Genomic DNA, 57,671 nt, shown 5'->3' with positions numbered 1-57,671 from the left:
CGAAGAAATCCGGGTCGCGCTCGAAGCCTACCAAGTCGGAACGCCTGCCCTACGTCGAAGTAATCAACGACCACATATATTATAGGCGCAATCGGACATGGCGTGTCCCGTTGCCGAGCCCAGAGGGCTCGTACGCGTTCCTTCGCGCCTACGACAAGGCTAAACGCGCCTTCGAAGCCGAACATGCACCGCCGCCGGTTACCGGGCACACGGTTGCGGATGCGATAACTTCGTACCTTGGGGATGCGAGTTTCTCCCAACTTCGGCCGAACACGCGGTCCGATTACAGGCGAACACTCGATAAGTTCCGCATCCAAATGGGCCACGTAGCTATCGCGGGACTGAACGAGTCCGCCATCGATGTGTTGCGTGACAAGTCGGCTGCCGACCCGGTTGGCTGGAACAGCTTGCGTAGCCGGATGATAGAGGTTGTCCGCAAATATCGCCGCGCTAACCCCGGCAAGATGCCCGCCAACCCCTGGGAGTCGAGCAAGCGGCTGAAGGTTGCCAAGTCCGACGCGAACCGTCCGTGGCCCGCAGACGTGCTTCTGAAGGTGCTGAAAGCGGCCACCCCGGAATTTCGCGCCCTCCTAATCGGCTATCTCCTCACGAGCCAGCGCGGGTCAGACGTGACCGTTTTCGCCCCGTCCGACTATGACGCGACGGCGAAGACCCTGCGGGTCCGACAGGTGAAGACCGGTGAAGATATCCTTCTTCATGTCCCGCCCAGTCTCGCGGCAACCATTGAAGCGATGGCGGGGCGGCACCCCGATCGGCTTTTCGTCACCCCCAGGGGCAAGCCTTGGACCACCGCCAATGCCCAGGAGACGTTGGCGACTCTCCTCAAAACCTTGACGCTTCCCCGCTATACCCTCCACGGATTGCGAGCCACCGGGCCGGTAGCGCTCAAGATGCTAGGCGTGGAGAACCGCGCTATCCGTGCCCTCACCGGACACACCAGCGATGCCAATCTCGAGACGTATCTCAAGGGCGTAGACCGTTATGTGCTGGCCAAGGCGAGCCAGGACAGCCTTGATGAGCAGTTCGCCAGCGTGCTCGTAAGCGCCTTGGAGGGTGCGAACACGGGTAAGGCAGCTGGCATAACAGGCCGAGCAGCGGCCAAATCAAAGGCTGGAATGGAAGAGAGGGTAGGTCCAAAGCCGAGCTCTACAGGAGACGTCCCCTGTTAGTGTTGGACCTTCAATAACAATCTTTCGGATTAGGACGGTCAGGTGGTTTGGCGTCTCACCCACGATGTGTCTGAAGACAGGACCGTTTGAATTAGCTCGCTCTCAGGTCCGCTCGTCGGGGAAACACGTATCGGTGCGCTCCAGGCATGAGTGCCCGGGAGATCGTCGGCCATCTGCGCGAAATCTATTCTATCTAAGTCTCGTCTCTCTAAGTCTCGCCCGACCTCGTCGGGGCGATGACGGACGCGGCGCTCGACGAGATCGAAGCGTGGCTGGGCCGCCTGCTCGAGCGGTCTATCGGCTGGTATTCTTCGACGCTGTGTCCATCAGAATCGCGACGAGGGACTGATTCGCACAACGCTGGACGCACCGCGCTCGGCCTTCGCGTGCCGGCAGGGTCAAGAATTCTCTGTCTCTTGCTCAAAAAAAACGAGGCGCGAAGTTCAGGCTGCGTCATAAACGATTCCCGCACCTGTGCTCCGCTAACGTGCAACTTGCACGGACATCCAGGTTGTGACTTCCTCTCGAGCCGAAAAAAGAAAGTGCCCCTTCCGAGTAATGACCTGCAGTCCGACGAAGTGAAGCTACAGCCGCAGTGGCTATGACTGCAAACGGCTGATCTGCAGCCCGCATCGTGATCGCCTAGACCCGTGGAGGACGCCGGGCCGATGCAACGTAAAGCAACGTTCTATTTAAAGGCGGGTGCCTGGAGATCTGTGAAAGCCGCTTCAAATTGGATAAAACCATAGAAAGTCTTCCAGTAAAGGAGGGTGACAGCCCATGATCGAGACGGCCTGGGATGAGTATCGCGGCTGGGCAAAGCGGGCGCGGATGCTGCAAGCCAGTTCCAAACATTGGAACACTGCGGCCTTTGCAGCTGCGGGTGCCGCCGCGATACTCGGCTGCGCGGCTGGCCAAGTCGGTGCGTACGGCTGGGAAAGTCGAGTGCTGGCTTTCATGGCCGCAGCCGCGGCCGGGGCAACGCCAGTGCTTGGGCGCGACATGTTGGATATCCATCGTGAGGCAGACTGGATCTGCGCCCGCGCGACGGCAGAATCTATAAAATCCGAATGTTTCCGCTTCGCAGCTCGGCTCGGACCCTACGCTCAGGCGGACGCGGTCGCAGCGTTTGTATCTCGGCGCGCGCAACTCGCGGACCAAGCGACACGGAGCGGCATCACGCCTCTAACTGATACCGCGTCAGGTAACGATGCAAGGTGCCCACCTGAGACAATGACTAGAGACTGGTATATGAAGAACAGACTTCGGGCACAGCGCGAAGATTTTTTTCGTGTGGCCCAGCAGCGACACGAGCGTTCTATTAGTCACTTGCGACTGGCAATCGTCGCCACTGCGCTGCTTGGCACAATCATAGGAGCCGCCGCGGCGACCTTCCGCGACGGCTGGCTAGCGCCGTGGGTTGCCGTGCTCGCCAGCCTTGGCGGGCTATTCGCCGCCTATGGTCTCTTGGATCGACGTCAATTTCTTGCGGCGAATTACGCAGCGATGGCAGCTGCTCTCTCCCGAATTGAGGAGACTGCGGTCAATGATATCAGTTCGTTGGTCGAAATGACTGAGACACTGCTAGAGGCAGAACATGCAGCCTGGGTGGCGCGATTAACCAAGTCAATTCCGTCCCCACCGTCGGTCCCCGCGCTCGCAAAGCCGACAGAGTTAACATAAACCCTGCCTCCAGAACGGTGCCGTCCACGATGAAACCTCTTTAGAAAGGAAGCTGATCACTAATCATTATTCGTGAAATGCTGACTTGTCGCAAGGCGAACGGCCACATTTCTAAAGCAAAGCTGTAGATCCACATGGCCGACATCGACGCAACAGCGTCACCAAATCGGTAGACCGAACTTAAACGCGCAGCTAACACACCTCGACTAAATTTCTTATCCCATTACCCGCACCGTGTATAGCTAATTGCTTTTCTGCAAGAAATAGACTAGACCTCCTCCGTTAAAGGGCTGCGACAGTCTGCTCAGGGGAGGTTTGCCATGCGTAAGCTAACAAAAACCGGAAAACTTTTTGGAATAGCAGCGGCGTTGGTGGCACTCGTCGGAATAGGGGTGATCTGCCTGAATCCCGCTTCGGCTGACGAGTTTAGACAATGCCAAGCCGGAGGTGGTGGTCTTCTAGTCCCGTCTTTAGGGCTCTGAAGCATTTCGCTAAGCGGCGGCGCCGTCTGACCATCCAGAGGCGCCGCAACGTCGCCAAAGCTCAACCCGACCGCATGCTAATCAGTACGTTCTTCGGTTGAACGCCGACGAGAAGCCTAAAACGCCGTAAAACAGCATCCAGTGGACAATAGCAAGCTGAGTAAACGTTGTTCCTATATGGTCTCGAAGCTTGCGATCGCCGTGCTGGCGGTTGTCTTGGCTTCCTTCCCCGTCGCCTCTGGGCGGTCGCAGGACATAGCCAAACAGCGCCCGCGGCACAGGGTCCTGATTTACTATGCCAACGAGACGCCGGAACAGGCACTTTCTTCTCCAAACTACAAGGATCTATTGGCTGCCCTTCGACAGAGTCCGACAGATGTCGCAAAAATCATCGCGAAGAGCCTTACAGATGATGGACACCATTTTCCCTTAGTAGTCCGTAGGGACATTCAGGACCTAGACAGGGTCGCTCTTCTCTCGAAGTCCGACCTGGTTGTATTCACAAATACGCTAACCCTGAAACACAAATACAATGTTCTTTACGGGTCACAAGGGCGCTTAGAAACTCGCAGCTTCCCGACTATTCCCTCTTCCGCTGACCGTGTGTTTGCGAACTCACCCCTCTCGAGACCTGAACAATTCCGCACCGCACTGGACTTAGTAGGAAACCTCTTTGGGAAGGACTCTATCGACGCCGTATTGATTGCGAATAGTCACGGAACACCGCAGATGGCCCTTATGCCGCGCGTGAATGTAGATTTGTCTCGCACGACACCAGAGCAACTTCTGGCCCAACTGATGCGGTCAGGATCCGGCGAGATACAGCCTGTCTGGGCCGTGCCACGGGGTACGGACAAGGTGCAGTTTTGGAAGATTATTTCCCGCGCGAGCGCCCTGTACAAGATGCGGTTCTCATTGGTGTTTCTCGAAGCTTGCGAGAGTGGGCCCTATACTTTCTCTGATGTCCTGTCTGTCCCTGCCAGTGTTGCTCTTGTCGCGCACAGTGGTAGGGCGAATATTGATCCAAGCGCAATTAATTACGCTCCGCTAGAGCGCGAACAACCTTCCTTGTGGCCAAATCAATTGCCCTTGCTTCTGAGAGCGTACCACATTCACGTCGACAGCCGTCTCAAGCTGTGGTTATGGCCAACCCTGATCAAGCTGAGAGCTATTCCGCCCTCCGTGTGTTTTCTCCCTTTAGCCCTCTGGCTGATCTGTTTTGCGTCCGTCACATTGGGGCGGATGAGAAAACTCTCAAAACTGCAGGCCTTAACCCCCGGAAGAGTAATGGCGCAGGAAGCTTCTAAGTAGGTGGCCTCAAACTTGACTCGACGCTATATACTGTCCGACCATGTAGCAAAGGACGGGAACGAAATGTGATGGTTGCCCTAGGCGGAGCCCCTTGCACTCGCTTACAAGTCGAACGGTCGAGGGTTAAGCTATTTACCCTCCCGGCGAAATAGCTAGTAAATATGATCGATGATCGGATTGCAGCAGCCGATAGCAAACCAGATTGGCTCGCGCCCGCCTTAACATACGCCTGCGAGTGGCTGGATTTTCAAAGATGGCAACGGGATCAGCCCGGTTGCGTTGCCGCGGTAGTGTACCGAGATGAAATTGTATGCGAGCGCGCCTTCGGTGTTTCTGACCAGTTAAGCGGAGCGCCGCTCACAACTCGGCACCGCTTTCGTGTTGCGTCTCATTCGAAGTCCTTCACGGCCGCCGGTCTACTGAAGCTGTGTGATCTAGGCGCTCTTCGACTAGACGACGCCGTAGGGCGTTTTGTTCGAGGTGTTAATGCCGAACTTGCTCGGATTAAAATTTCCCAGCTCCTGTCTCACAGCGCAGGCATAGTCCGCGATGGGGCTGACCCGGCGTATTGGAGCGACCGCGGACCTTTCCCCACTTTAGAGGTCCTCCGAACTGACGCTCTGCTAAGCCTGATAATTGATCCATCAACCAGGTTTAAATACTCGAATCTCGGATACGGACTTCTTGGATTGGTTATCGAAGCGGTGACCGGCGAGAGTTATCATGAATGGATTATGCGTGAAGTCATCAAGCCTGCCGGCTTAAGCGAAACCACGCCCGACGCACCGCTGCCGTTCGGTGTCCCCTTCGCACGTGGCCACACGCCTAGATTGCCAGAGGTTGGAAGGCTCGTCATGCGGGGTGACAGTTGCACGAACGCTTTCGCGCCTGCGACAGGATTCGTCAGCACTGCTGCCGACCTAGCAACGTTTTTCTCGAGACTGTTTCCATCCTCCAGCAATAGCTGGCTCACCATCGAGAGTCGCCGTGAAATGTCGCATCGGTACTGGCGGGATGCAGACACTTCTGTCGAGCGCTATTACGGACTCGGACTGATGGCCGGCTCGGTCGCCGGTTGGTCGTGGTTCGGCCACTCAGGGGGATTTCAGGGATACATAACGCAAACACTCGCACTGATTGAGCCTGGCATTACAATAAGCGTCCTGACAAATGCGACTGATGGTCCTGCTTTCGAATGGGCCGAAGGAATTGCCATGATACTAGCTAGGTTCGCGAAGGGCGGCATTCCTTCACCACGAGCGGCGGCGTGGTCGGGCAGATGGTGGGGTGCCTGGGGTGTAGTCGATTTTGTACCCATCGGAGGTAAGGTGGTCGTTGCATTTCCCACGCAGTCCAACCCCCTGTCGGATGCAAGCGAGCTCGAGCCCATCGGAGTGGATACCGCGAGATTGGTTACCGCTAACGGGTTTGGCAACTATGGAGAGCTAGTTTCCTGCAAGCGGTCCGCCGGAGGTGAAATCTCCGAGGTAGATTTCGCGGGAAGTAGACTATTGCCGAAGTGCGACTTCATCCAGGAGATCACAGAAAGATATACATCAACCAAAACGCAGTAGGATGGTCTGACGGAGGCCGATTGGAATAACGAATGCGCACACTGAGAATTTTTATCTCGTCACCTTCAGATGTGCGGCCGGAGCGGGAGATTGTAGAACGAGTTGTCGCGAGGCTGTCCACCGCTTGGAAAGGACATCTTCAATTCGTTGTTGTTCGCTGGGAGCGAAAACATTTCGAGGCGGTGACAAGCTTTCAACAGGCCATCGGGAGTATGGCAGCATTTGACGTTGTAGTAGGAATTCTGTGGAAACGGGTCGGCAGCCCTTTAGCGCTTGATCAGTTTAGACGTGACGATGGCTCCGCCTACGAAAGCGGCACAGTCTTTGAGATTGAGGACGCGATTCAGCTGGGAGAGCGAAATGGATCCCCTGCTGTTTTTATCTACCGGAAAAGTGCGCCAGTCACATTTAGCGCTGAAAACGTTCGAGACGATGAGGCGCAATACTCGACCCTTAACGACTGGTGGAACCGCACGATCCGAGATTCGGAAGGTCACTACCGCCGCGGCTACTTGAGATTTGCGTCGTCGGATGAGTTCGAGCAACGTATTCAACAGATGCTCGAGGACTTCGTGCGTGACAGGGCTTTGGTGCCAGTCGGCCCCGCGTGGAACATCGATAAGGACGGCTCTCCCTATCCCGGGCTCCTGCCGTATGACGGAACATACAACCCAGTGTTCTTCGGACGGTCTCTCGCGGTCGCTGCGTCGCTAGCTGAGTTGATAGCAGCTGCGGAGCGCGACGCTCCTGTTCTAATAGTCGTGGGGCCAAGTGGATCTGGGAAGTCATCTTTGGTGCGTGCGGGTCTCGTTCCTGCTCTTGTTAACAGTGGGACTGCTGGAATTGACTTTTTCAGACAGGCGCTGTTTGAACCTGCACAGGATCCGATATTAAGTTTGGCCCAGCGTTTGTATGAGCAAACGGCGCTCCCTGAGCTTGGCGACACCCCACAGCCAAATCCGCGGAACTTCGCGACTCTGATTCGTCGATCTGCGGAAAGCGCTGTCCAGTCAGTTCGGTGGGCTTTGGAGCGCGCTGCCGAAGCGCTTCCGCCGCTTAGCGGCGGCCGGCAACCTGTCGGACGCCTCCTGCTCAATTTGGATCAGCTTGAGGCCATTCTCTCTAGCCCTGATTGCTCCATTTTAGCTCGGTTCGTCTTAGGTCTGGTTGAAAGTGAGTGCATTTGGTTGATAGGTTCGATTCGGGCGGATCGATACCAGGAGTTGCAGGCGGAGCCCGCATTTTTGGCCTTGCGGCGGCGAAGCGCGCTATTTGACCTTCCCGCGCCCGGCCCAAGTGAGATAGCCGACATTGTCAAGGGACCGGCTTACGCCGCTGGGCTGACGTTTGAGGAACGAGACGGACAGTCGTTAGCTCAGGTTGTGACGACGGCGGTCAGCGGCCATGACGCGCTACCTCTCCTTCAAATGACGCTCGCAAGCCTTTTCCGCTTGCGTGTTGGCACTCAGCTCACCTACGACGCGTATAACTCTATGGGGGGCCTTGAAGGGGCCATCGCAGCTCACGCGGATGCCATCTTTGCCTCGGTGTCACCCGAAGGCCAAACGACACTTGACGCTCTTTTTCGGTTTCTTGTCGCCGACATCGACGACCGCGGACGGCTCACCATCCGCACGCCACCTCGGTCGTCAATCTGTACGACTCAAGCCGCGACCGAGCTTCTGAAAAGCTTCACCGAGAATCGACTTCTCATTACTACCGAAAATGACGTTCGCCTTTCTCACGAAGCCCTTCTCAGAAATTGGCAGCGCGCAATCGAGAGTCCCGCACTGCAGCCAGATGCCATCCGCTTGCGCAGACAAATTGAGCCGGATTTGCGCGACTGGCGGAATAGTCATTCCGATTCCGATCTTCTGCAGGCAGGGACGGCGCTTTCGATCGCCGAACAAATAGTTCGCAACCATCCAGGTGCGTTCCCCCCAGAGCTGGACGACTACGTACTAACGTCGGCCCGTCGCGCGACGGAGCGAGAGAACACCGAAAGCAGACGTCTACAGTTTCAAACCCGTCGCGACCGTAGGATCAGGCAGGTGTCGATAGTCGCGGCTATATCTTTCGCGATCCTTAGCCTCGTTGCTCTAGAATCTTATCGGCAGGCAAACCACAACTTAGTCTTGGCATTACTAGCTAGGGCGGAGGACTTCCTGGCCCATTATGAGCCGGCACATGCCAGCGTCGTAGCCGGAAAATTGGCGACTTTTAGTGAATGGAGATGGGTGACCAACCAGATTGGCTTGACAGATGCCAACAGTGACGAGGCCGTGCAAGTGAAGACGATAGCGGGCATTTCCAATGCAGCTGTTATTCTTCCGGTTGAGCATTGGGAGGCTCCGCGTGGCGTAACATCCGCTGCCGTGAGTCCAGAAGGTCGCTTCGTTGCCGCAGGCTACACAGATGGCGAGGTCGTGATTTTTCGAGCAAACCATAGAGGAGAGCCTATACATCTACATGGACATAGGCCTGGCAGGGTCGATAGAGTTCAGTTCAGCCCCGACCGTCGGCTGCTCATATCTTATACGTCTGAGGAGGCCCTGCTCTGGGACCTTCGAGCGCGGACAGCGGAGTCCTTTTGTATTGGAGAGGAGAACATCACCGACGCTGCGTTAGATCCCACGTCTCATTTCATAGTCCTTGCCACGAAGGATGGAAAAGTAGAGGTCATCGATCTCAGCCGCCCACGAGCTGTCCCCCTTACGTTTCAAGATCATAGCCGGTGGACCACCGCGCTCACATTTAATACTAGCGGTGCTTTGTTCGCTTCTGCAGGTGACGATGGCTCTATAGTGCTAAGGCGCACGTCGGACTGGTCCGTCATAAGCAGGTTTGATGCCGGCATTTCTGACATTGTGGGCCTGAGCTTAAGCCCAGACGGGATGCATTTGGCGGTAGCGAGCGTGATGGGACCCACCAAAGTATGGGATGTCGGACCGGGAGGCGTCGCGAAGGTCGGAACCGTTTTACTTGCGCCCCCGGAGAAGCGATACAGGATACTTTATTCGCCGGATGGCCACTGGCTAGCGTTAGCTTCATGGGATGGTACAGTTCATTTGTACGATGGACAAACTCTTGCGTACAAGGGCACCATTGACAAAAATGATCAGCGTGTAAATCAAGTTGCCTTTTCTAACGACTCACCAACAAAGTTTCTGCTGACGGCTAGTGAGTCCGGCGCTATCCGACTCTGGAAGTTGTCCGATGTTAGACCGATGTTTCGAACTTACTCCGACGACTCACGCGAAACACAAATCGGTGTTTATAGCCCCGACGGAAAGTATTTTGTGAGTGGCGGCAAGGATGGTTTCGCGAAACTTTATAAGGTTGCCGTAGGTGGAGATTTGAGCTTCGTTTGTAGCGTAGACCATAGGCCGCATTGGGTGCTGTATGCGGCCTTTTCACCGGACAGTAAAGAAGTCGCGAGCGTAGGGTTGGCTGAGACGGCTTCCGATCCCAGCAACCTGATAAAGATTTGGCGTGTTCCCACATGCCAGGTGGAGCCCCAGTATTCCGGGTTAACTAGCGGTTACGTTGGCGGCGTTGCGTTCAGTCCACGCGGTAATACCCTCGCTTGGGGAGATTATACCGGGCGAATCTATACAGCCGCGCTTTTTCCTCACTCGCTGAAACAAGAGCTCACGCCGCGAGCGCATTTTGGAACAGTCACAGATGTCTCCTTTAGCCACGACGGAGATTTACTCGTCTCTGGAGCCAGAGACGGATCGGTCGCCGTTTGGGACATGCACAGCAGATCGCTATCTGCGCAATTGCGAAAGGCTGGAGGACCGCCCGTCGAAACGGTCAGTTTCAGCTCGGCAGGACTAGTCGCGGTCGGGGGATCGGAGGATAGCGTCTACGTGTGGAACGTTCATGGGCAAGCGCGCCTTGTCGCGAGACTGCCTATACAAACTGGAACATACCGTCTCGCGTTTAACAGCAGTGGATCAAAACTCGCGGCGGGCAGTGTGGCGAGGTCCATTTCGGAATGGTCGACCTTGACTTGGCGCAAGACGTTGCAGCTCAACGTTCTTGTCGGGCTGCGAAGCGTTTTTGGTTATCGACGAAAGACGGATGATCTCGCTTTTGACGGGGAGAACGGACTAATAAGAATAATGCCGGGCTTGGCCAAAGAAGCTATCGACGATTCAGAGGGTGACTTAAACGGCATTGCAGTTAGCTTTGATCATGACCCAATCGATCTAGCGGAAGCTAGAAGCTCAGGAGATATAACGCTAAAGGAGCAGCCCTGTTCGCGTGTCCAGTTGGGACAGCTCATGCTTTCAAGCGGAGAGAAGTAAGTGCGGCGTAGGCTCTCGCTGAGCGCCTTAATCCATCTCGAAGGCAAAGCGACCGAACGGGCCACGAGGCGCATTGCTACCGTCCTTCCGAAGCGGCTGGGACCAGCGCAAGGCCCGTCGTCGGCCTCGTGCAGATTGCGATTCCCCTGAACGCCATCTCTTCAGCCTCGGAGTCCGGCCTCTGTTCGGCCGGAAGGCGACCCTCACCTCGAACGCCGCATGTTAGATCGAAACCGAAATCCCTCTTTCAATTCATCCGAAACCGCTTGGCTTTTGGTTTTGCTCCGCATAGGCTGAACCAGCCCTGAGATCCGGTGGAACCTCTAGCCTTTTAGCAAAGCTTCGCTTTGGGCGTCGGTCGCACTTTCCTGCCGGGTGATCAGCTCGGCTCAAGCCGAGGGCGCGTGACCAATAAGCTGGCCAATTGTCCACGTATTGTAAAAAGCTCGAATGTCTCTGATATAATCCGCCTGCATTGTGCGAGAAAGTCAGGGGAGCGCTGAGGGTATCCCCGCGGTCACCGTCTTCAATTTGGATTCAAGTTCCGACTAGCTCTGATGCCGCAGGAGCTATTGAACGGAGAGTGTCAAGGTCAGGCCTTAACTACGAGGGTCAAGGACGCTTCGTGGCCCCATCTACCACCTGGGAGTCCGAGCCTCAGTACCTCTCGAACGGCAGGAAAGATTGATTATAGCATTGGTTGTGTGCTCCGAAAGAGGTTCCAAGCTTACGCAGTGGATATAAGATACGTCCGAGTCTTTCACGACGGACAGGATATGGATAACGGGCAATGGATTGGTGTTGGGCTACGGCATACCGAGCTGTTAGGAAAAACTTTCCAACACAGCCTGCCCTTGCGCAAAAATGAGCACAAGCGTCGATTTTGACCGCGCCATCACCATCCAATGCGCACGCTCGGCTGCAGCGCCGATCGTCGTGGGGGGCCGTAAGCGAGCTTCGATAGTCAGACGAGCTTGCTCATGAGGGCAGGATAAGACCCATCGATAGCCGGCTTAAGTATGAATATCGGCGGATGCACGCTTTACTGCTCTCCGCCAATCCGCCTCGCCGCCGGCCCAAGTCTTTAAAGATTCACTTCGACGGACATTCTACCGCATGATTGACAGCGTATTTCAAGGAAGCTTATTCTCCAGTGACTTTTTAACGGAATCCATCTGCCGCCTAGCGGACTGGTCGTCCTTCGACACCACCGGGCTGCTAGCGCTGCAAAGCAACCTGCGCGATATCTACGCCCGCTTTCCGACCACGAAGACGCCAAACGAAAGCCAGACTGAGGACGATTTGATTTGGCCGATCCTTGTTCAAATGGGCTGGACTGTCAGTCTGCGGCAACAGAACCTAGCGGCCAAAGGACGTGACGACGTTCCAGACGGTCTCCTGTTCGCCGACGATGGGCAAAAGCGCCGCGCCAACAGCTTCGGCGAAGAGTGGAAGCGTTACGGCTTCGGGCTAGCGGTCGTTGAGTCGAAGCGGTGGGCGCGTCCTCTTGACCGGCGTTCCGGCCGGCGCGGCGAGGAGACCGCCCCGTCGACCCAGATGCTTCGATATCTGCGACGCGTCGAGGACCTGACGACCGGAAAGCTCCGTTGGGGCATGCTCACCAATGGGAGCCGCTGGCGCCTCTACTACCAAGGTGCGCGTTCTGTCTCTGAGCAGTTTTTCGAGATCGACCTTGCCGCCGTTCTCAACATTCCTGGCCATAATGAAGGGCTGTTCGCGCTCAGCGAAGTTGACCGCATGCATTGGCTTAGGGTGTTTGCCCTCATCTTTCGGCGAGAAGCCTTTCTCCCGGCGCCAAGCGATAGCCGAACCTTCCATCAGCGCGCCCTTGAAGAAGGCCGTTTTTATGAGGAACGTGTCGCCAACAACCTGTCGAACTTAGTCTTTCAGCAAGTCTTTCCCGAGCTGGCGCAGGCCGTTGCTACCGCGGTGCCCGCGGCACCGTTGCAGCAGGTTCGTGAGGCAGCTCTAATTCTTCTATATCGATTGCTGTTCATCCTCTACGCAGAGGATCGTGACCTCCTCCCTGTCCGGGACAGCCGCTATGACGATTATGGACTTCGCGAACGGGTGCGTGGCGATGTCGGAAAGCGAAAGGATCGTAATGACAGCTTCTCCACGACCGCCGCCCGCTACTGGACGGCGATCGATGATCTGTGCCGCGCCATCGATGACGGAGACGCTTCGATTGGTCTGCCACCCTACAACGGCGGCCTGTTCAACCGCATAAGGACGCCCTTGCTGGCGTCCATCCGGCTTGGCGATGCCGTCATGGCAAATGTTATTGACGCACTTTCGTTCGAACGAACGTCCGAAGGCCGGAAATACATCAACTACCGCGACCTGAGCGTTCAGCAGCTTGGGTCGATTTATGAGCGCCTGCTCGAACATGAGATTACGAGTGATGGGGACGCAATCGTTGTGCGGCCGAATTCCTTCGCTCGGAAAAGCTCCGGCAGCTACTATACGCCAGACGACCTAGTCATGCTTATTCTAAAAGAAACCGTCGGACCGCTTGCTGCCGCGCCGATGAAGGCCTTTCACGCCAAGATCGATGAGTTGAGCGGGGGCGACATCGCGGAAGACCTCCGTCTAGGCTCCCTGAGGCGGCTGGATCCCGCTGAGAAATTATTGGACCTCAAAATTTGCGATCCAGCAATGGGTTCAGGTCACTTCCTTGTCAGCCTTGTCGACTACCTTGCGGACCAAGTCATCGCTGCAATGGCGGAAGCCGAAGCAGCCGTTCCTCACTATCTCTCCCCTTTAAGCGACCGTATCGACGCCATTCGTAACACTATCCTCAGCAACGCCGAGGGACGCGGCTGGACGATCGACATCACCCAACTCGATGACCGCCACATCATCCGCCGAATGGTCCTAAAGCGCTGCATCTATGGTGTTGACAAGAATCTAATGGCCGTCGAACTGGCCAAAGTCTCTTTGTGGCTGCATACCTTTACGGTGGGCGCTCCGCTGAGCTTTCTCGATCACCACCTGCGCCGCGGTGACAGCCTTTTTGGTTCATGGGTTAAGGATGGGATCGACAAGGCTAGACTCCATGGAAGCCCACTCCTCCTGCACGCACCGATCACTCGCGCTTTACGAGCAGCGTCCAAGATGCAAATCATCGAGGGCCTGACGGACGCCGAAATTGTTGAGGCGCACCGCTCGGCAGACGTATTCGCTGAAGTGCAGGAAATGACCGCACCTCTTGATGCGCTCCTAGCGCTGATCCATGCTTTTGACTGGTTGAATATTCGTCGAAATTCCGGCGAGGCCAGACTGCGGAAAGCATTTTTCGATGGCCAGTTCGGCGATCCCATTCATATCGCGCTCGGGACAGCTAGAGTAGACATCCGCCGCGAGGACGGAAAACGTTTCGCTGTACTTTTAGACAAAGCCCGGAAGCTCAAGGACGAAGAGGGCTTTTTGAACTGGCAGGTCGCCTTCCCGGGCATCTGGTCGGATTGGGAAAGTGAGAGCCTGACGGGTGGCTTCGACGCCCTGGTCGGAAATCCTCCCTGGGACAGGCTCAAACTGCAGAAAATTGAATGGTGGGCGGCCCGCAAGCCGGAGATTGCGCGGGCGGAGACCGCTGCACTTCGCTTGGACCTCATCAGTGCCGCTGAAGCAGCATCTGATCCGCTGCACGCAGACTACGTGCTAGCAACTGAGAGAGCAGAGGCGGCAAGCCGACTTGCAAGAACGGGCGGAGACTATCCGTTCCTTTCAGCCGGGGATACAAATGTGAATTCGCTCTTCATCGAGCGCGCGCACATGCTCGTGAAGCCTAGCGGCATTGTTGGGCTACTGGTCCCTTCGGGAATTGCATCCGATCAAAGCTCCGCACCTTTCTTCCGGAAGATGACAGAGGAACGCAGGCTCGCGTTCCTTATTGACTTCTTCAACAAGCGTACGGACGGAACGCTGTTCTTTCCTGACGTCTATTATCGCTTCAAGTTTTGCGTCTATGTAGCGGGTGGCACGCGGCGCCAGTTCGACGCTATCAAATTTGGGTTCTTCATTCGCGATCTAGAAGAGCTGCGCAATCCTGACAGGTTGTTCGCAGTGATGCCCGAAGATATCGCGCGCATCAATCCAAACAGCCGTACTGCGCCGATTTTCCGAACCCAGCGTGATGTCACGTTGACGAAGGCACTCTACGGTGTTCGTCCTGTTCTTATCGATCGAGCGGTTCAGCCTCCTGTGAAAACGTGGCCGGTCCGCTATGTCCGGATGCTTGATATGGCGAATGACTCCGACCTCTTCCTTAACCCGATTGCCCTCGACAAAATTGGGGCATACCCGATCGGCTCGAACATTTGGAAAAGAGGAAAAGCGGAATATCTCCCGCTTTACGAAGGCAAGATGGTTCAAGCATTCGATCATCGCGCCTCGGATATTCTCTTAGCAGAAGGCAATCTGTTCCGCACTGGACAGGGCCGCGACTTGACAACCGATGATCATCGCGATCCATTTCGCGTGCCTGTGCCGCGATACTGGATCAACTCCGAAAAAGTCGAGTGGACCGCTCCGACGCAATGGTGTTTAGCGATTAAGGACGTGACTTCTGTTACGAACGCACGGACCACTATCGCTGCGATCATCCCCCGTGTCGGCGCTGGGCATACACTGCCTGTCATTTTTCCCGAGCGAACGAACACTGCGGAAGCAGGTGGTTCTGTCCCGCCTGCGTATGCCGAATTCGCCGTTCTAATGCTAGCCAATCTCAATAGCGTTGCCCTTGATTATCTCGCTCGCCAGAAGGTGCACGGCAATCACCTTGCGTGGTATTTAGTTGAGCAACTTCCGTTCCTGACTGCAGCAGATTATCAACGCCACTTTGGCTCCCAGACCGCAGCCGAAATTATCCGCGCAGCTGTCCTTGAGCTGACTTACACTTCGCATGACATGGCACCGTTCGCTCGCGACATGGGTTATGTCGACGACAAGGGCGATGCTAAGCTCCCTTTTCTGTGGGACGAACGAAAACGAGCGGGACTTCGGGCAAAAATCGACGCTCTGTATTTTCACCTTTATGGTGTGACCGACCGTGACGACGTGCGGTATATCTACTCGAGCTTTCCGATCACCGAACGGGAAGAGACTTCGAGATTTAAGCGCTACCAGTCGCGCGATCTTTGTCTAGCGTGGATGAATGCCCTCTCAGCCGGCGACCTAGATACTGAGATCAAGCTTTAGAAGTGGTAGATAAGGACTGCAACCTTCGCCGCTGCAGGCAACGAGATCAACATTGGGAGAAGAGATACCACTCCCTTGACTGAAATGGTGGCCGAGAGGACTGCAAAGCGAAATGAATATTGGAAGCGGGGCCGGGCGGCTAGTCTCCGAGGCTTCTCGCGAAAATGTGGTACGGAGAAAGGCCCCAAATGAAAGAGTTATACTAGCTCTAAAGGGCGGCGACGCGCGCACATCCTGCCTTCGTTAGTGTCCCATCAAGATCAACTTGAGTCCCGGGAGCCGGATGTGAGTCTCTAGCGCTGGCACCGAATCGCAGGAGGCTGCAGATGTGGACCGTCGAGAACCGCGCGCGATATGACCGTAGCAAGCTGCGCTATCCAGCGTTTGGCGGATGAGGAGTGGTCTCTAGCCCGGAAGGAGTTCCCGCGTGCCAAGCGAGGTGGCAACAAGCGAACGGTAGACGTGCGCGAGGTCATGAACCGTCTAATGTATGTGCTCAGCACTGGCTGTCAGTGGCGGTGCGCAAGCCCGAAAGATCTGCCGCCACGAATTACTATTTCTGCCGCGCGCAGTACGACGAGACGCTCGAACGGCCGCGTCATGCACTCTGATGTGCTTTGCTGCGAGCAGGCGGACCGCGAAGGAAGTCCACCATGCCATCAACGATAGCCAGAGCGTCAAGAGTGCTGAAAGAGTGCGCGCCGGATCTATCCGCTGGGCTTTGATAGCGGCAAGAAGATCAAGGCAAGAAGCGGCATGTCCTTGTCGACACGCAGGGCCTGCTGATGGATGGCATCGTCCACGCACCCGATATCCAAGATCGCGACGGCGGCGTGCTGCTGATGGCGAGGTTGTTTGGGCTCTATCCTTTCTTGCTGAGGCTCTATGCCGATGCGGGGTGTCAGGGTCCGAAGGTTCAGCGGGGCCTGGGCCGGGTCTGCGGCGAAGTGAACGTCGGGATCGTGCGACGGTGCGACACAGGCAAGTTCATCCTTCTGCCCAATGCTGGATCGTGGAGCGGACCATCGCCTGGTTGAACCGCTGCCGACCCCTGAGCAAGGGTTGGGGATGCCTCAACCACAATGCGCGGGCATTCCTCCTTTGGGCGTCAGTTCGCCTGATGCTGCGAAGGCTTCGCCAAGCCTCGAAATGATCTTGGACCGACTCTTAGAGCGCCCCGACGATTTCATCGTCATGGGTTTGATTGAAGTAGCGGCGGTAGATTGCCACGACAGCGTCGCTGACGTGACTTCGCGCCATCTGCTCGGGAGTGAGCGAGCCCACGTGGTCCGAGGCCGAGTCGATTTCTAAAGCTACCGCGTCCGGACCAATCGAGACGACCTTCATTCCTAAGCTCCTGGGAGCGACCGATTCGCGGCCGCTTTTCGACACCGGGAAATAACCCGAGATAAGACGAGCTTATATGTCGGGAGCACGCAGCACTTCAATCGTTTCGTACACTATGCCCTGGGCGATGGCACGGAGCAGGAGGAGCAGATGGGCATTTTGGACCGTTGGCCTGAAGAAGTCGGGGACCTTCGTGTCTAAGTCCGATGAGCCGAAGGAGAGGACGCCGATCGTCGCCAGTGGGGAGGGACGGTCCTTATCTTGCTCGTCCCGGTGAAACACCGGTATGGCCAGCATTGTCCGCGAGACGTTGCCGGCTAGCGGCACGGGCCTAACAAACACGCCGCGGTCGGCATGGCTCTCCCAAGGAATGGGCCGCCGCTGCAAGAAGCACGCGCCGGCAATCCCATCGCCAAGTGGGATGACAAAGTCTTTCCAACCCGGTGTCGAATGAAGGGAGTCTTCCCAGAACACTGGGCGGACGGCTAGGCGAACCGGGTCGTAGACGAACAAGGACACGTTTGTGCTCTCGCCGTTCATCCCCGACCCGAGCCGTTTGCGGAACTCCTCGGCTAGAAGCGCGAACATCGATCGCGCCTTGTCGTCGCGCGGTGTTGCTACCGCCCGGTCTACCATGCCGAGAAGTGCCTCGCGCAGTTGCTGAGTCTGTCCCGATATGCCTTCCGACAACTCTTCATTGGGCAAGGGCCAGTATATTCGATAGCGGTAGCCAACCATCGGGCGGCGGATAGTGGCGCTCCAGCGCTCGCTGACCCGGTCGTAAACGAGACGGCTTGTCTCGGCCTCGCCCGTGTCCTCGTCGTATCGGACCGGGGTGTCGGGCAGCTCCGCGTTGCCTCGCTGGCTTACCTCGAAGCCCGGAAAGCCCCGTCGGCGGTGGCAGCGAATGCGCGGGCGCACGTCGGCCAGGGTCTTCGGCAGGCGAACGCTGAGTGTGAACTCTTCAACCGGATAGCTCACATAGCCGCCGACCCATTCGGTATTATCGGGCTCGCCTCCCTCGAAGGTGGCACGCTGCGCCGCTTCCCACATTGTCATATTCATACTGTTGGCACAGGCATAGGTCACTGCGTAGCCAGTCGGACGATAGTTCAGCGGTTCAGGCAGCACGACGATCTTACGGTGGGGGTCCCCATTGCCGCATGGGTCTGCCTCGATCCGGAAGCCATTAGCAGCTGTGGTTGCGTCAAGCGCGAGATCGCGGGCGAGCCGGCCATGAGACGGCATGCTCACCACTTGTGGGCGATGCACAATCTCCTGCTGGCGCTCCTTTTTATAGTCCTGCGAGCGGCAAAGCCCGCTGACTTCGTCGCGAACTATTAGCGTGCCGTCGGGCTCGACATCCATCTGCAGCTCTCGCCTCGCGGCGATGACGGGATGCCGTCTTGACGAGCGGGTAAACGCTCGTTGCCTTACGAGTTGGAAGCTCTCTTCGTATAGCTTCACCTCCGAGCCGCGTACCCCCCGCGGGTTTGGTCCTTTACCACCTGATCCATAATGGTAACTCTCGACCGCAATGCGTCCGTCGTCCTCGATTGTGACTAGGTTGAAGCTGTTGCGGTGAGGTTCGTCATCCTTAAGCTTAATAGCAGCACTCCCAGCTGAGACGACGGCGATTTGGTGCCCCTCGGGAGTCTCCGGCTCGAAGTCCACGCGGCAGAACTGGGCCCGATGCTTATGACCGTGCAGTACGAGGTCGAAGCGGTGCCGGGCCAAGAGGCCCAGGACATCGCCCGCATTATGTAGCACCATCAGCGCCTCGGAGCCGATCAGCTTGCCGCCGGTTGCCATTACCGGCAGGAGGTGGTGATGGATCACCGCCACCCGTGCCAGGTGATCATACGGCGTGTCCTCCAACTTCTGGTCCAGAGCCGTGAGGTCATCTCTGCTCACTCGTCCCGTGGCCGCAGGTACATATCTATCGACCGCATTTGAATCGATCAGGGCGAACAGGACGCCGCCGTGTGCCTCAACCCGCGGCGGCCGGGTCGGTGGGCGCATTAACCTCGCCTTAACGTCCGGACGGTTGCGCTGGCGCGAAGCGTTACGCCCCCCACGCAGGAAGGAAATGGTGCGATCCGCAAGTACTGCGAGCGAGCCTCTATTCTGGGGTTGAAATCCAGGTGAGTCAGGGGTGCCATCGGACATTCCGACGGGATGAAATATGTCCTCATACATGGGCAAACGACCGAGCCGCGGCGCGAGTCCTAAGGTAAAACCGCGCCGCGTGGCGAGGCCAAAGGGAAATAAGTCATGATTGCCCGGCACTTCAAGCAAGGTGGCCCCAGTGTCATCCGCGAGCTTGTCTAGTTCATGCTTGGCTAATTTCAGGTTGTCATCGCGGGGGTCGTCTACGAGGTCACCAGAAACGACCAGGATCTGCGGGCGCAAACCGGCAATGGTTTTGGCCACGCTGCGCCAAGTGGCGTCGTGATAGGTTCCGCCGTAATGCAAGTCGGACAGATGTATGATGCGGATGGGCACGGAGCCAGCCTAAGCCTGGCCGAGCCCAAAATGGAAGCGTGACGTTCTCACCGCCTCGGGCAAGGAAGTGATTGTAAAAGGATCCTCGAGTCGCGCCATGCGCACGCGGTCCTTTGCCCATGGCGGCGAGCGCCGCTACAACCGTACCCGCGTCCAAAGGGCTAATGCAACGCCCAACCGGCTCATGGGTCACTCGCACGGGCACTGCAACCGCCGGTGAGGACCAAATTCTAGTCACTTATTAGCCCTCTAAGTAATTGTAATGACGACAATCCTACTGTCCACGTTGGTAACACGGGTTCGAATCCCGTACGGGACGCCACCTGTTTTCCCCAGCCATATCAACGATCAGCATGGCAACCGCCATTCTCCTCGGTCTGACCGCAAGTCGCGCTATGTGCCTGCTCCCGCGCTCAGTGCTAGTAGGGGCTCACAGACGCGTGAGGTCACCAGGGGAGCGGCTCCATGGCGGAAGCGATTGAAGATCAGGACGCGCACGAGATCGCGGTGGCGGCCTATCTATACTTCTATCCTCTCGTCACGATGGATCTCACGCGCAGGCAACTAACGAACATTGCTGAGCCGCAAGGCATCCATGGCCCCATGAATACCTTCGTCAGTGTCGCCGCGTTTCCGCCGGCGGAGATGAAGGCTGTGGTTCGTCCGAATTTCGACACGCTATATTCCAGCGCCTGGCTCGATTTGACCAAGGAACCGATGATCGTCTCGGTTCCGGATACGGCGGGGCGGTTCTACCTGCTGCCGATGCTCGATATGTGGAGCGATGTTTTCGCCTCTCCGGGGTGGCGCACGACGGGAACGCGAGCGGGCGATTTCGCGCTTGTGCCGCCGGGCTGGAATGGGCCGCTGCCGGCGGATGCGGTGAGGATCGATGCGCCCACACCCTATGTCTGGATCATCGGGCGCACGAAAACCGACGGTCCCGCCGATTACGACGCTGTGCATAAGATCCAAGCCGGTTACAGGATCACCCCGTTGTCCCGCTGGGGTAGGGTGTGGGAGCCCGCGACCGGAACCGTCGATCCGAGCCTTGACATGAAGACGCCGCCGAAAGTCGCGGTCGATAGGATGCCCGCCAGCAAGTTCTTCGCTTATGCGGCCGAGATCCTCAAGCTGCAGCCGCCTCATGTCACCGATCAGCCGATCCTCGCACAGATGAAGCGGATCGGCATCGAGCCGGGCAAGAGCTTTGATCTCGACAAACTCAGTTCCGCGATCAGGTCCGGGCTTCAATCCGCGCCTGAGGAAGCGTTGAAGTTGATGGCCTGGAAGGTTCCGACCCTCGCATCCGTGACCAATGGCTGGTCGATGAACACCGATACGATGGGCGTCTATGGCAATTACTATCTGAAGCGGGCAATCGTCGCCCAATTGGGCCTCGGCGCCAACCTGCCGGAAGATGCGATCTACCCCCTCAATCTCGCCGATGAGGCCGGCAAGCCGCTCGGGGGCTCGAGCGCCTATGTGCTCCATTTCGACAGCTCGGCCAAGCCGCCGGTCGACGCCTTCTGGTCGATCACGCTCTACGATGACGACGGCTTTCAGGTCGCGAATACGCTCAACCGCTTCGCGATCAGCAGTTGGATGCCAATGACATACAATGCGGATGACTCACTCGATCTCTATGTCCAGAACGCCAGCCCCGGGCCTGACAAAGAGGCGAACTGGCTGCCGGCACCCAAAGGCACGTTTAACCTCACGATGCGGCTCTATGCGCCGAGAAGCGAAGCGCTCACGGGCAAATGGAACCCGCCCGCCGTGGTGAACTGCTCCGCCTAGGGCAGCCGCAGGCCTCGCGCTGGGATTGGATCGTCACGGTCCAATGACGGAGGCTATTCGCCGAGGGTGAAGGCCATCATCGTGGCCGCTGGGATTGCTCGGTATCCGCATGCTGCTTTGCTTCGTCCTCGGTTTCCTGCAGGACCTTCTCCTGGGCTTTTCCCAATCGCGGGAAGTGATGGACGGCGCGCTGCCTGATCCGGACAGCTACATGCGTCTGGTCCGGCTGCACGACATGATGGCGGCTCACGCGCCGCTGCAGGCGGTGGCGCGGGATGCGTCGGGGGCCGGAACAGTTCTCGCCTGGTCGCATTTGCTGGATTCGCTTTTGTTGCTGCTTGCCTGGCCGCTCGGCTGGTTTCTTGACCCGACGAAGTCGCTGCTTTGGGCGGGGATTCTGCTCGGACCGCTGAGCGTCGGGCTGCTGTGCGCGAGCACCGCCTGGGCTTGCGCGCCGCTGACGGACCCCGCGTGGCGCTGGACGACGGCGGTCGTCGCCCTGACCTATGCGCCGATTGTCGACTACGCCCTGCCGGGGGTGATCCACCATCACATCCTCGTCGCCCTGAGCGCGACATCGACCGTCGGCTGGGCCTTTCGGGGTGCCGGCGGCCGCGCCTCCGCCGGATGGCAAGCCGGTCTCTGGGCCGCGATCGGCTTATGGTTCAGCCCGGAGACGATGCCCTTCACGCTCATGGCATTCGGTGCATTGGGGCTCGGATGGATGACCGCGAGGCCCGAACGCGCCGCTGGGCGGAGCGTCTGCGCGATGGGCACCGCGCTGTTGCTTGTGGTCATGCTCGTTGTTGCTGTCGATCCGCCGAGTGGTGGCTTCTGGGCACCTCAAATCGATCGTGTTTCAATCGTCTATGTTTGGATGGGCCTGGCCTGCCTGTGCATAGGCTGGGCGGCTTGGGCCCTCGACCGGGCCGGTTTCGCGGGCGTGCGACGGGTGGTCATCGGCGGCTTTCTGGCGGCTGTGCTCCTGGGGGCATGGATCCTTCGCTATCCCTCCGTCACTCTTGGACCGTCCGGGTTGCTCACGCGCGAGCAGAGCCGTGCGTTTTTTGGCCTCATCGCCGAGATGGCGCCGGCCGATACCGTTTCGACTTTCTTGAGCACTGTGTTGCCGGGCCTGCTTGGTGCCGCAGTCGTGATCGCGATGGCGCTCCGTCGTCGGACGGTTCTGTGGGGCTATGCGGTGCTGTGCAGCCTGTTCGTTGTGGCGCTCGGCATCACGCATATTCGGTTTGGCACCTATGGCGCGGTGCTCGGGGCGGGCGCCTTGCCGGTCGCGCTGTCCCCGCTTCGGCACCGCTTTGGTCCGGCGCATTTTCGGGCGAAGGCATTGCTGCGGATCGGGGTCGCGGCGGTCTTTCTGCTCGGGCCTTTCGCGGGCCTGCTGGCGGATGATGGGTCCGATGATGATCACGATACCGTCTGCTCGGTTCGGGCCGCCGTGCCTTTGCTGGCGCCCTTTGCCGGTCAGGTGGTGCTCGCGGATGTCGATGATACGCCGGAGCTTCTCTATCGGACCGGGGTGCTGACGGTCGGCTCCCTCTATCACTCAAATATCGCGGGTTTCATGCGGCTTCGCGCTGCCTGGCGGAGCGCCGCTTCGCGCGTGGAGCCTGAGGCCCTGCGCAACACTGGAGCAGCGGCGATCCTGGCCTGTCCGGGTGCGGCGCGCTCGCTGTTGGTGCAGGATTTGCCGCCACAGACCCTGCTGGACCAACTGGATCAAGACCGTCCGCCGCCATGGCTTGCGCTTGTCGCCCGTGGTGCCGATGGATCAACGCTTTACCGCGTCCGGTAAGGAGTCAAACGCGTCGGCGCCCAGGAAAGGCCGCTGGACGGCTTAAGCAATTTGGCTCGGCGCGCGATTCTGCGTGGCAATTGCCGACGGCCTTGGCCACGATACCTCCGAAGGGAGCCGGGGATGGTAGAAAGGATGGATGCAAAGGACGTCAAAATCGCCCGACTTGAGGCAGCCCTGAAATATACCTGCGAGCTCAGCGCGATCCTGGCCGCCGTGGAGACCAAGCCGCGTTCCGCGGAGACGCAGCGGAAGCTCGATCGCGCCTGGAGCCAACTTATCGTCACCCTTCCGCCCGAACCGCGATTGGACGATTGGTCTTCCAGGACGGGATGATCCAACCGTCGCGGGCGCCTCGGCTGTCTAGCCTCGGCTCTCCCTCGTGTATCTGATCGTCCGACTCTCCTAAGGATGGTCCGAACAACGCCTTGACCGCCATCAAGATACGCAGAGGCCGGAGATCTCAACCGCTTGCGTTGTTTGGAGGCATCATGAATTTACTCGGTACCCCTTCAGGTCGCTTTCCCGAGGTCTCGCGTGGTCAGCCAGCGCCTGCGACCCGCGTCATTGAGGAGGAGCCGAAATGGCGGCACAAGCCCGCCCTTTCAAATGCCGATGCTCAATCGAAAGTCATTCCAACAAGGTGGCGCGCATTCCAAAAGCATGCGCTGAAGGTGCGAGCTGAATCCGCTGAGGACAGCCACGTGATTGGCATCGCGCTTCGCAGGATAGACATTCAACTTTCGTTCTGCGGCCGCGTTGTGCAGGACGGTGTCCTGATGCCTGGGATGTCGGTTGTGAATGCGCCCGGCCTTGTCATTGACGGCCTACTTCGTGGACCGACGGACGTTCTTCACCTGCATATCCCGAACGAGATCATTGCCGAATGCGGGAGATACATGGAGTCGCGCGGCACCGCGGAGCTCCCTTCCGGGCCGAGTTCCGCGCGAGATCCGGCCATAGAACGCCTTGGGATGGCCTTGCTTGAAGCGGACGAGTTCGGCAGCGCATTCGGGTCCCTCTACGCGGATTCCATCAGCATCGCGATCGTTACCAGGCTTTTGGACACGGCACGCAAGAGGAATCACTCCGAGCGGCCAAAGGCCTCGGGACTTGCGAAATGGCGGCTCAAGCGGGCGCTTGATTATATCGACGGCAATCTCGGTGAAGCGGTCAGCCTTGCCGACCTTGCCTCCGCCACCGGGCTGACGCGGATGCATTTCGCCGCGCAATTCCGTGGCGCAACCGGTTTGCGGCCGCATGATTACCTGCTCCGCCGCCGCATCGAGAGAGCGCAAACGATGCTGCGTTACTCGAATAACTCGATTTTGGATGTCGCCTTACAGGTCGGCTTCCAGACCCAGGCCCATTTCACCTCCACATTCCGGCGCTTTGTCGGTGAGCCACCCAATGCTTGGCGCCGGGCGCAAAATATCGGGCCTTGAGCCGGACCGACGACGGCCCTTTCCCGGCGACGGCTACGCCTGGAGACGGTGCCGGAAGTGCCTCGAACGTGCGTTTGCGACAAATGGCGTGCGATCCGGCAAAGTGATCTCAGCGACGATGCCGTACCGTCGTGCAGTGAGACAATCCTCGGCCCGGGAGCCGTGCGTCAGCGGGCGTTGGTTTCGTCGCGCGCCGGATCTGCTGACGGCAACAAGGAATGAGAAAGAAAGATGACAGACAGGAAGCCTGGCGTGGCGCCTAATACCGCGCTCGTGACCCATTACCGCACGGCCATGATTGACGGCGTGAGCATCTTCTACCGCGAGGCTGGCCCATCCGATGGGCCCGTTGTTGTGCTGCTCCACGGCTTTCCGACCTCATCGCATATGTTTCGTAACCTGATCCCTGTACTCGCCGACCGCTACCATGTCATTGCGCCGGATTTTCCCGGCTTCGGACAGAGCGCGATGCCTAAGAATACCGAATTTTCCTATACCTTTGGCAAATACGCAGAGCTGATGGACGGTCTCCTCCAGCAACTTGGGATAACGCGCTACGCGATGTATGTGATGGATTATGGCGCGCCGGTCGGCTACCGCCTCGCGCTGCTGCACCCGGAGCGGGTCAGCGCCCTGATCGTGCAGAATGGCAATGCCTATGAGGAAGGTCTCAAGGAGTTCTGGGACCCGATCAAGCTCTACTGGGCGGATGGCTCGGCGGCCCATCGCAAGGCGCTGAGTGTCTTGGTGGCCTCTGCCACGACGAAGTTCCAGTACACGGATGGCATGAGCGATGTGTCGCGCATCGATCCGGACAACTGGCAGCATGACCAGGCTCTGCTGGATCGACCGGGCAACGAGGATATCCAGATGGACTTGTTCTACGACTACCGCACGAATGTCCCGCTCTATCCCAAATTCCAGGCCTTCTTCCGGGAGCGGCAGCCCCCGACGCTGATCGTCTGGGGCAAGAATGACAAGATATTCCCGGCCGATGGCGCTGGACCCTATCTTCGGGATCTTCCAAATGCCGAACTCCACCTTCTTGATACCGGGCATTTCGCGCTTGAGGATAGGCTGGATGTCATGGCCCCGCTGATCCACGATTTCCTCGACCGCACCAACGCGCGATAGGCCGAACCCGTATCCGTCGGTGGCTCAGCCGACAAAGCGTGGCCGGCTGAGCAGGCCTTCCTCGATTTCGAGAGTCTTGCGGTCCCATTGCTGGGTGCTCGCCGCGGCCTCGTAGGTGCTCTGCAGAAATGCGAGCAGAGTGGTGTCCGGATCCTTGGCGGCTCGAACGACATCGTATGGCAGTATGAATTCGCCAAGCTTCGGGTCGAACTTCGCTTCGCTCGGCAGGACCGGGGCGCGCGCGAAGTCGGGAGGGGCAGGGTAGCAGTAGGAGTAGAAGGCGGCGTGGAGAACAGTGCCGCCGCCGGGCCAGAAACCGGCGCTCGACACCTCATGCGAATAGGCTTCGCGTGTCACGGGATCCGGCAAGTGAGGAACGCCGCCCGGGTGCAGAGGCGCGGGGCGGCCGGAGAACCGGGTCACGGCAAGGTCGAAGCTGCCCCAGAACAAATGGACAGGACTGCACTTGCCGATGAATCGCGTGCGGAAGCGTTTGAAAACCCGGTCGCACTGGACGAGCGCGAGCCAGAAGCGATGCGCGGACTCCCTGTCGTACTCTCGCATCGTTACGTCTTCAGGGAACGGCGTCGGATCTGCCAGTTCGTTTGGATGGATATCGATTTCGACTGGGACACCAAGCCTCGTCAACGTTTCCAGAACCTTCGAATAAAAACTCGCGACGCTGCCGCAAGAGAGCGGAATCTGATCTTGGCCGCCGTTGCTCACTCGAATGAGCAACACATGTGAGATGAGATCAAATTCGAGTTCAAATGCGAGGGCGTCGTGCGGAATCAGGCTCGTCGTCAATCCGCGTGCGGAGGCATAGAATGTCGCGTGCCAGGCGTGATTTAACCAAGGCGTTCGGGCCAGGCGGATCTTGCCGACAATTTGCGTCCAAAGCTGCAGAGTTTCGATCGTGGGTCGAAGCGCATCATAGTCCAGATGGGGCCAAGCACTATCCGAAGCTGGTCGCGCCACACGCATTCTCCCTGGGCACTAGGCGGAGCACGAATATTCGCACAGAACAGCGGGTCACTCAATACAACCTACGGAAGCCAATCCGTATCTAGCCCTTTGGAGGCGACTGCAATACTGGCAGCGCCGCTGGTCCAAGACCAGGCGAAGGCCAGATCTTCCCGCCCGTCAATGTTGCACCGCGCCCGGCTGGTTGAATATATCGTCCGGGCCGAGGAGGCGGCAGGCGTCACAGCCGATGAAAACAAAATTCCGATCATTGTCGGGGTGCCCACCGCGGAGAAATTCGGGGTAAGCGGACAGTCGAGGGGACAGATCGAGGCGTTGCGCTTCGCCTTTGTTTCCGGCGGTAGGTTGCCCGATGGCACTGTGGTTCGAGGCAATCACTTCCTCAATAGCCGCAAGGTGTGGACGGAGCGCTTTGTCATCGGCATCCAATCATTTCAGTTTACCGGTGAAATCCACAACTTCGTTCAGGCCGTCTGGAAAAAATATCAAAGTGAAGTTCCGATCCTTTTGACCGAGCATGGGTTTGACGCGGTTCAAGCCGCGTTGCCGATATATCAAGGCAACGGCGGAACCCATGACGAAGCAAATCAAGCCCGAATCGTCGCGCAGCAGATCGCCAACACAAACAATACCCGCGCGTATTATGCGATTTTACGAAGAATGTGTTTCTTCCAGTGGCTCAACACCTATTACAAATGCGGCGACCCGAGTGGAGGAAAAGCGAAATATAGCAACACCTGCACGGAGGGGAATTTCGGCCAGGTTAAATGGAATGAGTTCGGTGCGCCTCCGCCAACTCCGACCAGAACGGGGAAGACCAGAAAAGGCCAGACCTATCCGATCGACCAGGCAAATCAGAAGCCTGCCGTCTACGAAGCGGTGCGGATCGGTTTCTTCGGGTCCTGATTAGCTTCGCGCCCGTGCCCGCTCGGTGCGAGCGCGCCATCGGATTGATTTTCCTCGGCATAGATGACGTCGCTTCCATTGCCCGAGAGATGCTCCGGTTGCCTCGCCTATAATGGTCGCGCTGGGAATGCTCCCACCGGCGCTCGCGAGAGCGTCACAAGGATTCGCAAATCCAGAAAAATCGAAATCCGACTATTATTGCCCGACCAGAACGCGGAGGCGCTCTCGCAGGATTGAGGTCTAATTTGGCGGAAGTCCAAGCGTCTGGACCCCGATGCCAGTGTCGTCGGCGTTTGCGCGCCGGGTGATGAACCGCGGCCGGAGAAACTCGCGAAATGTGGCCGCGCGTTAGACCCGGGAATTGCGTTGTTACTTGAGGAGTCGAAACCAGGATGCCGGCAGGCGTTCCTCTCATCCCGTTCTCCTGCGGACAAACAACTTTTGGCCGGCGGGGAGAAAAACGCAACCTGTAAGTGCAATTGCGAAGCGAAATGCAACTTGCACGCGTCCATCTAGCGTCCGGGGCGGAGCTGGGTGGTCCGGAGTCGCCGCGATTGGGCTGAAAAATTGCCCCGTTTTTTAGCCATTAGGCGTATAACGGGGGGCGGCCTTTCCCGTGCCAATTGCTATCCGTGAACCAAGACGGCGGCGCCGCTTGGGCGATGGATGATCGACGCCTGGCTCGAAATCGAGGTAGAGGATTACGGTTTCTGTCTGTTGCTTTATCGCAATGAAGACGACCATAATGGCGCTGAGCGATGCCCCGGGCCGGGCCGGTCGATGTCGCCTGGAATGTAAAGTGCCTCTCGGAAGTGTCGCTTGACGATCCGCAGCGCTACGCTTGGATAAAACAAAACGGCTCCGCAAAGGGGCTTGCAGGGGTGAGGGGAAATGAAAATCTACGAGGTCAAGGCGCATTGGGATGGCGAAGGACGGCTCTGGCGAGCCGAAAGCGAGGATGTGCCGGGTTTGGTGGCTGAGGCGGCGACCGTGGAGCTACTGCTACGTGATCTGCGCGATCTTGTGCCCGAGTTGCTGAGCACCAAGGTCGATCCCTATCACGCAAGTGGCCCAATCCCGTTCAGACTGATTGCCGATCGCGCCGAATGGGGTGCCCGCCACTTTACCTAACGCCTCATGCCCAGCTTGCATCGACCACAATAAAGCTCGCCGACACCGCGCCGTTCCAGGCCTCGGCGCGGAGGTGGCCTACTAGATGGAGCGGCCGGCCGGAGGGGTCGAGCAGCGCCTCCGCGACCGCGCCGGTCTTGCCGCGAAACAGCACCGCTTTCAAACGGCCGCCATCCTCGCCAGTGAGGAAAGCCCGGACCGTGGCGCCATCTTTCCCGATACGGTCAGCGCGGCTGACCCGGGCATGCGGCACTACAAGCAGCGGCTCGTCATTGCCCGAACCGAAGGGGGCGAGGCGTAGCAAATGTTCTGCGACTTCCACGGTGGCGCCGCGAATGGCGAGACTTCCCTCGATGGTGAGTGCCGCGGCGCGGGGCATGGCCGTCGCCGCGTTCAGCTGTGTGTTGAGGAAGTCGTGCAAGGCCGCAATCCCGGCCTCGGGCAATGCGAAGCCGGCCGCCATGGCGTGGCCGCCGCCTCGGTCCAGCAGGCCGCTTTGGCGCGCTGCCAGGATCGCGGCGCCAAGATCGAGGCCGGGCATGGAACGCCCAGAACCGACGGCATTGCCTTCCGTGATCGCGAGCACGCAGGCGGGGCGGTTGAAGCGTTCCTTGAGGCGGCCGGCCACGATGCCGACGACGCCGGCATGCCAGTCGCCCGCCACCAACAGCACGGCACAGCCGGACGCGACCTGGGCCGCCGCCATGGCGATGGCCTGTTCCAGAACACCCGCCTCGATCTGCTGACGCTGGCGGTTCACCCCATCCAGGATTTCGGCGATTTCCCGCGCCTCGGCGGCATCCTCGGTGAGCAGCAGCCGCAGGCCGAGACCGGAATCGGAGACCCGCCCACCGGCATTTATGCGCGGGCCAAGCGCGAAACCGCAGGTCATCGCGGTGGGCAGGCCGCGCACCTGCGCGACCTCCAGCAACGCCGCCACACCCGGCCGCAAGCCGCGCCCCATGACGCGCAAACCCTGGCCGACCAGCGCGCGATTGAGGCCCGTCAGCGGCATCACATCGCAGATCGTCGCCAGCGCCACAAGATCGATCAGCGCCATGAGGTCGGGCTCTGGATGGCTCGTGAAGAAGCCGTCCCGCCGCAGCACCCGCATCGCCGCGACCGCCGCGAGAAAGACCACCGCCGTGGCGCAGATATGGCCGTGGCCGGAGCTGCAGTCGAGCCGGTTGGGATTGACCGTCGCCAGCACCGGCGGCGGCGGTCCCTCGGCCTTGTGGTGGTCGAGCACGATGATCTCGGCCTCACCCGCCATCGCCGCGAAAACGTCCGTCGCTGCCGTGCCGCAATCGACGCAGAGGATGAGTGTGGCGCCTCGCGCGCAGAGTCCGCGCAGTGCTGGCAGATTGGGGCCGTAGCCCTCTTTCATGCGGTCGGGCACATGGGTATGGACGACGCAGCCGAGGCCGCGCAGCAACTGCGTCATCAGCGCCGTCGCGCAGGCGCCGTCCACGTCGTAGTCGCCGAAGATGCCGACCGTTTCACCCGCGCGCACGGCAGCCGCGAGGCGGGCAGCGGCAATGTCCATGTCCGAGAAGCAGGACGGGTCCGGCAGCAGCGCGCGCAGCGTCGGAGCGAGGAACTGCGCCGCCAATTCCTGCGTCACGCCGCGCATGGCGAGCAGTCGGCCCAGGATCTCCGGCAATTCGAGCCGCTGTGCGAGGCCAAGCGCCTGCGCTTCTGAGGCCGTCGCGGTGGAGGGGTGCCATACCCAGCGTCGCCCGCCGAGGCTGAGCTCGACACCAAGCACAAGTTCTGAGGGGGACGCGGCCTCTGGCTCCGGCAAGCGAGTGACGGCGCTCAAGAGAAGTCCGATGCGAAAATCGCCAGTGTCGATATCACCCGCGCGACCAGGTCTTCGTGCTGAAATCGTGATGTGCTTCCACGAAACGCACTGTGCCGGATTTGCTGCGCATGATGACCGAATGGGTCACGGCGCCGTCCCCCTCGCGCATCACGCCGCGCAGCATGGGACCGGTAGTGACGCCGGTCGCGGCAAACATCACGTCGCCACCAGCCATTTCGTGCAGCCCATATTTGCGGCGCGGATCCGTAACACCCATGCCGTGGGCGCGGGCGATCTGGGCGTCGTCCTCGAACAACAGGCGGCATTGCATCTGCCCGTTGACGCAACGCAAGGCCGCCGCCGCGATCACGCCCTCGGGCGCACCGCCGGAACCAAGATAGATATCGACGCCGCCCTCCGGCCGGCTCGTCGCGATGCAGCCCGCGACATCGCCCGCGGAGATCAGCATGATACGGGCGCCGGCCTCGCGGCACTCGGCGATGATCTCCTCATGGCGCTCGCGGTCGAGCAGGCAGACGACGAGATCCGAGACATCGATCTTTTTCGCCCGCGCCAGGTTGCGCAGGTTCTCGCGCGTCGGCGCGTCGAGGTCCACGACGCCCTGCGGCAAGTTGGGGCCGACCGCGATCTTCTGCATGTAGACATCGGGCGCGTGCAGGAAGCGTCCCTTATCGGCCAGCGCGATCACCGCCATGCCATTGGCGGCGCCCTTGGCGACGATCTCGGTGCCCTCAAGCGGATCGACGGCGATATCCATTTCCGGCCCGCCCTGGCCGACCTTCTCGCCGATATAGAGCATCGGCGCCTCGTCCATTTCGCCTTCGCCGATGACGACCGTGCCGGAAATGGCGACAGAGTCGAAAGCGTGGCGCATGGCCTCGACGGCGGCGCCATCGGCGGAGTTCTTATCACCCCTGCCGATCCACTGCGCGGCCGCGATGGCGGCGGCTTCCGTGACCCGCACCAGCTCGAGGGCGAGGTTGCGGTCGGAATGCTGCGGTGTCTGTAAGACCATGGGACGTTTTCTCCTTCGGGGCCTAAGCGGCGATCAGATCAGACGCGGACCCGGCCTTCGCCGAGGGTGGCTGGAGAACAGGCGGCCCGGTCCAGCCCTTACTACCCCGCCTCGATTCGGATCAAAGCCGGCGGCTCCAATACTGTCGGCAGGGCGGCGATAGCGGCGAGGGCGGTCATCATCTGCGCCTCCACCGTCTCATGCGTCACCAGGACGATCGGCACCTGCTCACCCGGATCCTGGCCGTGTTGCAGCATCGACTGGAGCGAGACACCCGCATCCCGCAGCGCCGCCGCGACATCGGCGATGACGCCAGGCTGATCGCGCACCGTCAGGCGGAGGTAATAGGCGCCAACATGCCGTTCCATCGGCAGCGTCGGCAAAGCGGGCAAGGCGCCAACTGTCGCGCCCCAGCTCGGCGCGAACCGGCCGCGCGCGATATCGATGAGGTCGGCAACCACGGCGGAGGCGGTGGGTCCCGCACCGGCGCCGCGCCCCATCAGCATGACCCGGCCGACCGCGTCGCCCTCCGCCACGACGGCGTTGAAGACGCCATCGACCTGCGCCAGGGGGTCGGCCTCCGGCACCAGCGCGGGGTGCACGCGCATCTCGATACCGCCGTCGCGCCGCCGGGTGATACCCAGCAGCTTGATGCGGAAACCTAGCTCGCGGGCAAAGGCGATATCCAGCGCGGAGATGCGGCGGATGCCCTCGACATGCATGCTCGCGAAGGACACCGGCGCACCGAAGGCCAGGCTGGCGAGAATGGCGAGCTTATGCGCGGCGTCGATCCCGTCGACGTCGAAGGCGGGATCGGCCTCGGCGTAGCCGAGCCGCTGCGCCTCGGCCAGGACCTCGGCGAAGTCATGGCCCTGCTCGCGCATCACGGTCAGGATGTAGTTGCAGGTGCCGTTGAGGATGCCCGCGACGGAGGTCAGATTGTTCGCGGCCAGGCCTTCGCGCAGCGCCTTGATGGCGGGAATGCCGCCCGCCACGGCGGCCTCGAAAGCCAGCGGCACACCGGCCGCTTCTGCCGCCCCGGCAAGCTCGCCGCCATGCAGCGCGAGCAGTGCCTTGTTCGCGGTCACCACCGGCTTGCCTGCGGCGATCGCCGCCCGCACCAAGGCCGGTGCCGCGCCTTCGCTGCCGCCGATGACCTCGACCACGACATCGACCTCGGGATCGTTGGCGAGCGCCACCGCGTCCTCATGCCAGGACAGACCCGCCACCGGCAGGCCGCGATCCCGTGTGCGGTTCCGCGCCGAGACTGCTGTGACCACGATCGGGCGGCCGGCGCGCGCGGCGATGAGCGTCGCATTGTCGCGCAGCAGCGTCATCACGCCGCCGCCAACCGTGCCGAGACCAGCGAGACCGATGCGGAGAGGCACGCTCATGCTGGCACCTGATCGGCTGGTGAGGTCGGCGCGTTGCTCTCGGTGTGCAGGAAGCCGCGAATGTTGCGCACCGCCTGGCGCAGCCGCTGCGTGTTCTCGACCAGCGCGATGCGGACATGGCCGTCGCCATGCTCGCCGAAGCCGATGCCGGGTGCCACCGCGACGCGCGCCCGCTCCAGCAGCAGCTTGCTGAAGTCGAGGCTGCCCATATGGACATAGCGCGGCGGGATGGGCGCCCAGGCGAACATCGAGCCGCGCGGGCTCGGCATCTGCCAGCCAGCGGCGGCGAGACCCGGAACGATCACGTCCCGCCGCTCGCGATAGAGCGAACGCGCCGCCTCGACGCAGTCCTGAGGCCCGTTCAGTGCCGCGACCGAGGCAACCTGGATCGGCGTGAAGGCGCCGTAGTCGAGGTAGGATTTCATCCGCGCAAGCGCCGTCACCAGCCGCTGATTGCCCGCGGCAAAACCCATGCGCCAGCCGGGCATCGAATAGGTTTTCGACAGGCTGGTGAATTCCACAGTCACCTCCCGCGCGCCCGCGACCTGCAACACGGAAGGCGGCGGCTCGCCGTCGAAATAAAGCTCCGCGTAGGCTAGATCTGAGAGGATGTAGAATTCATGACGCCGGGCGAGCGCCACCAGCTCCTTGTAAAAATCGAGCGACGCCAGATGCGCCGTTGGGTTGGACGGAAAGTTGACGATCAGCGCTGTCGGTTTGGGAACGGAGTGGCGCACCGCGCGGTCGATCGCGCGCAGCATCTCGTCATCGGGTGTCGCGGGAATGCTGCGCACCGCCGCGCCCGCGATGATGAAGCCGAACTGGTGGATCGGGTAGGACGGGTTCGGCACCATGATGGTGTCGCCGGGGCTTGTGATGGCGGCAGCGAGATTGGCGAGCCCCTCCTTGGAGCCGAGCGTCGCGATGACCTCCGTCTCAGGATCGAGCGTGACGCCGAAACGCCGCTGGTAGTAGCCCGAGAGCGCCCGGCGCAGGCCGGGAATGCCGCGGCTGGTGGAGTAGCGATGCGTGCGCGGATCCTGCACCGCCTCGATCATCTTGGCGACGATGTGCGGCGGCGTGGGACTGTCCGGATTGCCCATGCCGAGGTCGATGATGTCGGCGCCCTCGGCGCGGGCGGCGGCTTTGGCCTTGTTGACCTCCGCGAAGACGTAGGGCGGCAGGCGGCGGATACGGTGGAACTCTTCGGTCATGACGGTCGATCGATCCGGGCAGGAGAGGCGAGGAAGGCGGTGAAAGGCGCCGCAGCAGGCGGCCCGGCCCTCAATCGATGAGGCGGGCGAGGCCACCCGTGCCGGTAGCTCGCGCCTCTGTGCGGATCTGGTCGCGCTTTACCCCGGAAGCGAGCAGGCGGACGGTGATGGCGCGGGCCCTTTCGATGGCGAGCGGCATGGCGGCGGCCTGGACGCCGATGGCGTCGGTCTTCGCGCCGCCATAGCCGGTCGCCTCGATATGCGCGGTCTTGCGCTGATGGGCGAGCGCCTTCAGCGCGTTGTCCATGGGCACCGTGATTATCGCGGAACCCGGCGCGAAGCCCACCATGACGGGCGCGACCTTGGGCAGCGGCGGCGGCGGCACATAGGGCGCGGGCTGCGGCGGTGGCACGGCCGCGACGAAAACACGGGGCGTCTGGGGAATGCCGAAGCCCGGCACAGACGGCGCCATCGGCAGGCTGCCCGGCAGGGCGGGGAGCATCGCTTCGTCGGCCTGTGCGGCCGGGCTCAGCGCGCCGGGAATGCTCGGCTCGTTGGTGGGCGCGAAGAAGCCACTGGATGCGGGGGCTGCCGCGCCGGCGGCGGGGAGCGCCGTGGTCCTCGGCGCTTTCGTTTTTCGGCTGGGCGTGGCGGCATCGAAGTTCATCGCGGCGAGCGGATCACTCGCGGAGCTTCCAGCACTGGACGCCGCGGCGTTACCGGCCGCGGGCGCCCCGGCCGCGGGAGCGGGCGGGGGCGATAAGGCGGCGAAGTCGTCGGAGGAGCGAAGCGGCGCGCCGGTGGTGATCGCCGGAACCTGCGCGATCGCGGCCGGGCGCGTAGCCGGCGGCAAGGTGGAAACCGGGTTCGCGGCGGCATAGCCCTGTGCCGCGCTGCGCTGCTCGGCCAGGGTCTCGGTCAGCTTCTTCCACTCCCAGTCGGGCATCCCGGCCGGGCGAGTCGGGGCCGCCGCGAGCATGGGATACGGTTGTTTGTCGCCCGGCGGCGGCGGACGGTTGGCGGCAATCTCGCCGCCCTCCAGCCCATGCCACCAGCTCACCGGGTTGATCGGTGGCGGCACTCGGTCGCAGCCGGAGAGCAGCAAAAGCATGGCCGCGCCTAGCGCCGCCGGTGGGGCAGCCGCGCGCCGCCGCATGGGTTGAAGCGGACCCTGCCGAGGAGTACCTTGTGATCTGGCTAGCAACATCCCGCGCATGTCCCTGTAGGCGGCGCCTGATCTAGCCCAATGACAGACGGGCGGAAAGGACAGCTTCATGGACGCGCGAGAGAAACCCGACGCTTCCGACATTAGGCTGCCCGATCCAGAGCTTGTCCGCCGGACGATGTCGGACATCGCCGAGCGTTCACAGCGCATCGTTTCGACCTGGCTGCGCCGCCAGGGCTCGTCCCAGGCGCAGACGCCCGGCCAGGGTCCTGGTATGGGGCAGCCGATGGGGCAGGGCGCCACGCCGAGCGCCGATCCGCTGAACATCGGCGGCGCCTTTCTCGAGATGACGACACGGCTGATGTCCAACCCCAGCCGCCTGATGCAGGCCCAGCTCGGCCTGTGGCAGGACTACATGACGCTGTGGCAGAACACCACGCGTCGCATCATGGGCATCGAGACGACGCCTGTGATCCAGGCCGATCCGCGCGACCGCCGCTTCAAGGATGATGCCTGGCGGGACAACGAGATCTTCGACTTCATCAAGCAAAGCTACCTGCTCTCCGCCCGCTTCGTGCAGGACGTGGTGAAGGATGTCGATGGGCTGGAGCCGAAAGTCGCCCAGAAGGTCGATTTCTACTCGCGCCAATTCGTCGATGCGCTGAGCCCGAGCAACTTCCTCCTCACCAATCCCGAGGTGCTGCGCAAGACGGTCGAGACCGGCGGCGAAAATCTGCTCAAGGGCCTGACCAACCTCCTCACCGATCTGGAGCGTGGCAAAGGCAATCTGCGGATCCGGATGACGGATGACGAGGCGTTCAAGCTTGGCGACAATATCGCGATGACGCCGGGCAAGGTGGTGTGGCAGACGCCGCTCATGCAGCTCATCCAATATGCGCCGACCACGCCGGATGTGCTGAAGCGGCCGCTTCTCGTTATCCCGCCCTGGATCAACAAATTCTACATTCTCGACATGCGGCCGAAGAACAGTTTCGTGCGCTGGGCGGTGTCTCAGGGCCACACGGTCTTTATCGTGAGCTGGGTCAATCCCGACGAGGAGCTCGCCGCCAAGGATTTCGGCGACTACATGAAGGAAGGCATCCTTGCCGCGCTGGACGGCATCGAAGCCGCCACCGGTGAGCGTGAGATCAATGCGATCGGCTATTGCCTCGGCGGCACGCTGCTGGCGAGCACCCTTGCCTGGATGGCGGTGAAGAAGGATCGCCGTATCAAATCCGCGACCTTCTTCGTGACGTTGCTCGATTTTTCGGAAGCCGGTGAGCTGAGCGTCTTTATCGACGAGCAACAGATCCAGGCTATCGAGGAAAAGATGAGCCGGCGCGGCTATCTCGAAGGTGGCGAGATGTCGCAGACCTTCAATATGCTGCGCGCCAACGACCTCATCTGGTCCTTCGTGGTCAATAACTACCTCCTTGGCAACGAGGCGTTTCCCTTCGATCTGCTCTACTGGAACGGCGATAGCACGCGCATGCCGGCGGCGATGCACAGCTTCTATCTTCGCCAGATGTACCAGCTCAATAAGCTGATCGAACCCGGCGGCATCACGCTCAACGATGTGCCGATCGATCTCTCCAAGGTCGACCTGCCGGTCTATATGCTGGCGGCGCGGGAGGATCACATCACGCCTTGGAAATCGACTTATCGCGGCTTGCAGAACCTGCGGGGATCGAAGCGTTTCGTTTTGGCGGCGTCTGGACACATCGCCGGTGTGGTCAATGCGCCGGAGTCTGGGAAATACAGCCACAACGTCGGCTCCGCGATGCCGGAAGACGCGGATGAGTGGCTGACGGCCTCGACGGAAATCTCCGGTTCGTGGTGGCCGGACTGGCAGCGCTGGATCTCCAAGCTCGCACCGCAAACGGTTCCCGCGCGCGAGCCCGGCTCGCAGAAGGCGCCGGCGCTGGAGGATGCGCCGGGGTCCTATGTGCGGGTCATGAGCTGAGGGTTGAACGTTACAAACACCGGATGGTTCCGTAACGCTTCGTCATGCTCGGCGAAGGCCGAGCATCCAGGCCTTGCCTTCACGCCGCGACCAAGGCGTGGATCTTCGGCCTTCGCCGAAGATGACGCTTGCTGACTGAACGCTCACGGACTGCCAGTCTGGCGCCTGCGCGCCGTCACAGTCTAATCTGCACAGATGAACATCGACGTGATCGCGACGGCGCTCGGCCTCGTCGCACTGCTGCTCGGCCTGCTGGCGATCTTCCTTGCGCGCCGGGGTGCGGCCGACCCCTCGGCGGAGGGCGAACGCGCGCGCATCTTCAACGAGCAGATCCAGGCCGGCCTCCGCGCCGAATCGGAAACCACACGCGCGCATCTTTCCGCGACCGAACGCGCGCTCGCCGCCGCCATTCAGTCCGGCACCACGGAGGCGCTCAAGCAGGCATTCGCGCAGATCACCACCGCCACCACCGGCGTTTCGACGGCGATGGACGCCATGCGCCAGGCCGCCGTCGAGGAACAGCGCCGCATTGCCGCGACGCTTGACCTCCAGCTCACCACGCTGCGGGAAAGCAACGAAAAGCGCCTCGCCGAGATTCAGAAGACCGTCAACGAGCAGCTCAACGCTGCGGTCGAGAAACAGATGGAGCAGAGCTTCGCCCGCGTCATCGACCAGTTCACCGCAGTGCAGAAAGCACTGGTCGACGTGCAGGCGGTCACCGCGCAGATCGGCGACATCAAACGCCTCTTCTCCAACGTCAAGACGCGCGGCGGCTGGGGCGAGGCGCAGCTGCGCGCCTTGCTCGACGACATCCTGCCCGCCGGCAGCTTCGAGGCGAATGCCAAGATGCGAGACGACAGCGACGAGATGGTCGATTTCGCCGTCGCCATGCCGATGCGCGGCGATGTGAGGGTATGGCTACCGGTGGATGCGAAGTTTCCGCTGGAGGATTACGAGCGGCTGATCGCGGCGTCCGAGATCGGCGACATCGACGCCGAGCGTCTGGCACGCCGCGGCCTCGAACGCCGGCTGCGCGAGGAAAGCCGCAAAATCCGAGAGAAATATATTCATCCGCCGAAGACGGTCGAGTTCGGCGTGCTCTATCTCGCGACCGATGGCCTCTATGCGGAGGTTGCGCGCGTGCCCGGTCTCCTTGAGGAGATGAGCCGCGAGTTTCGCGTGTTGATCCTCGGGCCCAGCTTATTCCCGGCGCTACTTCGCACGGTGCAGCTCGGGCACGTGACTCTGGCGCTGGAGGAAAAAGCCGATCAGATTCGCGTGCTGCTCGGTGCCACGAAGACCGAGATGGTGAAGATGGACGAGGTGCTGGAACGTCTCGCCAAGAATGCGAACGCCATGAGCAGCACGATCGACAAGGCCCGCGTCCGCGCCCGCCAGGTCAGCCGCAAGCTGCGCAGTCTGGAAGTGGTGGAAGGTGCGCGCGCGGAGGAATTACTGGAGCTGGAAATCGCCACGGATCTGCAGGAGGAGATTTGAGGCTCAGTGGACTCAGACATCATGAAGTCTGATCGATTCGCGAGTGTTTCGTCATGCTCGGCGAAGGCCGAGCATCCACGCCTTTGCTAGCGTGATGAAGGCAAGGCGTGGATCCTCGGCCTTCGCCGAGCATGACGGCGGAGACGGGTTGCCGGCTCCGGTTCGTCTGAGTCGGATCCGCTCAACGACTGCTCAGCGCCGCCGAAACGTCTCCACCGCCGACAACAGCGCCGCCCGCGTGCCCGGCTCCAAAGCCGAATGTCCCGCATCCGGCACCACGGTCAGCCGCGCGGCGGGCCAGGCGGCGGCGAGATCGAAGGCGCTGATCGGCGGGCACACCATGTCGTAACGGCCCTGCACGATCTCGGCCGGCACATCGGCGATGCGGTGCATGTGGCCGAGCAGCCCCTCGGGCGGCAGGAACAGGTCGTTGGCGAAATAATGTGCCTCGATGCGGGCGAGGGCGAGGGCGGAACGATCCTCCGCGAAGGACACCACCGCGTCGGGGCTGGGCAGCAAGGTGCTGCAGGAGCCCTCATAGATCGACCAGGCGCGCGCGGCCGGTCCGTGGATGCGAGGCTCGGGATCACCCAGCCTGCGGATATAGGAGCCGAGCACGTCGCCGCGTTCCGCCTCGGGCAGGAAGTTCACGAATTGCGCATGCGCGTCCGGAAAGACCGTCGCGAGGCCGTGCAGGAACCAGGCGACCTCACTGGGGCGGCCGAGGAAGATGCCGCGCAGCACGCAGCCGCGCACCCGTTCGGGATGCGCCTGGGCATAGGCGATCGCCAGCGTTGAGCCCCAGGAGCCGCCGAAGAGAAGCCAGTCCGACACGCCGAGATGGTCGCGAAGCGCCTCGATGTCGCTCACCAAGGCGGGCGTCGTGTTGTTCACGAGGCTGCCGAAGGGGCGGGACCGTCCGGCGCCGCGCTGATCGAAGATGGTGAGGTTCCAGGCGGCGGGATCGAAGAAGCGGCGATGGACCGCGCCAGCCCCGGCCCCCGGGCCGCCATGCAGGAACAAAACGGGCAGGCCGCGCGGATTGCCGACTTGCTCCCAATAGATGCTGTGGCCGCTATCGAGCGGCAGGAAGCCGGAGCGGTAGGGAAAGGTGTCCGGAAAGAGATCGCCGCGCGGCATGCCGGATCCTTCGCTGCGTCAGGTCAGCGCTGGCGCCGTCAGCGCCGCTGTCACGGTGTCGCAAACATGGTCGAGCTGTGCCTCGGTCAGATCGGGATGGATGGGAAGCGCCATGATCCGGGTCGCCACATTCTCGGCCACCGGCAAGCCGGCGCCGTCATGATGCGTTGCATAGGCGGGCTGGTGGTGCAGCGGCTTCGGGTAGTAGACGGCGGTCGCGATCCCGGCGGCGCGGCACGCCTCCTGAACGCGGGTGCGCGCGGCATCATCCGCAAGAAGAACCGCATAGACCGCCCAGGCGCTGGCGCTTTGCGGCACGCGCGCGGGAACCGTCAGGAGATTGCCCAGGCGCCGATCGTAGTGCTTCGCCACTCGCTCCCGCGCCTTTAGCTCGTCGTCAAAGACAGTGAGCTTGGCGAGCAGGACTGCCGCCTGCAACGTGTCCAGGCGGCCATTGATGCCGATCCGTTGAACGTCGTAGCGCAGCTTGCCCTCGCCATGGGTCCGCAGGCTGCGATAGAGCGCCGCGCGCTCCTCACTCTCGGTGAACAGCGCCCCGCCATCGCCATAGGCACCCAGCGCCTTGGAGGGAAAGAAGCTGATCGCCGTCGCATCGGCCTCAACGCCGAGCGGGCGGTCTCCCAGCCAGGCCCCGAAAGCTTGAGCGCAATCGTCGAGCGTGAAGAGTGCGTGCTTCTTGGCGAGCGCGCGAATCGTAGGCCAATCCGCCGGCTGGCCAAAGAGATCGACGCCGATCACTGCTCGCGGACGCAGCTTTCCGGCCGCCGCCGTGGCGAGGATCCGGTCCTCGAGACTGCCGAGGTCGATCTGGAAGGTCAGCGGATCGATATCGACGAAGACCGGCGTGGCGCCGAGCAGAAGCGGCACCTCGGCCGTCGCGGTATAGGTGAAGGCGGGGAGGAAGACGGCGTCGCCGGGACCGATGCCCTCCGCCATGAAGGCGATGAGCAGGGCATCCGTGCCGGAACTCACCGCGACGCAATGCGCGGCGCCTGCCCGGCGGGCGAGTTCGGCCTCAAGCTCCACTACCTCCGGTCCCAGAACGAATTGGCAGTGGGCGAGAACAGTATCGATGCGCCGCCGCATCTCATCCCCGATCCGCGCCTGCTGCGCCTTGAGGTCGAGGAACGGAACGGGGAGGGAGGTCGGCCGATGCATGGAGGTGCTTCTAGAAGGCGAACCGCGGTCTGCAAAGCGGAAGCGCAACACGTCTATGATGCATCAGCGCTTGCGCCGGCCTTTATCCCGCGACCAGGGCCTGTTCCGTCAGAACCTCCCGCAGCCTGTCAGGCCATGGCGTGGAGTGCCGGGTTGCCGTGTCGAGCAGCACCATGACCTCACGCCCTGTCGCGACGCAGCGCTCGCCCTGGAAGATACCCTGGATCAAGGCCATCGAACTCCGGCCGAGCGCCACGAGGCCGACACCGATGTCGAGCTGCGCCGGCCAGCGCACCTCCGCCCGGTAGTCGATCTCGACGCGCGCCAGAACGATCGTCGTCCCAGCCGCACCAACCGGCAGGCCGCAGGCGAGGCCAAAGGTGGTGCGGCCGGTCTCGAGGAAGGCGGCATAGGCCACGTTGTTGACGTGACCGAGCGCGTCGGTGTCGGAGAAGCGCACCGTCTCGCGGCCCCAGAGGCGATAGGTTTCGCGGAGTGTGGGGTCGGGTTCGGTCACTAGGCGGTCAGCCATCCGCGCCGACCAGGCCACGGGCAAATTCGGCGGCGACGAAGGGGCGCAGGTCGCCCGCCTGCTCACCCACGCCGACCGCATGGATGGGCAGCTCGAACTCGGCCGCCAGTGACACCACGATGCCGCCGCGCGCCGAGCCGTCGAGCTTCGTCACGATCAGCCCGTCGACATCCACCATGTCCTGGAACACCTCGACCTGGTTGGACGCGTTCTGGCCGGTGGTCGCATCCAGCACCAGCAGCACGGAATGGGGGGCGGTCGGGTCGAGCTTGCGGATCACCCGGATGATCTTCGTCAGCTCGTCCATCAGCGCGGTCTTGTTGTGCAGCCGGCCGGCGGTGTCGATCAGAAGAAGGTCGGCGCCCTCGGCCCGCGCGCGTTCCAGCGCGCCGAAGGCGAGGCCAGCAGCATCGGTCTCGGGCTTGCCGAAGACCACTGGGACGCCGGTGCGGTCGCCCCAGATCTGCAATTGCTCGACAGCGGCGGCGCGGAAGGTGTCACCCGCCACCAGCATGGGGCGGAAACCCTGCTCGCGGTAATACTGGGCGAATTTGCCGATCGTTGTGGTCTTGCCGGTGCCGTTCACCCCGACCACCAGCACGACATGCGGCGCGTGGCTGCGGTCGATGATCAGCGGCACCGCGACGGGCTCCAGGATCTTGGTGATCTCCTCGGCGAGGGCCGTCTTGATCTCCTCGTCAGTCACATCCTTGCCGAAGCGGGTGCTGCGGAATTCGCCGAGCACATGGCGGGTCGCGCGGGGTCCGAGATCGGCGGCCAGCAGCAGCTCCTCCAACTCCTCCAGCGCCGCCTCGTCCAGCTTGCGCTTGACGAAGACGGTTGTGATGCCGCTGCTGAGCTTCTGAGTGGAGCGAGTGAGCCCCTCCTTCAGCCGCGAGAAGAAACCGGACAGCGCCATCAGCGATCACTCATAAAGATATGTTTATGTGCGGTGGATCTCCCTCCCTGGAAGGGAGGGGTCGGGGGTGGGTCGCTTGGGCCGTGGTCGCCGAGTGGTTAAGCCGCGTGTCTCGCTTTGTCACGCCGACCCACCTTCGGCCCCTCCCTTCCAGGGAGGGGAGAAGATTGGTTCACGCTGCCAGCAAGCCATGAACGTCCGTGCCGGTGACCTCGGCTTCCACAATGTGGCCTGGCGTCGCGGACGTCGTCAGGCGGACCGGGCGGAAATGCTCGCAATGGCCGCTGGTCTCGGTTTCGGCCAGCACCCGCACCGTCCGGCCGATGCGGCTCGTGTCGAAGCGAGCGGCGGCGGCGGCACCCGCCATGCGTAGCCGAGCCGCTCGTTCCTTGCGGAGCGCCTTAGGCACGCTCGGCATCCGGGCCGCCGGGGTGCCGGCGCGTTCCGAATAGGGGAAGACGTGGAGCATGGTCAGGTCGGCATCCTCGACCAGCGCCAGACTTTCGGCGAAGGTTTCCTCGGTCTCGGTCGGAAACCCGGCGATAAGGTCGGCGCCGAAGGCGATGCCCGGCCGCAGATCGCGCGCGCGGGCGACCACGGCCAGCACGTCGGCGCGGAGATGCCGCCGCTTCATGCGCTTGAGGATGAGATCGGACCCCGCCTGGATCGAGAGATGCAGATGCGGCATCAACCGGGGCTCCTCGGCGATCAGCTTCCACAGATCCTCGTCGATCTCGCAGGGGTCGAGCGAGGACAGCCGTAGCCTCGGCAATTCGGGCAAAAGCGCCAGTAGTCGCCTTACCATCTGGCCGAGCGGCGGCTTGCCCGGAAGATCGCCGCCATAGCTCGTTATATCGACGCCGGTGAGCACGATCTCCTGATAGCCAGAACCGATCAGCGCCCGGCATTGGTCGAGGATGGCACCCAGAGCGACGCTACGGCTGGGACCTCGGCCGAAGGGGATGATGCAGAAGGTGCAGCGGTGGTCGCAGCCCTGCTGCACCTGCACGAAGGCCCGCGCGCGGCCGACGAATTCCGTCACCAGATGCGCCGCGGTCTCGGTCGCCGCCATGATGTCAGAAACGGCGGAGGGGGCATCCGGCGACCAATGCGCCGCGTCCAGCTTCTCGACGTTGCCCAGCACGCGGGAAACGCCGGGCAAAGCGCTCCAGGCAAGCGGATCGATCTGCGCGGCGCAGCCGGTGACGACGATGCGCGCGCCCGGCTGTTCACGCGATAAGCGGCGGATGGTTTGCCGCGCCTGCCGCTCCGCTTCGGAGGTGACGGCGCAGGTATTGACGATGATGGTGTCGCAGAGGCCGGCAGCGGCGGCGTGGCCTCGCATGACCTCGCCCTCATAGGTATTGAGACGGCAACCGAAGCTCAGAACCTCGATGGTCACGCCGCGAGGCTTTCGGCTGGGATCAGCGCGTCGAGGTCGATTTCTCCGGCGAAACTGGTCACCACCGGGCCGGTCATCAAAACGTGGCCGTCGTCCGCGCGCCACAAGATGTCGAGGAGTCCGCCGTCCAGGATCAGGCGTGCCGCGCGCCCGGTCAGGCCGCGCCTGGCGGCATTCACCAGTGCCGCGCAAGCGCCGGAGCCGCAGGCCAGGGTGAGGCCGGCGCCGCGCTCCCACACTCGCAGCCGGATGCGGTCGGGGCTTAGGACCTGGGCGAAGCCTATATTGGCGCGGTCGGGGAAAAGCGCGTTCCTCTCCAGGTCGGCACCCAGACGCTCGATGGCGTCCACGTCCTGCACGAAGAAGGTCGCATGCGGATTGCCCATCGAGCAGGCGGCAGCCGCGCGGCCCTCGAAGGATAGCGGCAGGTGCAGCGTGTCCATCGCGGCGGCCAGCGGCACCTCGGCCCAGCCGAGGCGGGGCGCTCCGAGGTCGACGGTGACGCGGCCATCGGGCAGCATGGTGGAGGGAAGGTCGCCGGAGATGGTGCGGATGGTCAGGTCGCGCCGGCCCGTCTCGGCCTGGAGCAAAGCGGCGACGCAGCGCGTGGCATTGCCGCAGGCGCCTGCCTCGCTGCCATCGGGGTTATGGATGCGCATAAAGACGTCCGCACCGTCGGCCGGTTCGAGGCTGATGAGCTGGTCGCAGCCGATGCCAAGCCGCCGGTCGGCCAGCAGCCGGATGCGGGCGGAACTGAGGCCGAGCACCCTCGACCGCCCGTCGAGCACGACGAAGTCATTGCCGGCCCCGTGCATCTTGATGAATGGAATGCCCATTGCGGTGTTTATAGAGGCCGGGGTCAGACCTCGGAAGAGCGATCAGCGGGACCCGCCAATGCTGCGGGACAAGGGAAAAGAATGACAACAAGACGGATTTTCACGGCAGCTCTGGCCGCCGTGGCGCTGGGCGCCTGGCCGGCGCTGGCGGCGGCTCAAACCACGTCTGTGGTGGGGCTTTGGAACGCCATCGACGACCATACCGGCAAGCCGCGCGCCGTGGTGCAGGTCTTCGACAAGGGCGGACTGCTCTACGGCCGGGTGGAACGCTTGCTGGATCCGGCCGATGCCGGCCGTCATTGCAATAATTGTTCGGGCGATCGCAGCGGCCAGCCGGTGCTGGGCCTCGAGGTGCTGCGGGGCATGTCGCCGGATGATGGGGAGTGGGGCGGCGGCACGATCCTCGATCCCTCGACGGGCAAGGTCTATCGCTGCCACATGCGGCTGAGCGATGGTGGCCGCATTCTCCATGTGCGCGGCTTCATCGGCATTTCGCTCATCGGCCGGTCGCAGACCTGGGAACGCATCGCGGGCAGTCCCGCTTAAGAAGTCTCTGGCGGCGGTGCGCAATTCCGAGCTTCGCATCCAGGCTTCACGCACTGCCGAACGACGTGCCGCGACGACCTTCTAAAGTTGTCGCGCCGCGTCAAGAGTGGGATTGTATCTAGAGCGCAACAAAGGAGGGCCTGATGAGCGCTTTCGTGACGGCGTCTTCCCCGATGGTGGGCTACCGGCTGCAATGGCAATGGCAGTCGCAGCCGGCGAACACCTCCAATGGGCCAGCTTCGACATCGATACACCACCAATTCGATCGGCAGACACACCAATCGTTGGAGGCGCAGGAAGGGAGTTCCAATGGTGACAGTGACTATGACACCGACGACGAAACCCCGCCGCTGCGCTGGGAGCTAGTTCTCCAACACGTAATGCAGGCTTCGGCCACCGCTTTCTAAGCACTTCGGGCGTCGCCGCGATCACCGAAGTGTTGCAAACATCATGTCCGGGGGATCTTGGACATGATGTTTGCTGTTGGGTATGTGTCCGGCCGCGTCAGCGCATCGGCGATAAATCTTTGGGACTCAGTAAGCCGATCTCACTAGATAGAAATTATATAGTCGCGATATAATAACGTTACTGGATCGCGCTGCCGAACCGTCTGTTCTAACTGCTGATCTAAATTAATTGGTGCGCATGCTTTCAATCGAAGGCCGCTGCCACCTGTGGCACGCCGCATCGGCTTCACATAATCCTCGTCGCCGTCACGATCGGCCCGCGCCACAATGGGTCGCCACCAACGAGAGGGTTATGATTATGGATCGCATGGATGCTCTGTCGCGGGTCGATGTAGCGGCTAACGTGACAGGGGCGCTTTCCGACGGAGCGGGGGCCGTGTTCGACGGAGGACGCATGCTGGCGGACCGCGCGGAGGGCCGGTTGAGACCGCAAACCTCGGCCGCCGGCTGAGGCACTTGCCGAGACGGGCCGGCTTGGCTATACGCCGCCCCTCATTCGTCTGTGCGCCAGGCCTGTGTGGGCATGCCTGGCCACGACGCTCGCCCGGGATCCCATTGGGGATCCGCTGGACGGGGCTTATCCGAAGGAGTTCGAAATGCCCAAGTTGAAGACCAAGTCGTCGGTCAAGAAGCGATTCAAGATCACGGCACGCGGCAAGGTTCTGGCCGGCCCCGGCAACAAGCGCCACGGCCTGATCAACCGCCCGCAGAAGATGAAGCGGACCAATCGCGGCTCCCAGACGCTCACCGACATGGATGCGAAGACGGTGAAGCAGTGGGCCCCCTACGGGCTGGTTTGAGGGAGCACTGAACCATGGCACGTGTAAAACGCGGCACGACTACCCACGCCCGGCACAAGAAGGTCCTCGCTCAGTCCAAGGGCTTTGTCGGCCGTTCCTCCACCAATTACCGCATCGCGCTCGAGCGTCTCGAGAAGTCGCTGCAATATGCCTACCGCGACCGGCGCAACAAGAAGCGGGAGTTCCGGGCTCTCTGGATCCAGCGCATCAACGCCGCCGTGCGTGAGCAGGGGCTGACCTATAGCCAGTTCATCTACGGGCTGAAGCTCGCCAATGTCGAGATGGACCGCAAGGTCCTGGCCGCCATCGCTTTTGATGACGCGACGACCTTTAGCGCCATCGTGAAGCAGGTGCAGGCCGTCCTCGAAGCCTCGCCCGCCGCAGCGGCAGAACCCGCCGCCGCCTGACGTCGCTGCCCGGAAACGGGCGCAAGCGTCGCGTGACAGAACCGAGGGCCGCCTGTTCGCAGGCGGCCTTTGCTGTATCGGAGCCCAGCCATGCCAGATGACATCGCCGCCCTCCAGGCCGAGGCCGAGGCGGCCATCGCCGCCGCCGCCGACCCGCGCGGGCTCGATGCGGTACGGGTGGCGTTCCTGGGCAAGCAGGGGCGCATCACCGGCCTGTTGCGCGGCCTGGGCCAGATTCCAGCTGATGAACGCAAGGCACGTGGCGCGGCGGTCAATGCGCTGCGGGACGGGCTTGAGGCTGTGCTCTCGATGCGGCAGGCGGTGCTGGACGCCGTGGCGCTCGATACCCGGCTGGCCAGCGAGCGGATGGATGTCTCCCTGCCACCGTCATTGGGGCCGCGCGGCGTCATCCACCCGATCAGCCGCACCATCGAGGAGATGGTCGCGATTTTCGGCGCCATGGGCTTCAGCATGGCCGAGGGGCCGGATGTCGAGACCGATTGGTATAATTTCGGCGCGCTGAACATGCCGGCGCATCACTCGGCACGCAGCGACATGGACACCTTCTACCTGTCCGGGATGGACGGCGGGCAGCCGCTGGTGCTGCGGACGCATACGAGCTCGGTGCAGATCATCTCGATGCTGTCGGAGCCGCCGCCGCTGCGCCTCATCGTACCCGGCCGCACTTACCGCGCCGATCATGACGCGACGCATAGCCCGATGTTCCACCAATGCGAGGGACTGGTGCTGGATCGCGGCATCACGCTTGGACATCTGAAGGGCTGCCTGACGGATTTCCTCCGTGCGTTCTTCGCTATCTCCAATCTGCCCGTGCGGTTCCGCGCCAGCTACTTTCCGTTCACGGAACCTTCCATGGAGGTCGATATCGGCTGGAACCGCCGCACCGGCGAACTCGGCGCCGGGGGCGATTGGCTTGAGATCCTGGGCAGCGGGATGGTGCATCCCAAGGTTCTGGCCAATTGCGGCATCGATCCCCGGGAATGGCAGGGCTTCGCCTTCGGGATGGGGGTGGAGCGGGTGACCATGCTCAAGCACGGCATCTCGGATCTTCGGCTGTTCTACGAGAGCGACATCCGCTGGCTGCGGCATTACGGCAGCTCGCCCTTCCAGCCGGCGATGTTGCATGAGGGGGTGTGAGGTCGTGACCAGTCTTAATCCCCAGGCCGCAATTGCACCGTCATGGCACGCGCAGGCGTGCCATCCGCGCCTTTTCTGCGCGGAGCAAGCAAGGCGTGGATCCGAGCGTGACGGGCGTATGCGCGTCGACCAAGTGGTTCTCAGCAGGATCTCGCAGCCATGAAGTTCACCCTCTCGTGGTTGCGCGACCATCTCGATACCAAGGCTGATCTCGCCTCCATCACCGACAAGCTCACCGGCGTCGGACTGGAGCTTGAGGGCGTGGCCGATCCCGGTGCGGCGCTGGCGCCCTTTCGCATCGCCCACGTCATCGAGGCGGTGCAGCACCCGAATGCCGATCGCCTGCGTGTCTGCACGGTGGATGCCGGCGAGGGACCGGTCTCGGTCGTCTGTGGCGCGCCGAATGCACGGACCGGCATGAAGGGGGTTTTCGCCCCGGTCGGTGCCGTCATCCCGGGCTCCGGCATGCTGCTGAAGGCGGGCGAGATTCGCGGCGTGGCCTCCATGGGGATGCTGTGCTCGGCGCGCGAGCTCGGCCTCGGCGAGGATCACGATGGCATTCTCGACCTGCCGGCCGATGCGCCGGTCGGTCGGTCCTACGCCACCTGGGCGGGGCTGGATGACCCGGTGGTCGAGATCGCGGTGACGCCTAACCGGGGTGACGCGCTGGCGATACGCGGCATCGCGCGGGATCTGGCGGCGGCCGGGATCGGCGCGTTGAAGACTTTCCAGCCGGAGGTTGTGGTCGGAAAAGGCGCAAGTTCCGTGTCTTGGAAGATTGAGATGCCACAGGTCTGCCCCTGGGTACTCGGACGCACCATTCGCGCCGTGAAGAATGGCCCGAGCCCGGCCTGGCTACAGGATCGTCTGCGTGCCATCGGCCTGCGGCCGATCAGCGCGCTGGTCGACATCACCAACTTCTTCACGATCGACCTCGGCCGTCCCCTCCATGTTTTTGATGTTGCGGCAATCTCAGGTGACACGCTGACGCTCCGCCCCGGCAACGGCGAGACCTTCCGCGCGCTTAACGGCAAGGACGTCACCGTCACGCCCGAGGATTGCGTGATTGCCGATGCCGCCGGGGTGCAGTCGCTCGGCGGGATCGTCGGCGGCGAGGCGACCGGCTGTACGGAGGCCACGACCGACGTCTTCGTCGAATGCGCCTGGTTTGATCCGGTCGCCATCGCACTGACCGGCCGGCGCCAGCAGATTTCGTCTGACGCCCGGTCGCGTTTCGAGCGCGGCATCGATTCCGCGCTGATGCCGGCCGCGATGGAAGCAGCGACCCAAATGATCCTGGATCTCTGCGGCGGGGAGGCGAGCGAGGTGACCTCCGACGGTGCGGAGCCCGCGTGGCGCCGCACCGCGAGTTTGCGCTTCGCCCGGCTCCGAGATTTCGGCGGCGCCGAGGTGCCGGAGGACGAGGCGGAAGCCATCCTGCGCCGTCTGGGCTTTGGCTTGGTCGGCCGAGATGCGGAAAGCATCACCGTTTCCGTGCCGTCCTGGCGCAACGACATCGCGGGGCGCGGCGCGCTGGAACCGGCGAAGGCGCTGAGCCCCGATCAGATCGCCCAGATGGAAGCCGGCGTCGCGGCCATCGAGCCCGAGGTCGATCTCATCGAGGAGGTGCTGCGCATCTGGGGCATCGACCGGGTACCGGCGGCGTCGTTGCCAGCGGCCTCCGCCGTGCCCAAGGCGACGCTCACGCCGCGCCAGGTCCGTGCCGCGACGGTGCGCCGCGTGCTCGCCGCGCGGGGCTTGTCGGAGGCGGTAACCTTCAGCTTCGCCGATAGCCGCGTCGCCGCGCGGTTTGGAGACACGGCGGAGGGGCTGCGTCTGGTCAATCCCATCGCCTCGGATCTCGATCAGCTACGCACCACGCCGCTGATCACCCTGGCCTCGGCTGCCGCGCGCAACGCGGCGCGCGGCTTCCCCGATCTCGGCTTGTTCGAGATCGGTCCCGCTTTCCGCGACGGCGCGCGCAATACCCAACAGGTTGTGGCGGCCGGACTGAGGACGGGCGAGACACCGCGCGATTGGGCGGAGCCGGCCCGGGGTGTTTCGGCGCTGGATGCGAAGGCGGATGTCTGGGCGGCGCTGACGGCACTGGGCGTGCCTTCGGAGGCGTTGAGCGTCTCAGCCGATGCGCCGGTCTTCTACCATCCGGGCCGCTCGGGCGTGGTGCGGCAGGGGCCGAAGACGGTCTTGGCGCAGTTCGGCGTACTGCATCCGAGCGTGGTCCGCGCGCTGGACCTTCCGACGGAGGCGGTCGCGTTCGAGATTTTCCTCGATGCGATTCCGGAGCCGAAGCGTCGTCGCAAGGTGGCGCCCGTGCTGTCGGCCTTCCAGCCGATCCGCCGCGACTTCGCTTTTCTGGCCGAAGCCGCGACGCCGGCCGATGATGTGCTGCGCGCGGCGCGCGGCGCGGTGCGTGATCTGGTGGCGAGCGTCGTGTTGTTCGACGTCTATCAGGGCGAGCGTTTGGAGGCGGGTTTCAAGTCGCTGGGTATCGAGGTGACGTTTCAACCTCGCGCGGCGAGCCTGACCGAGGCGGAGATCGAGGAGGCTTCGGCGAAGGTGGTGGCTGCGGTCACGAAGGCGACGGCGGCCCGGCTGCGGTAGAGTCTGAAACCTCGGAGATAATGACGCTTCGGCGCAGCGGCTCGATTGGGATCGAGCTGTCGCGCCGAGAGCGATGGTGCGTTCAGCAATTTTATGGATAGAAACGAATTATTTCCCGACTCGGCCCATTTGCCTGCGACGCATATCCTATGAAGATATTGAATTTTCGATTTCCACGCAAAAACAATCCATGTTGGTGGTGACTGCGTTCAAAGCGGCGATTGATGTTTAGTCTTTCATGCCCAACAAAAGCTTGCTGAAACGCGAGCGTTGGTCCTCACGTGTGCCTTCCTAAAGAAAATGCATGACTATGGAATCCGCTAACAAGACCTTTCCCAAGCAACGCCGGTTTGGGGGCGCCTCCCCGAGCCAAAGGAAAAAGCTCGCTCGGAGCGAGCTTCGAAATGATATATATCATTTCGATAACGATACAGAAAACAAAGAGTGCTTTAACGGTGTCGGCGCATACTGCGTTTTTCAGGAGGTTCTGATGCAAATAAATCCAGCTAGTGGTTCAACATGAAGTGAGGGGCCATGGAACGGCCCTCTAAAGAAATTCACTGTTCCCAAGAAAGGAGAAAAGCCACCCGTTGCTTCTCAGGTTAAGGACCGCACTCGATTCAATTTCCGACGAACTATTGGCGGATTGTTCGGGCGTCCGTCTCAGCGGCCTGCCGCTCATTCTCCCACCTACGTCCAGCCACCCACTCTTCCTCCCACCTACGGCCAGGTCCGACATCCTCAATTTTCCAATTACCTCGGTAACCTCCCAATCCCGCCGCAGGTCTTTGGCTATATTCCGACTCGCGTTGCGGGTGCTCCGTCGCTAGAGCAAGAACTGGAAAATCGATCGGCCGGCGGGGGCCGCGTAGGACAGCCCTAAATCTCTACCACTCCAGAAGATCCAAGCATAGGCTGCAAGGAGCGGGAGCTGTACAGGCTCCTGCTCTACCGCTAGGCCGTGTGGGCAGATTTAGCCAGCATCAGCCCGCATGCAAAACTGATCATCGCTCAGTAACTGATGTCGGTTTTTTTAGCGTGTCGCGACGCGTTTTAACCGCTCGAGCTTGCCGATTGTCGGTTTGATGATCGCCCGGAGCTTGTAAAGGCGTTTCGGGAGAAAGCCTCCTCTCTGCGCGGAGTTTTCGCGGCGCAAGATATCGGTGTGACACCGCGCACGAGTGCCGCCGCCGGTTGGCTTGGTTGTCATATCCATGGTCTGTCATCGCGATGCGCGCGCGGATGTCGGGCCGATGTCGAGCGACGTCTCGAATTGTGTGCTGTCGATGGTCTCGCCACCGGTTCGGGTCATCCTCCGCACTGCTCGTAGCAGCCTGCCACGCGAACCAGAGTGTTGAAGCTTGACGATCGCTGCTGCGGGTGGGGTCGAAAGCGAAAGGCTGGGATTTCCGGCGAAGCTCCGGCCTGGCGCAACTTGTTTCGGTTAAGAAGCGGGATCGCTGGCGGCGCGTCCTTTGGCTTGCAGGCTTAGGACTCAGCCCTTGCGGATCGTCTTCCATGCTTCCTTTTGCAGCCCTGCGAGCGGGACGCCGTGTTGAAGCATGGCGATTCGGCTATCCGCACAAATCCGATGCATGCCTTGCCTCGCCGCGAGCGACGCTCTCTAAAAGCTCGCAACGCGTGGAAGATGAGTGAAATGGCGGACCAAGATCTAACTTTCGTCACCGGCGCCACCGGCTTCGTCGGCGCCGCCGTGGCTCGCCTGCTGGCGCAACGCGGTTACCCTCTCCGCCTCCTGGTCCGCCGCGGTAGCGACCGGCGGAATGTCGCGGGCCTGCCGGCGGAATTGGTGGAGGGCGACCTCAACGACTCCCACTCCCTGCGGCGTGGCATGGCCGGGTGCCGCTGGGTCTTTCATGTCGCTGCTGACTATCGCATCTGGGTGCCCGACCCCGAGCCTATGCTCACCACCAATGTGGAATCGACGCGCGGCCTGCTGCGTCTCGCGGCCGAAGCGGGGGCCGAGCGGATCGTCTATACCAGCAGCGTCGCGGCGCTTGGCCTGACGGCGCATGGCGAGCCGCCCGCTATCGAGACGACACCGGTGATCTACAAGAAGATCGCTGGCTTCTACAAGAAATCGAAATACCTCGCCGAGCAGGCGGCGCTCGAATGCGCGGCGGAGGGCGTCCCCGTCGTGATCGTCAACCCGGCCGCGCCGATTGGTCCGGGCGATGTGAAGCCGACACCCACCGGCGCCATGATCCGCGATGCCGCGATGGGCCGCATGCCGGCCTATGTCGAGACCGGGCTCAGCGTAGTGCATGTCGATGACTGCGCCATCGGCCATCTGCTGGCGCTGGAACGCGGGCGCATCGGCGAGCGCTATATCCTGGGCGGCGACAACATCTCGATGGGCGAGGTGCTGGCCATGGTGGATAGCGTCATGGGCAAGCCGAGGCGGCGGGCGCGGCTGCCGATCGGCCCGCTGGTGCCCGCCGCCTATCTCGCGGAACGCATCGCCCGGCTGACCGGCGGCGAACCGAGGCTGACGCGCGACCACCTCAAGATGGCGCGCAAGATGATGTATTTCTCCTCCGCCAAGGCCGAGGCCGAACTGGGCTACACGCACCGCCCCGCTTTCGAGGCGGTGCGTGATGCCATCGACTGGTTCAAGACCGAGGGCTATTTCACGCGCCGCTAACCTCCCGGCGCTTGCCCGCTTCTGTCGCGCCGCAGGATGTCGACGGAGCGGCGGGGAGAGGCTATCTCGGCCGGTGATGATCCCGCTCGCCTTCACCATGCTCGCTTTGGCCGTTTGGATCGGCCTTATCCTGTTCCATGGCCGTTACTGGCAGGCCGGACCGATCCTGCCGCCGGTTGCGGCCGGGGTGGTGTTGCCGGCGGTCGATGTCGTTGTGCCTGCGCGGGACGAGGCGCCGACCATCGCCGCCGCCATCGGCTCCCTAACGCGGCAGGTGCTGCCCGGCGGCGCTCGGCTACGTGTCATCCTGGTCGATGACGGCAGTTCTGACGGCACCGCGGATTTGGCGCGCCAGGCGGCGGAGGGGGCACCGCATCCGTTGACCGTCATCACCGGCATGCCCAAGCCGGAGGGCTGGAGCGGCAAGCTCTGGGCGGTGCATCAGGGCCTCGGCGTGACGACCGCGCCGCTGGTGCTGCTGACGGATGCCGATATCGCGCATCAGCCGGATCATGTGGCGCGGCTGGCGGCCAAGGCGGAGGCGGGGGATCTCGACCTCGTCTCCGAGATGGTGCTGCTCAACTGCGAGAGCTTCGCCGAGCGGGCGCTGGTGCCCGCCTTCGTCTATTTCTTCCAGCTGCTCTACCCCTTCGGTCGGTCGGCGGATCCGCGCCATCGCCAGGGCGCGGCGGCGGGCGGCACCATCATGCTGCGCCGCCGGGCGATCGAGCGCATGGGCGGCATCGCGGCGGTGCGGGGCGCTATGATCGATGACGTGGCGGTCGGCAGTCTGGTGAAGAGCGGTGGCGGCCGCATCTGGCTCGGCCACACGAAACGGGCGAAGTCGATCCGGCTCTATCCGCATTGGCGCGACATCTGGGCGATGATCGCGCGCACCGCCTATGTCCAGCTGAAGTTCTCGCCGTTGCTGCTAGCGGGCACCATCTTCGGCATGCTGCTGGTCTGGCTGCTGCCGCCCGCCGCCGCGCTGTTCGGCCATGGCGCGACCCGCTGGTGCGGGCTGGCGGCCTGGGTGCTGATGGCTGGCAGCTTCCTGCCCAGCCTGCGGCGCTATGGTCTGACCCCGCTCTGGGCCCCCTTCCTGCCGCTCATCGCCTTGTTCTACATGGCGGCGACGGTCGGTTCCGCGGTCAACCATCTGCGCGGCCGCAGCGTGACATGGAAGAATCGGGTCTATGGCTGAGAGCGAGAACGTCGAGACCTGGTCCGGCAAGAACCGTGGCGACGAGAATTTCCCGGTAGGCTCGGTGCTGATCCGCAAGAATCTCCGCCGTCACGTCCACGCCTATTACGCCTTCGCCCGCAACGCCGACGATATCGCCGATAGCCCGGACCTCACGCCGGAGGACAAAGTGGCGCGGCTCGACATCATGGAGGCGGTGCTACTCGGCGCCCGCACCGGCGGCGCCCCGAGCGCGACTGCCTTGCGCGCCAGCCTGGCCGAGACCGGAGTCAATCCCGGCCATGCGACCGACCTGCTGATCGCCTTCCGCCAGGACGCCACCAAGCTGCGCTACGCCGATTGGGGGGAGTTGCTGGAATACTGCCGCTTCTCCGCCATGCCCGTGGGCCGCTACGTGCTCGACCTGCATGGCGAATCGATTGAGACCCATGCGCCGTCGGATGCGCTTTGTGCCTCGCTGCAGGTGCTCAACCATTTGCAGGACTGCCAGAAGGATTTCCGCGATCTGAACCGCAGCTACCTGCCCGAGGATATGCTGCGCGGCGCTGGTCTCGACGTGAACGCGGTACAGGCCTCGGCTGAGACGCCAGCGCTGCGGCGGGTTTTCGCGATGCTGCTCGACCATTGCGATGCGCTCAACCGGGAGGGCGCCGCTTTGCCGCGCCGCGTCCGGTCTCGGCGGCTGCGGATCGAGACTGCGGTCATCAATGGCCTGGCGCGACGGCTGGCCCGACGATTGCGGCAGGGCGATCCTTTGGCGCGACGCGTTAAGCTAACCCGGACCGATGCGCTGGCGGCGATGCTCGGCGGTCTCGGCGCCTTCGCATGAGCCTCGCCGATCTGCAGACGCCGCCGCTGGGCGCGGCACCCGCTGACCTCACGGCAATCGAGACCCTGGTGCGGAAGTCCGGCTCGTCCTTCTACCATGGCATGCGGATGCTGCCGCCGGAGCGGCGCGCGGCGGTCTATGCCATCTACGCCTTCTGCCGCGTGGTCGATGACATCGCGGATGAGCCCGGCGCCTTGGTCGCCAAGCGGGAGGCGCTGGATGGCTGGCGCGAGCGCGTCAATTCTCTGGCCGACGGCCGCGCCGATGAGGCGGTGAGCCGGGTGCTGCTGCGGGCCTATCGCGCTTACGATCTACGCATTCCCGATTTCCTGGCGATCATCGACGGCATGCAGATGGATGCCGAGCGAGAGATCGTGGCGCCGTCCCTGGCGACGCTCGACCTGTATTGCGACCGCGTGGCGAGTGCCGTGGGGCGGCTGGCGGTGCGGGCCTTCGGTGATGCTTCGGCGGCGGCGGACCGGGTGGCGTATAACCTCGGGCGGGCGCTGCAACTCACGAATATCCTGCGCGACCTTGCCGAGGATGCCGAGCGGTCGCGGCTTTATCTGCCGCGCGAGTGGCTGGCGGAGGCGGGGGTGCCGCCCAATCCGGCGGCGGCGCTGACCTCGCCGGGTTTGCCTGCTCTGTGCAAGCGCGTCGCGGCTTTGGCGCGCGACCATTATCGCGGTGCCGAGGAGGCGATGGCGCAATGCGATCAGCGCGCGATCAAGCCCGCGCGCATCATGGCGGCGCCTTATCGGGCTTTGCTGACACGGATGGAGCGGACGGGCTTCGCGCGGCCTGCGGAGCGGGTGAGTCTGCCGACTTGGCTGAAGCTGTGGTTCGCGGTGAAGGTGATGACCGCTTGAGGTTGCGGTGGCACCTGAGCGGACCCACCCCCAGCCCCTTCCTTGGAGGGAGGGGAGCTTCTGTCTTCACCCCTCCCTGCAAGGGAGGGGTTGGGGGTGGGTTCTTGGGTGGCGGCAACCCCGCGTGACCGCGAGCCATATCCACATCATCGGCGCTGGCCTCGCGGGCCTGGAAGCGGCGATGCGGCTGGTGGAGGCCGGGGGGCGGGTGACGCTGCATGAGGCCGGCCCCGCGGCTGGTGGACGCTGCCGCAGCTATTTCGACCGCAGCCTCGGACGGCGGATCGACAACGGCAATCACCTGCTGCTGTCGGGCAACCGGGCGGCAGCGGCTTATCTCGCGCGGATCGGCGCGAGTAACAGCATGGTCGGCCCGCGCGACCCGGTTTTTCCCTTTGTTGACCGCGCCGATGGGGCGCGCTGGGTGCTGCGGCTGAGCCGAGGGCGGCTCCCCTGGTGGCTCTTCGATGCGGGCGCCCGCGTGCCGGGCACTCGGCCGGGCGACTACCTCGCGCTGCTTCGGCTGCGCGGCGCTCGGGGGTCAGTCGCAGAGGCCATCGGCGGCAGCGGGACGTTGTATCGTCGATTGCTCGAACCGCTCGCCATCGCCTCGCTCAACACGCCGCCAGAGACAGGGCTCGCTTCGCTCTTACAGGCCGTGGTGGCGGAGACGCTGACACGCGGAGGCCAAGCCTGCAGGCCCCTGGTGCCGCGCGACGGTCTCTCCGAGAGCTTCATCGATCCGGCGATCGCCTGGCTTGCCGCGCATGGTGCCGAGACCCGTACCGGGCGGCGGCTGCAGGCGATCGAGGCCGAGCAGGGCAGGGTGACGCGGCTGATCTTCGCCGACGGGCCGGTGATAGTCGGCGCAGGGGATGCCGTGGTGCTGGCTGTGCCGGCACCGGTGGCGGCGGATCTGCTGCCGGGCCTCGTCGCGCCGGATGCTTTCGAGGCGATCGTGAACGTCCATTTCCTGGCCGAGGCACCGCCGCCTCCGCCAGAGGCGCTCTTCGTCGGCATCGTCGGCGGTGTCGCCGAATGGGTTTTCGTGAAGAACGGCGTCCTCTCGATCACCATCAGCGCCGCCAACCGGCTGGTGGACGAGACGCCGGAGCAGCTGGCGGAACTGACCTGGCCCGATGTCCGTGCCGCGCTTCCCGGCCTGCCGGAGGCGCTGCC

At 62.3% G+C, this 57,671-nt stretch carries 41 protein-coding genes and 1 pseudogene (1 of these 42 cut by a window edge); 28 read left to right on the top strand and 14 right to left on the bottom strand.

All coding sequences use genetic code 11. The annotated features are described in order from the left end of the window. Nucleotides 1-110: 110 nt before the first annotated feature. From GSQ83_RS02235 to GSQ83_RS02205, 7 genes and pseudogenes are all read left to right on the top strand, one after another. On the top strand, nt 111-1,190 hold the full coding sequence (locus GSQ83_RS02235; protein WP_158801086.1) for a tyrosine-type recombinase/integrase: 1,080 nt from the start codon (nt 111-113) through the stop codon (nt 1,188-1,190). A gap of 780 nt (nt 1,191-1,970) precedes the next feature. Continuing rightward, a complete protein-coding gene (locus tag GSQ83_RS02230) occupies nt 1,971-2,873 on the top strand; it encodes a DUF4231 domain-containing protein (protein WP_158801085.1) in 903 nt (300 codons plus the stop codon). A gap of 623 nt (nt 2,874-3,496) precedes the next feature. Next, on the top strand, nt 3,497-4,666 hold the full coding sequence (locus GSQ83_RS02225) for a hypothetical protein (protein ID WP_158801084.1): 1,170 nt from the start codon (nt 3,497-3,499) through the stop codon (nt 4,664-4,666). A gap of 161 nt (nt 4,667-4,827) precedes the next feature. Beyond that, nucleotides 4,828-6,240, top strand: coding sequence for a serine hydrolase (locus GSQ83_RS02220; RefSeq protein WP_158801083.1), 1,413 nt, complete (start codon nt 4,828-4,830; stop codon nt 6,238-6,240). A gap of 32 nt (nt 6,241-6,272) precedes the next feature. Continuing rightward, complete coding sequence (locus tag GSQ83_RS02215; protein WP_158801082.1) at nt 6,273-10,553, top strand: hypothetical protein; 4,281 nt, start codon at nt 6,273-6,275, stop codon at nt 10,551-10,553. A gap of 1,116 nt (nt 10,554-11,669) precedes the next feature. After that, nucleotides 11,670-15,776, top strand: coding sequence for an Eco57I restriction-modification methylase domain-containing protein (locus GSQ83_RS02210; RefSeq protein WP_158801081.1), 4,107 nt, complete (start codon nt 11,670-11,672; stop codon nt 15,774-15,776). Nucleotides 15,777-16,102: 326 nt separating this feature from the next. Continuing rightward, a pseudogene (locus tag GSQ83_RS02205) lies at nt 16,103-16,929 on the top strand (IS5 family transposase). Nucleotides 16,930-16,943: 14 nt separating this feature from the next. On the opposite strand, the gene GSQ83_RS02200 reads toward GSQ83_RS02205, so the two are convergent. Both GSQ83_RS02200 and GSQ83_RS02195 read right to left on the bottom strand, forming a co-directional pair. Next, nucleotides 16,944-17,123, bottom strand: a complete 180-nt coding sequence (locus GSQ83_RS02200) for a hypothetical protein (protein WP_158801080.1) — start codon at nt 17,121-17,123, stop codon at nt 16,944-16,946. A 72-nt stretch (nt 17,124-17,195) separates the two neighbouring features. After that, nucleotides 17,196-19,628, bottom strand: coding sequence for a metallophosphoesterase (locus GSQ83_RS02195; protein WP_158801079.1), 2,433 nt, complete (start codon nt 19,626-19,628; stop codon nt 17,196-17,198). Nucleotides 19,629-20,093: 465 nt separating this feature from the next. Between GSQ83_RS02195 and GSQ83_RS02190 the strand changes: the two genes are divergently transcribed. The 5 genes from GSQ83_RS02190 (at nt 20,094) to GSQ83_RS02170 (ending at nt 25,823) form a co-directional block, all read left to right on the top strand. Further along, nucleotides 20,094-21,428, top strand: a complete 1,335-nt coding sequence (locus tag GSQ83_RS02190) for a DUF1254 domain-containing protein (protein WP_158801078.1) — start codon at nt 20,094-20,096, stop codon at nt 21,426-21,428. Between the two features lie 109 nt (nt 21,429-21,537). Beyond that, the gene (locus tag GSQ83_RS02185; RefSeq protein WP_216849871.1) at nt 21,538-23,244 is read left to right on the top strand and encodes a hypothetical protein; all 1,707 of its coding nucleotides are present in this window, start codon (nt 21,538-21,540) and stop codon (nt 23,242-23,244) included. A gap of 123 nt (nt 23,245-23,367) precedes the next feature. After that, nucleotides 23,368-23,580: a hypothetical protein gene (locus GSQ83_RS02180; RefSeq protein ID WP_158801076.1), complete on the top strand. Its 213-nt coding sequence runs from the start codon at nt 23,368-23,370 to the stop codon at nt 23,578-23,580. A 368-nt stretch (nt 23,581-23,948) separates the two neighbouring features. Beyond that, on the top strand, nt 23,949-24,689 hold the full coding sequence (locus GSQ83_RS02175; RefSeq protein ID WP_158801075.1) for a helix-turn-helix domain-containing protein: 741 nt from the start codon (nt 23,949-23,951) through the stop codon (nt 24,687-24,689). 231 nt (nt 24,690-24,920) lie between these two features. Next, nucleotides 24,921-25,823, top strand: a complete 903-nt coding sequence (locus GSQ83_RS02170; protein WP_158801074.1) for an alpha/beta fold hydrolase — start codon at nt 24,921-24,923, stop codon at nt 25,821-25,823. Nucleotides 25,824-25,847: 24 nt separating this feature from the next. Here GSQ83_RS02170 and GSQ83_RS02165 read toward each other — a convergent pair whose 3' ends face one another. Continuing rightward, complete coding sequence (locus tag GSQ83_RS02165) at nt 25,848-26,801, bottom strand: DUF5996 family protein (protein ID WP_216849870.1); 954 nt, start codon at nt 26,799-26,801, stop codon at nt 25,848-25,850. A 96-nt stretch (nt 26,802-26,897) separates the two neighbouring features. Between GSQ83_RS02165 and GSQ83_RS02160 the strand changes: the two genes are divergently transcribed. Then, nucleotides 26,898-27,713 (top strand): hypothetical protein, encoded by an 816-nt coding sequence (locus GSQ83_RS02160; protein ID WP_158801072.1) that lies wholly within the window; start codon nt 26,898-26,900, stop codon nt 27,711-27,713. Nucleotides 27,714-28,604: 891 nt separating this feature from the next. After that, nucleotides 28,605-28,844: a DUF1902 domain-containing protein gene (locus GSQ83_RS02155; protein ID WP_158801071.1), complete on the top strand. Its 240-nt coding sequence runs from the start codon at nt 28,605-28,607 to the stop codon at nt 28,842-28,844. A 4-nt stretch (nt 28,845-28,848) separates the two neighbouring features. Here GSQ83_RS02155 and recJ read toward each other — a convergent pair whose 3' ends face one another. The 5 genes from recJ to GSQ83_RS02130 form a co-directional block, all read right to left on the bottom strand. Continuing rightward, the gene (gene recJ, locus GSQ83_RS02150) at nt 28,849-30,666 is read right to left on the bottom strand and encodes a single-stranded-DNA-specific exonuclease RecJ (protein WP_158801070.1); all 1,818 of its coding nucleotides are present in this window, start codon (nt 30,664-30,666) and stop codon (nt 28,849-28,851) included. A gap of 34 nt (nt 30,667-30,700) precedes the next feature. Then, entirely contained in the window at nt 30,701-31,684 is a 984-nt protein-coding gene (gene glpX, locus GSQ83_RS02145; protein ID WP_158801069.1) for a class II fructose-bisphosphatase, read from the bottom strand. A gap of 101 nt (nt 31,685-31,785) precedes the next feature. Next, nucleotides 31,786-33,078, bottom strand: coding sequence for a homoserine dehydrogenase (locus tag GSQ83_RS02140; RefSeq protein ID WP_158801068.1), 1,293 nt, complete (start codon nt 33,076-33,078; stop codon nt 31,786-31,788). Continuing rightward, entirely contained in the window at nt 33,075-34,292 is a 1,218-nt protein-coding gene (locus tag GSQ83_RS02135; RefSeq protein ID WP_158801067.1) for an LL-diaminopimelate aminotransferase, read from the bottom strand. The genes GSQ83_RS02140 and GSQ83_RS02135 overlap by 4 nt, the downstream gene beginning before the upstream one ends. A gap of 70 nt (nt 34,293-34,362) precedes the next feature. Next, nucleotides 34,363-35,403 (bottom strand): OmpA family protein, encoded by a 1,041-nt coding sequence (locus GSQ83_RS02130; protein WP_158801066.1) that lies wholly within the window; start codon nt 35,401-35,403, stop codon nt 34,363-34,365. Nucleotides 35,404-35,566: 163 nt separating this feature from the next. On the opposite strand from GSQ83_RS02130, the gene GSQ83_RS02125 reads away from it, so the two are divergent. Both GSQ83_RS02125 and GSQ83_RS02120 read left to right on the top strand, forming a co-directional pair. Continuing rightward, entirely contained in the window at nt 35,567-37,420 is a 1,854-nt protein-coding gene (locus GSQ83_RS02125; protein ID WP_158801065.1) for an alpha/beta hydrolase, read from the top strand. Nucleotides 37,421-37,627: 207 nt separating this feature from the next. Beyond that, nucleotides 37,628-38,917, top strand: a complete 1,290-nt coding sequence (locus tag GSQ83_RS02120) for a DNA recombination protein RmuC (RefSeq protein WP_254065449.1) — start codon at nt 37,628-37,630, stop codon at nt 38,915-38,917. A gap of 192 nt (nt 38,918-39,109) precedes the next feature. Here GSQ83_RS02120 and pip read toward each other — a convergent pair whose 3' ends face one another. The 6 genes from pip to dapF form a co-directional block, all read right to left on the bottom strand. Beyond that, nucleotides 39,110-40,057 carry a prolyl aminopeptidase gene (gene pip / locus GSQ83_RS02115; RefSeq protein ID WP_158801063.1) on the bottom strand — a complete coding sequence of 316 codons (948 nt, stop codon included), beginning with the start codon at nt 40,055-40,057 and terminating at the stop codon, nt 39,110-39,112. Nucleotides 40,058-40,075: 18 nt separating this feature from the next. Continuing rightward, nucleotides 40,076-41,236, bottom strand: coding sequence for a DegT/DnrJ/EryC1/StrS aminotransferase family protein (locus GSQ83_RS02110; RefSeq protein WP_158801062.1), 1,161 nt, complete (start codon nt 41,234-41,236; stop codon nt 40,076-40,078). A gap of 82 nt (nt 41,237-41,318) precedes the next feature. Further along, nucleotides 41,319-41,768 (bottom strand): thioesterase family protein, encoded by a 450-nt coding sequence (locus GSQ83_RS02105; protein ID WP_158801061.1) that lies wholly within the window; start codon nt 41,766-41,768, stop codon nt 41,319-41,321. Next, nucleotides 41,761-42,687, bottom strand: coding sequence for a signal recognition particle-docking protein FtsY (ftsY, locus tag GSQ83_RS02100; protein WP_158801060.1), 927 nt, complete (start codon nt 42,685-42,687; stop codon nt 41,761-41,763). Before ftsY ends, GSQ83_RS02105 begins: the two co-directional genes overlap by 8 nt. 172 nt (nt 42,688-42,859) lie before the next feature. Then, nucleotides 42,860-44,089 (bottom strand): tRNA (N(6)-L-threonylcarbamoyladenosine(37)-C(2))-methylthiotransferase MtaB, encoded by a 1,230-nt coding sequence (gene mtaB, locus GSQ83_RS02095; protein WP_158801059.1) that lies wholly within the window; start codon nt 44,087-44,089, stop codon nt 42,860-42,862. Next, complete coding sequence (gene dapF / locus GSQ83_RS02090) at nt 44,086-44,925, bottom strand: diaminopimelate epimerase (protein ID WP_158801058.1); 840 nt, start codon at nt 44,923-44,925, stop codon at nt 44,086-44,088. The genes mtaB and dapF overlap by 4 nt, the downstream gene beginning before the upstream one ends. Nucleotides 44,926-45,006: 81 nt before the next feature. Here dapF and GSQ83_RS02085 point away from each other — a divergent pair, with 81 nt between their 5' ends. The 12 genes from GSQ83_RS02085 to hpnE all read left to right on the top strand — a co-directional run. Further along, entirely contained in the window at nt 45,007-45,471 is a 465-nt protein-coding gene (locus tag GSQ83_RS02085; RefSeq protein WP_158801057.1) for a DUF2147 domain-containing protein, read from the top strand. Nucleotides 45,472-45,614: 143 nt separating this feature from the next. Further along, nucleotides 45,615-45,878: a hypothetical protein gene (locus tag GSQ83_RS02080; protein ID WP_158801056.1), complete on the top strand. Its 264-nt coding sequence runs from the start codon at nt 45,615-45,617 to the stop codon at nt 45,876-45,878. A 352-nt stretch (nt 45,879-46,230) separates the two neighbouring features. Beyond that, the gene (locus GSQ83_RS02075; protein WP_158801055.1) at nt 46,231-46,389 is read left to right on the top strand and encodes a hypothetical protein; all 159 of its coding nucleotides are present in this window, start codon (nt 46,231-46,233) and stop codon (nt 46,387-46,389) included. A gap of 145 nt (nt 46,390-46,534) precedes the next feature. After that, nucleotides 46,535-46,738, top strand: a complete 204-nt coding sequence (gene rpmI / locus GSQ83_RS02070; RefSeq protein WP_158801054.1) for a 50S ribosomal protein L35 — start codon at nt 46,535-46,537, stop codon at nt 46,736-46,738. A gap of 14 nt (nt 46,739-46,752) precedes the next feature. Beyond that, on the top strand, nt 46,753-47,145 hold the full coding sequence (gene rplT, locus GSQ83_RS02065) for a 50S ribosomal protein L20 (RefSeq protein ID WP_158801053.1): 393 nt from the start codon (nt 46,753-46,755) through the stop codon (nt 47,143-47,145). Between the two features lie 90 nt (nt 47,146-47,235). Continuing rightward, on the top strand, nt 47,236-48,303 hold the full coding sequence (gene pheS / locus GSQ83_RS02060; protein ID WP_158801052.1) for a phenylalanine--tRNA ligase subunit alpha: 1,068 nt from the start codon (nt 47,236-47,238) through the stop codon (nt 48,301-48,303). 159 nt (nt 48,304-48,462) lie between these two features. Further along, nucleotides 48,463-50,925 (top strand): phenylalanine--tRNA ligase subunit beta, encoded by a 2,463-nt coding sequence (gene pheT / locus GSQ83_RS02055; RefSeq protein ID WP_158801051.1) that lies wholly within the window; start codon nt 48,463-48,465, stop codon nt 50,923-50,925. A 1,657-nt stretch (nt 50,926-52,582) separates the two neighbouring features. Further along, complete coding sequence (gene hpnA, locus GSQ83_RS02050) at nt 52,583-53,590, top strand: hopanoid-associated sugar epimerase (RefSeq protein ID WP_158801050.1); 1,008 nt, start codon at nt 52,583-52,585, stop codon at nt 53,588-53,590. A 76-nt stretch (nt 53,591-53,666) separates the two neighbouring features. Further along, nucleotides 53,667-54,794: a glycosyltransferase gene (locus GSQ83_RS02045; RefSeq protein ID WP_174246612.1), complete on the top strand. Its 1,128-nt coding sequence runs from the start codon at nt 53,667-53,669 to the stop codon at nt 54,792-54,794. Next, the gene (gene hpnC, locus GSQ83_RS02040) at nt 54,787-55,623 is read left to right on the top strand and encodes a squalene synthase HpnC (RefSeq protein WP_158801048.1); all 837 of its coding nucleotides are present in this window, start codon (nt 54,787-54,789) and stop codon (nt 55,621-55,623) included. Before GSQ83_RS02045 ends, hpnC begins: the two co-directional genes overlap by 8 nt. Beyond that, nucleotides 55,620-56,492, top strand: coding sequence for a presqualene diphosphate synthase HpnD (hpnD, locus tag GSQ83_RS02035; RefSeq protein WP_158801047.1), 873 nt, complete (start codon nt 55,620-55,622; stop codon nt 56,490-56,492). The genes hpnC and hpnD overlap by 4 nt, the downstream gene beginning before the upstream one ends. A 124-nt stretch (nt 56,493-56,616) precedes the next feature. Then, nucleotides 56,617-57,671: the 5' portion of a hydroxysqualene dehydroxylase HpnE gene (hpnE, locus tag GSQ83_RS02030; RefSeq protein WP_256367061.1), read on the top strand. Its footprint extends 202 nt past the window's final position; only the first 1,055 of its 1,257 coding nucleotides appear in the window; its start codon is at nt 56,617-56,619; the stop codon falls past the right edge of the window.

The sequence above is a fragment of the Acidisoma sp. L85 genome (genome assembly GCF_009765865.1).
Classification (GTDB): Bacteria; Pseudomonadota; Alphaproteobacteria; order Acetobacterales; family Acetobacteraceae; genus Acidisoma.
Note: the sequence above shows the minus strand (reverse complement) of the source record. Positions and strands in the feature narration are given on the sequence as shown.

Bases quoted from the DNA above. Each gene is read 5' to 3' on its own strand.
- GSQ83_RS02130 (WP_158801066.1), bottom strand. From the start codon at position 35,403: ATGCTTTTGCTGCTCTCCGGCTGCGACCGAGTGCCGCCACCGATCAAC.
- GSQ83_RS02125 (WP_158801065.1), top strand. From the start codon at position 35,567: ATGGACGCGCGAGAGAAACCCGACGCTTCCGACATTAGGCTGCCCGAT.
- GSQ83_RS02045 (WP_174246612.1), top strand. From the start codon at position 53,667: ATGATCCCGCTCGCCTTCACCATGCTCGCTTTGGCCGTTTGGATCGGC.
- hpnC (WP_158801048.1), top strand. From the start codon at position 54,787: ATGGCTGAGAGCGAGAACGTCGAGACCTGGTCCGGCAAGAACCGTGGC.
- rpmI (WP_158801054.1), top strand. From the start codon at position 46,535: ATGCCCAAGTTGAAGACCAAGTCGTCGGTCAAGAAGCGATTCAAGATC.
- GSQ83_RS02210 (WP_158801081.1), top strand. From the start codon at position 11,670: ATGATTGACAGCGTATTTCAAGGAAGCTTATTCTCCAGTGACTTTTTA.
- pip (WP_158801063.1), bottom strand. From the start codon at position 40,057: ATGCCGCGCGGCGATCTCTTTCCGGACACCTTTCCCTACCGCTCCGGC.
- hpnD (WP_158801047.1), top strand. From the start codon at position 55,620: ATGAGCCTCGCCGATCTGCAGACGCCGCCGCTGGGCGCGGCACCCGCT.
- pheS (WP_158801052.1), top strand. From the start codon at position 47,236: ATGCCAGATGACATCGCCGCCCTCCAGGCCGAGGCCGAGGCGGCCATC.
- GSQ83_RS02200 (WP_158801080.1), bottom strand. From the start codon at position 17,123: ATGAAGGTCGTCTCGATTGGTCCGGACGCGGTAGCTTTAGAAATCGAC.
- dapF (WP_158801058.1), bottom strand. From the start codon at position 44,925: ATGGGCATTCCATTCATCAAGATGCACGGGGCCGGCAATGACTTCGTC.
- GSQ83_RS02185 (WP_216849871.1), top strand. From the start codon at position 21,538: ATGCTGCTTTGCTTCGTCCTCGGTTTCCTGCAGGACCTTCTCCTGGGC.
- GSQ83_RS02190 (WP_158801078.1), top strand. From the start codon at position 20,094: ATGGCGGAAGCGATTGAAGATCAGGACGCGCACGAGATCGCGGTGGCG.
- GSQ83_RS02155 (WP_158801071.1), top strand. From the start codon at position 28,605: ATGAAAATCTACGAGGTCAAGGCGCATTGGGATGGCGAAGGACGGCTC.
- GSQ83_RS02230 (WP_158801085.1), top strand. From the start codon at position 1,971: ATGATCGAGACGGCCTGGGATGAGTATCGCGGCTGGGCAAAGCGGGCG.
- GSQ83_RS02135 (WP_158801067.1), bottom strand. From the start codon at position 34,292: ATGACCGAAGAGTTCCACCGTATCCGCCGCCTGCCGCCCTACGTCTTC.
- GSQ83_RS02075 (WP_158801055.1), top strand. From the start codon at position 46,231: ATGATTATGGATCGCATGGATGCTCTGTCGCGGGTCGATGTAGCGGCT.
- glpX (WP_158801069.1), bottom strand. From the start codon at position 31,684: ATGGTCTTACAGACACCGCAGCATTCCGACCGCAACCTCGCCCTCGAG.
- ftsY (WP_158801060.1), bottom strand. From the start codon at position 42,687: ATGGCGCTGTCCGGTTTCTTCTCGCGGCTGAAGGAGGGGCTCACTCGC.
- hpnA (WP_158801050.1), top strand. From the start codon at position 52,583: ATGGCGGACCAAGATCTAACTTTCGTCACCGGCGCCACCGGCTTCGTC.
- GSQ83_RS02140 (WP_158801068.1), bottom strand. From the start codon at position 33,078: ATGAGCGTGCCTCTCCGCATCGGTCTCGCTGGTCTCGGCACGGTTGGC.
- GSQ83_RS02105 (WP_158801061.1), bottom strand. From the start codon at position 41,768: ATGGCTGACCGCCTAGTGACCGAACCCGACCCCACACTCCGCGAAACC.
- rplT (WP_158801053.1), top strand. From the start codon at position 46,753: ATGGCACGTGTAAAACGCGGCACGACTACCCACGCCCGGCACAAGAAG.
- GSQ83_RS02085 (WP_158801057.1), top strand. From the start codon at position 45,007: ATGACAACAAGACGGATTTTCACGGCAGCTCTGGCCGCCGTGGCGCTG.
- GSQ83_RS02170 (WP_158801074.1), top strand. From the start codon at position 24,921: ATGACAGACAGGAAGCCTGGCGTGGCGCCTAATACCGCGCTCGTGACC.
- GSQ83_RS02220 (WP_158801083.1), top strand. From the start codon at position 4,828: ATGATCGATGATCGGATTGCAGCAGCCGATAGCAAACCAGATTGGCTC.
- GSQ83_RS02110 (WP_158801062.1), bottom strand. From the start codon at position 41,236: ATGCATCGGCCGACCTCCCTCCCCGTTCCGTTCCTCGACCTCAAGGCG.
- GSQ83_RS02215 (WP_158801082.1), top strand. From the start codon at position 6,273: ATGCGCACACTGAGAATTTTTATCTCGTCACCTTCAGATGTGCGGCCG.
- GSQ83_RS02080 (WP_158801056.1), top strand. From the start codon at position 45,615: ATGAGCGCTTTCGTGACGGCGTCTTCCCCGATGGTGGGCTACCGGCTG.
- pheT (WP_158801051.1), top strand. From the start codon at position 48,463: ATGAAGTTCACCCTCTCGTGGTTGCGCGACCATCTCGATACCAAGGCT.
- GSQ83_RS02180 (WP_158801076.1), top strand. From the start codon at position 23,368: ATGGTAGAAAGGATGGATGCAAAGGACGTCAAAATCGCCCGACTTGAG.